This window comes from Aeromonas dhakensis, assembly GCF_000820305.1.
Lineage (GTDB): Bacteria > Pseudomonadota > Gammaproteobacteria > Enterobacterales > Aeromonadaceae > Aeromonas > Aeromonas dhakensis.
In genome coordinates this window covers 1-57,671 of sequence record NZ_CDBH01000045.1, presented here as the reverse complement: position 1 = coordinate 57,671, position 57,671 = coordinate 1, and the positions used below count along the sequence as shown (strand labels likewise).

Genomic DNA, 57,671 nt, shown 5'->3' with positions numbered 1-57,671 from the left:
CAGGGTGGAGGCTTCCACCAGCGCCGGATCCAGCTTGGAGAGCACCGCCTTCTGGGCGCTGTTGGCCGGGGCGTCGATGCGGCGATAGCTGGAGCGACCAAACTTGGCTTCCAGCGCGTCGTAGTGGGCCTGCGGATCCTTGCCGGTCACCGCCAGAATTTCGGCCGCCAGCAGCGCCAGGATGAAGCCATCCTTGTCGGTAGTCCAGACGGTGCCGTCTTTGCGCAGGAAAGAGGCGCCCGCGCTCTCCTCGCCACCAAAACCGAACTCGCCGCTGTAGAGGCCATCCACGAACCACTTGAAGCCGACCGGCACCTCTTTGAGGGTGCGGCCGATCTCGCCGGCCACCCGGTCGATCATGGAAGAGGAGACCAGCGTCTTGCCGACCGCAGACTCTTTGGACCAGCCGGTACGATGGGTAAACAGATACTGGATCGCTACCGCCAGATAGTGGTTCGGGTTCATCAGGCCCGACTTGGTGACGATACCGTGACGGTCGTAGTCAGGGTCATTGCCAAGGGCGATGTCGAACTTGTCCTTGAGGGCAATCAGGCTGGCCATGGCAAACGGGCTGGAGCAGTCCATCCGGATCTTGCCGTCTTTATCCAGGGTCATGAAGGAGAAGGTCGGGTCGACCTTGTAGTTCACCACCTCGATGTTCAGACCATAGGTCTTGGCGATGACGTCCCAGTAGGCGACGCCGGAGCCACCCAGCGGATCGACACCGATCTTGATGCCGGCCTGCTTGATGGCATCCATGTCCAGCACGTTCTTCAGGTCATCCACATAGGGAGTGACATAGTCGTACTCGACCACGAACGGGCTCTTGAGGGCCTCGGCGAACGGCATCCGTTTCACGCCGGCCAGACCCGCTTCCAGAATCGCGTTGGCACGATCCTCCACCCACTTGGTGATCTCCCCTTCCGCGGGGCCGCCGTGGGGCGGGTTGTACTTGAAGCCACCGTCTTCCGGCGGGTTGTGGGACGGGGTGATCACCACGCCGTCGGCGCGCGCGGCAGGCTTGCCCGCATTGTGGCGCAGGATGGCGTGAGAGATGACCGGGGTCGGGGTAAAGCCGAGGCCGGCCTGAATGCGGGTCTCGACGCCGTTGGCGGCCAGCACTTCCACCGCACTGGCAAAGGCGGATTCAGACAGGGCGTGGGTGTCCATGCCGACAAACAGCGGGCCCGTGATGCCGGCCTGCTGGCGATACTCCACCAGCGCCTGGGTCACCGCCAGGATGTGGGATTCGGTGAAGGCATTGTGCAGGGCGCTGCCGCGGTGGCCGGAGGTGCCGAAGGCAACCCGCTGCTCGGGACGGCTCATGTCCGGCTTGTTGAGGTAGTAGGCGCTGACCAGACGGGGGATGTTGGTCAGGTCGCTCAAACGGGCCGGCTGACCGGCGTGGGAATGCTGTGCCATGGCGTTGTCCTTGCTTGATGGCGGCCTTGCCCGGCAAGGCCTGAGTCTGATGAACCGTTAGATTGCGCCGCACACCCGGGCAATCACCTCGTCGCCATACCCCATGCTGGCCATCAGCTGGGCCACCATGTTCTGTTTGCGACTGGTGTTGGTGTTGGTGATCACCCAGAACGGGGTTTGTGGCACCTGCTTGGGCTTGGTGGTGCTGCCGCTGGCGCGCAGGGCATCGGGATCCCGCGAGAAATAGACGCGCTTGCGCCCCTTGATTTCGGTGGCCTGGGTAAACCCGACCGGATCATCCCGGTAGAGGGTACTGAGCACCTGCATGAAGCGGTTGATGGACTTCTCTTCTTTTTGCAGCTCGCCGGAATCGAGCAGCGTTTCCAGCCCCATGGCGTCGGCCACGGTGGGCGACGGAGCTGCCGTCACCTCTGCTGCGACCGGCGAGGCCTGGCGGGCGGGCTGTTCCAGCAGGCGGCGCAGGATATCGGAGGCACTCTCACCGATGTGCCGGGTCTGGCTGGCGATATAGAAGTAGAGATCGTCATCAAGCTCGATGGTTTTCATAGGGATGCGCTGGACTCGTCGAAATTCGGATGCGGCGATTATACATAGGCAAACCCGGCAGCCCAAGCAAGGGGTGGACAGATGTGCATGAATCTCATCGAGAATACGGCATAATAGCGGCCCAAGTGTGTGATCCGTCGCACTGATAGCCGATCTGGCTGGCTTTTTTTAGGAAAAAAACCACACTTTTTTGCTCCGTGATGAGTGAAATCCTTTTCTTTCCAGTGCGTTAAATCATGGCGAGCAACGTACTCACGACCGACAAGGTGTCATTTTGCAACAAAACCCATTATTGAACTTCAAGGAGCAGGGCCAGGGCCAACCCGTCGTGCTGATCCACGGGCTGTTCGGCAGCCTGGACAACCTGGGCTTGCTGGCACGCCCGCTGAGCGAACAATACCGGGTCATCAGCGTCGATCTGCGCAACCACGGCGCCTCCTTTCACTCCGACGAGATGAGCTACCCGGCCCAGGCCGCCGATCTGCTCGCCCTGCTCGATCAGCTGGGGCTTGAACAGGTGGCCATCGTGGGCCACTCCATGGGGGGCAAGGTGGCCATGCAGGTTGCCAAGCAGGCGCCGACCCGCGTCGCCAGGCTGGTAGTGGCCGACATAGCGCCGGTCGCCTACCCTCACGCCCACCACCAGAACGTGTTTGCCGGCCTCAATGCCACGCTCGCGAGCACTCCGCAAAGCCGCAGCGAGGCGGAAGCCATCCTGGCCGAGCATGTCGAGATCGCCGGCGTGCGCCAGTTCCTGCTCAAGTCCTTCGCCAAGGGAGAGTCGGGTTGGGGCTGGCGTTTCAACGTACCGGCCCTTGAGCGCAACTACGCCAACATCATGGGCTGGCCCGATCCACAGAGCCGTTTCGAAGGGCCTGCGCTCTTCATCAAGGGGGGTGATTCCGACTACATGCTGCCCGCGCATACCGAGACGGTGATGGCGCAATTTCCCGCCGCCAAGGCCCGGGTCATCGCCGGCACCGGTCACTGGCTGCACGCGGAAAAGCCGGTTTTGTTCAACAAACTGGTTGTGGATTTCCTGTCGACAGGCGGTTAACAGTTTCAAATCCTTTGTGATATAGTGCGCCCGTCATAAGGAGTGTGCGCAATCCATGCTAAGTGAACATATCGACCTGATCGAGAGTCTGGGCCTGAAGTTATTCTTTGTGGCCATTTTCGTATTGATTGGCCTGGCCATTCAGGACGTGCTCAAACGCGGCAATGTGCCCCGTTTCGGCCGATTCATCGTCTGGTTGGTACTCTTCCTGGGTTGTGCAGGTTTTGTCGCCAAGGGGCTGATCGAACTGGGCTGGGAAGGCTCAGGCATCGGCTAACTTATTTCCATCTGTGATGTATGGCCAAACAGCAAACTGATCGAACAACACTGGATCTGTTCGCAAACGAGAAGCGCCCCGGCAGGCCAAAGACCAACCCACTCCCCCGCGAGACCCAGCTCAAGATCAACAAGCGCAACCAGCTCAAGCGCGATCGAGAGAACGGCCTGAAGCGGGTAGAGTTAAAGGTGGAGTCCGAATTGCTGGAGCGCCTGAACCAACTTGCGTTACAACAGAACGTCAGCCGAGCCGAGCTGATCCAATCTATCCTGAAGCAACAGATTGAGTCTGCACATGCAGCAGGCATCGCAATCTGACCGTTAAGCATTAACACCAGATACGGGTAACTAAACACTATGGCTAGTGTAGGTCTGTTTTTCGGCAGCGATACCGGTAATACCGAAGCTGTCGCCAAGATGATCCAGAAAGAACTGGGCAAACAACTGATTGAAGTCCGTGACATTGCCAAGAGCAGCAAGGCCGACATCGACAGCTTCGATCTGCTGATGTTCGGTATCCCGACTTGGTACTATGGCGAAGCCCAGGCCGACTGGGACGACTTCTTCCCCGAGCTGGAAGAGATCGACTTCACCAACAAGCTGGTCGCCATCTTCGGATGCGGCGATCAGGAAGATTATGCCGAGTACTTCCTCGACGCCATGGGCACCCTGCGTGACATCGTCGAAGCCAAAGGCGCCATCGTCATCGGCCACTGGCCGACCGCCGGTTACGAGTTCGAAGCCTCCAAGGCGCTGGTGGACGACAAGCATTTCGTGGGTCTGGGCATCGACGAAGATCGCCAACCCGAGATGACTGCCGAGCGCGTCAAGGGCTGGTGCAAACAGCTGCATGAAGAGATGTGCCTGGCCGAGCTGGAGTGATCCACGCTTGCCAGCACCTCTGACAACAAGGGCCTCGCGGGGCCCTTGTTGTTTTCTGGTCATACGCTCTCGCCGCCCCTGTGCTCGGGCTTGGCCCGCACATAGAGGGTGCGCTTGACCTGGGCCACCAGCTCGCCCTGGCCATCCTGTACCGTCACCTCGAACTCGGGAAAGTGCTTGTCTCCCCCTTCGGTCGCCGCGACTATGGCGGCCAGCTTGCCGTCGGTGAGGGTGAATTCGGCCACCAGCTTGCCCTTGCCGGGCTTGATGTAGTTGATGCTGCCCGCCTTGTCCCAGACGTAGTAGCGGTTCTTGAAATAACCCATCAGCATCAGTGGATAGATGGGATCGGTCATCGCAAACATGCTGCCGCCAAACTGGGTGCGGTTGGCATTCTTGTTCCACCAGCGGGACTTGAGGGTGACCCGGCAGAAGCGAAAATCATCGCTCAATGTCTCTATCTTGATGCCCGCGCCCCAGAAGGGGGGCCAGGCGTTGAGGGCGCGGCGCACCCAGGCCGCGTTGTCAAAAAGCCAATCCATGGATCTCATCCGACCAGAGTGAAGAAGGTTACATTTTATCAACATTCGGCGGGTGAGCAAGCCGCCGTCACAATCCGCACAATTCGTGGATAGGCGGTCGATCGCGCTAAAGCCCTTGAATTACTGGGTTTATTTTTAGGTGAGCTACGACCTATAATGACAGGCCAAGCGAGTTCGTGGTTGCCATTACAGCGGCAGTCAATCAGAATAACCACACCTTCGAGAATGCGAATAAATAGAAATGGCAGACAACAACCAAGCGTTAAAAAAGGCCGGGCTCAAGATCACCTTGCCCCGCGTCAAGATCCTGGAAATCCTGCAACAGCCGGACTGCCAGCACACCAGTGCGGAAGATCTGTACAAACGACTGATCGACCAGGGTGAAGAGATTGGTCTCGCTACCGTCTACCGCGTTCTCAACCAGTTTGATGATGCCGGTATCGTCACCCGTCACCACTTCGAAGGGGGCAAGTCGGTGTTCGAGCTGGCCACCCAGGAACACCACGACCACCTGGTCTGCCTCGACTGCGGCAAGGTGATCGAGTTCTCCGACGAGGTGATCGAGCAGCGCCAGACCGAGATCGCCAAGAAGCACAACATCCGTCTGACCAATCACAGCCTCTATCTCTATGGCCACTGCGCCGCCGGCGACTGCAAGCACGACGATTGATTGGCAGAACCCGCGCAATAAAAAAGCCAGCATGATGCTGGCTTTTTTATGCCCATATTCCGGACAATAAAGGGCAGGGTCTCCCCTGCCCTCCTTCATCAGGCCTCGGCCTTGCCCCACACGTCGCGCAGGGCCACGGTGCGGTTGAACACCAGGTGCTCCGGGCTGGAGAGCTTGTTGTCGGCGCAGAAATACCCTTCACGCTCGAACTGGTAAGCCTGCTCCGGCTTGGCATCCTTGAGGGAAGCTTCCACGCGGGCCCCCTCGATGATCACCAGGGATTCCGGGTTCAGGGCCGCTTCGAAGTCCTCTTCGGCGCCTGGGTTCGGCACTTTGAACAGGCGGTCGTAGAGGCGCACTTCGGCCGGCAGGGAGTGAGTGGCGCTGACCCAGTGGATCACCCCTTTCACCTTGCGACCGTCCGCCGGATCCTTGCCCAGGGTCTCGGGGTCGTAAGAGCAGTAGATGCAGGTGATCTTGCCGTCCGCATCCTTCTCGACCCGCTCGGCCTTGATGACATAGGCGTTGCGCAGACGCACTTCCTTGCCCAGTACCAGACGCTTGAACTGCTTGTTGGCTTCTTCTTTGAAGTCCGCTTCATCGATGAGGATCTCGCGGGTGAAGTTCAACTCGCGGGTACCCATCTCGGCATTGCTCGGATGCGCCGGGGCAGTCAGCACTTCGTCGGCGGCCAGGTTCTCGATGACCACCTTGACCGGATGCAGCACGGCCATGGCGCGCGGGGCATTCTCGTTGAGATCTTCGCGGATGCAGGCTTCCAGCATGCTCATCTCAACGATGTTGTCCTGCTTGGTAACACCGATGCGCTTGCAGAACTCGCGGATGGAGGCCGGGGTGTAGCCGCGGCGGCGCAGGCCGGAGACGGTCAGCATGCGCGGATCGTCCCAACCGTCCACGTGCTTCTCGGTCACCAGCAGGTTCAGCTTGCGCTTGGACATGACGGTGTATTCGAGGTTCAGACGAGAGAACTCGTACTGACGCGGGTGGCAATCGATGGTGATGTTATCCAGCACCCAGTCGTACAGGCGACGGTTGTCCTGGAACTCCAGCGTACAGATGGAGTGGGTAATCCCTTCCAGGGCGTCCGAGATGCAGTGAGTGAAGTCATACATCGGGTAGATGCACCACTTGTCACCGGTCTGGTGGTGGTGGGCAAACTTGATGCGATAGATGACGGGGTCACGCATCACCATGAAAGGGGAAGCCATGTCGATCTTGGCGCGCAGGCAGGCGGTGCCTTCGGCAAACTCGCCGTTCTTCATCTTCTCGAACAGGGCCAGGTTCTCTTCCACGCTGCGATCGCGGAACGGGCTGTTCTTGCCCGGCGCGGTCAGAGTACCGCGGTATTCGCGCATCTGCTCGGCAGAGAGCTCGTCCACGTAGGCCAGCCCCTTCTCGATGAGCTCGATGGCATAGCCGTGCAGCTTGTCGAAATAGTCGGAGGAGTAGCAGATCTCGCCGTTCCACTGGAAGCCGAGCCACTGCACGTCCTGTTTGATGGACTCAACGTACTCGATATCTTCCTTCACCGGGTTGGTGTCGTCGAAGCGCAGGTTGCATTGGCCCTGGTAGTCGCGGGCGATGCCGAAGTTCAGGCAGATGGACTTGGCGTGACCGATATGGAGATAACCGTTCGGCTCGGGCGGAAAACGGGTATGCACACTGGAGTGCTTACCGCTGGCCAGATCTTCATCAATGATCTGACGAATAAAGTTAGTTGGGCTGTTCGCCTGACTCATGGCTCACCTCAAAAATGCGTCACTGGCGGAAGTTGTGCCGGCTGGCACCCTCAACCCCCCGCCGTCAAGCCGGATATGATCCCTCATTACGCGCCCTGTCTCAACCTGAATTTGCCCGTTTCGGGGTACTTGCGCAGCAAAACGCCCCGCCCTAGTGGCCGGTTTGACTGACTGGCGAAAAAAAGACCCCGCACGCGGCGGGGTTCAAGGTGATGAAAAACAAAAACAGACAATACACACACAACAAAGGCTCACACGCACAGTCAACCTTTCCCAAGCCCGATGACCATCGTCCTTGGGAAAGGCGGGTCTTGCGACCCACCTTGCGTTATGGATTGAGGGCTATCAGTTCAGCTCGGTGACGCGGCTGGTGCGCTTGCCATCGAAACTGGTGGTGCGCAGGTAGACCTTGCCGTTGACGCTCGGCTTGGCGGCTGCGTCGTAGGCGCTCCAGCTCTTGCCATCCAGACTGTACTGGATGGGCAGACCTGGCAGATCCACGTTCGCCTCAAGCTTGCCGTTCACCACCTTGGCGCCCGGTACGGAGAGGCGGTATTCCACCCCGGCCTGATCCAGTTTCGGCAGCACGCGCTGACCCAGCACGTTGGCGAACTGGTTCCACTCCTTGTTCAGGGTGGCCTTGTTGACGAACTTGGTGGTGCCGGAGAACTCGCGGTTCTTCACGTAGTCGAGCTCGAAGCCGCCCTTGTGCCAGGCGCGCTCGGCCATGGAGAAGATGCGCGGGTAGACCATGTACTCGTATTGCGCGTCGGTACGCACGGTTTCACTCCACTGCTGACCGGAGATACCCTTGAACTTGACCGGATCCTGGTCACCCTTGGCCACGAAGGCGTTGCCGTCGCGATCAACCGAGGTCTCGGCGTTCTGCGGCAGGTTTTCCGGGGCGAAGGCGAACACCTTGCGGGTGTCGTTGAAGCGGGTGGCCCAGTAGTAGCCACGCTCGGCCGGGTGTACCTCGTTCGGGAAGTCGAAGTAGAGGTAATCCGGGTTGGAGAGCACCACCTCATAGCCCTTGTGCGCCCACTTCATCGCTTCGTTGAAGCCACCCCAATAGAGGGTTTCCCAGAAGTTGACCCGGGTCTTGTCGGTGGCAAACACGCTGGCATCCGTGGCGTACTTCAGACCATCTTCCCACGCCTGCAGGGTGGAGAAGCCGTGGCCCTTGACCATCTCGCTCACTTCCTTGGCGAAGTAGACCGGCAGCTCGGCCACGTCCTTGATCTTGCCCTCATCCACCATCTTCTGGCACATGGGGGACTTGCCGAACGGCTTGTCCTGCTTGCTGGAGTCGACGTTGCCCTTCCAGGCCACCAGATCTTCTTTCTTGGTGACGGCCGGGTCCTGGTAACCGCCGCCCTGCATGATGTTCTTCGCCTCGTCACCACCGTAGTGCCAGGCAGTCAGCGGCTGGCCGGCGGCCTGGTGCATCTGGGCCACTTCGTCCATCACCTTGGCCACGAAGGTGGCGGCGCCCGGCTGGCAGGGGTTGATGAAGGACATCTTGTCGTAGAACTGCACCGAGGTGACGTTGGAAGTATCGGCCGGGTCGGTCAGACGGAACTGGTTGGCCTCGGCCTCTTTACCTTCAGCCATCAGACGCTTGTAACGCGCCTCCATGGAGACCACGGCGGCACGGGCGTGGGCCGGCATGTTGATCTCGGGGATCACGGTCACGCCGCGTGCCTTGGCATAGCGCACCAGGTCGATGTAGTCGGCCTTGCTGTAGAAACCAGAACCCTGGTTGTCGCTGGTCGGGCCGGAGCCCAGCTGCGGCATCAGGCACTTGGTTTCGGACTCGTCGTGGCAACGCTGGCTGCCGACGTCGGTCAGCTCTGGCAGGCCCGGGATCTCCAGACGCCAGCCTTCATCGTTGGTCAGGCCAAGGTGCAGCACGTTGAGCTTCATGGCAGACATCTGATCCACCAGCTTCTTCAGGGTCTCGGGACTTCTGAAGTGACGGGCCACGTCGGTCTGCATGCCGCGGTATTCAAAACGCGGGGCATCCTCGACGGTCATCTGGCTCACCAGCTTGTCGTTGACTCCCAAGAGGGAGATCAGGGACTGGGCACCCCAGAAGGCACCTTCGATGTCGTGCCCCTGAATGACGGTGCCCTTCTTGCCGATGGTCATGTCGTAGCCTTCGGCCTGCTTGAGCTTGCTGCCGAGCTTGATGGTCACTGGGTAGCCGGTGTCGGAGAGGGTAACACCCAGCTTGGTCAGTTGAGCCTTCAGGGCTTCGGCGCGATCGCTCGGCAGGTCGAGGGCATTGAGCTTGATGGTGGAGAAGTCGACCTGCGGGCCGGCCTTGACCACCTGCTTCATCGGGGTCGGCAGGATCTGGTTGTCGACCTTGCCAGCCGGCAGCAAGGTGCTGGTCTGGTTGGCGGCGAAACGGGTTTCGCTGTTCATCAGGATGTTGTTGTCATCCTTGGTGCGCTTCCAGCCGTCGGCCGGCATCGGCTTCTCGTAGGTGGTGGCATCGTCGATGTTGCTCATGCTGGCCAGCACTTTCGGCTCGGCCCCTTCGCTGGCGACATACCAGTTCGGCATGATGTCAGATTCGAACAATACCCAGTACTCCACCACCAACGGCACTTCGACCGTGGCATCCTTGGCAAAGCCCTGGAACTTCTCGGTCGGCGTCAAACGATAGAGGTCGCCGGTCAGGTGGGTGATGGTGAACTGGTCGTTGTCCACCCGCTGGATGCGGCGGATGGAGGAGACATAGATGCTCCAGTCCTTGGAGGTGACGTCAGCACCGGTGTTGGTCAGGTGCAGCTTGGCAACGCCGCAGCTCGCCCACTCGGAGCCCAGGGCCTGGCAGTCGAGACCGGCACCGGCACCGTCGTTGGTGACGACTTCATACTTGACCACCAGGTTGCTGGCGAGGGCGTCGACCACGGCTTGCTTGGCGGCATCGGCTGCAAGTGCCGGACCGGCGAAAACGGTAGACATGGCAATGGCTAACAGAGAATGTTTCAAGTTCATAACTGCTGCTCTCATTTGAAGTAAAGGTTGGATTTTCTTGGCTTTTTTTATATGGGGCCCCGAGGCGGGGCCCTTAGTTATGTCAACAATGGACTTAGACTTGAGGCGAGCTTGGCGCCCGATTAACGCAGGGCCTTCATCTCACCGGCGATGATTTCGGCCAATGGGCCCAGAATCACCTGCAGGTTCTGCTCACCGAGCTTGACCACACCGGCCGCGCCCAGGGCTTTGAGCTTGCGCTCGTCAACGATGCTGCGATCTTTCAGGGTCAGACGCAGACGGGTGATGCAGGCATCGATGGTCACCAGGTTCTCCTGGCCGCCCAGCACTTCCAGGTATTGCTTGGCCAGCTCGGTGCGGTCAGTGGTTTGAGCCTGTGCCGGTACCGCTTCGTCATCTTCACGACCCGGGGTTTTCAGACCCAGTTTGGCAATGACTGCGCGGAAGACCACGTAGTAGAGGCCGAAGAACACCAGACCCTGCGGGATCAGCATGTACCAGTTGGTCGCCAGCGGGTTGCGGCTGGAGAGCACCATATCCACCAGGCCGGCACTGAAGCCGAAACCAGCCATCCAGTGCATGGAGGCGGCGATGAACACGGAGATACCGGTCAGGAACGCGTGGATGACGTACAGTACCGGCGCCACGAACATGAAGGAGAACTCGAGCGGCTCGGTCACCCCGGTGAAGAAGGAGGCAAAGGCGGCGGCGATCATGATGGACGCAACCTTGTCCTTGTTCTCTTTCTTGGCAGAGTGGTAGATGGCCAGTGCGGCACCCGGCAGACCGAACATCATGATGGGGAAGAAGCCGGCCTGATACATGCCGGTCACACCCACGACAGCCTTGCCGGCGTCGATGGAGGATTGACCACCCAGGAAGTTCGGGATGTCGTTGATGCCGGCCACGTCGAACCAGAACACGGAGTTCAGGGCGTGGTGCAGACCAATCGGGATCAGCAGACGGTTGAAGAAGGCGTAGATGCCGGCGCCGGTGGAACCCAGGTTGACGATGGATTCACCAAAGCTCACCAGACCACCGTAAATGACCGGCCAGACGGCCATCAGGACGAAGGCGACCACGATCATCACCACGGAGGTCACGATCGGCACCAAACGACGGCCGGAGAAGAAGGCCAGCGCCTTGTGCAGTTCCACACTGCTGAAGCGGTTATAGAGCTCGGCCGCGATCACACCGGTCAAGATACCGATGAACTGGTTCTCAATCTTGCCAAACGCAGCAGGCACCTGGTCCAGCGGGATCTGCTGGATTTGGGATACCGCGCCCGGGCTCAGCAAGGTGGTCACCACCAGATAACCGACCAGACCGGCCAGCGCGGCAGAACCGTCTTTGTCTTTGGACATGCCATAGGCAACACCCACGGCGAACAGGATGGACATCTTGTCGATGATGGCGGAACCCGCCTTGATCAGGAAGGCGGCCAGCGCGCTGTCACCACCCCAACCATTCGGGTCAATCCAGTAGCCAACCCCCATCAGGATCGCGGCGGCAGGCAATACCGCTACCGGTACCATCAAGGCCCGGCCGATCTTTTGCAAATAACCGAGAATGTTCACGGTTCCTCTCCTTAGTTAATGTTTTTCTAGAAATTAAGTGCTTATCACGTTTGACGCATAAGCCATCAAGGCTTGATTGGCAGTCTAGGGCTTTTATTTCGCTGCGCAAATTAATAAACCTGTAATCGTGATCATTATCACCCAAACGAGATAAAGGTGGCGGATAGATGTGGCTTAGTTCGCAATCTTTATTTACGCTATAAAACAACTTAAATCCGTCCCGCTCTTCTTGCCGCCGACATCCCGGCCGCAACCCGTACAGAGGTATCTACAATGCGCCTGATCCCGTTGAAATCTGCCAGCCAAGTGGGGCTGTGGTCCGCCCGTTACATCGTTGACCGTATCAATGCGTTCAAACCCACTGCCGATCGCCCCTTCGTACTGGGCCTGCCCACTGGCGGCACTCCGCTCAACACCTACAAGCGCCTGATTGAACTGCATAAAGCCGGTGAGGTGAGCTTCCAGAACGTGGTCACCTTCAACATGGACGAGTACGTCGGCCTGCCGGAAGATCACCCCGAGAGCTACCACAGCTTCATGCACAACAACTTCTTCAGCCACATCGACATTCGCCCCGAGAACATCAACATCCTCAACGGCAATGCGCCGGATCTGGTGGCCGAGTGCAAGCGCTACGAAGACAAAATCAAGTCCTACGGCAAGATCCACCTGTTCATGGGCGGCGTCGGCAATGACGGTCACATCGCATTCAACGAGCCGGCCTCTTCCCTGGCCTCCCGCACCCGGGTCAAGACCCTGACCGAAGACACCCGCATCGCCAACTCCCGCTTCTTCGGTGGCGACATGGAGCAGGTGCCCAAGCTGGCGCTGACCGTGGGTGTCGGCACCTTGATGGATGCCGAGGAGATCATGATCCTCGTGACCGGTCACGGCAAGGCGCAGGCCCTGCAGGCCGCGGTGGAAGGCAGCGTCAACCACATGTGGACCATCTCCACCCTGCAGCTGCATCCGAAAGGAATGATGGTGTGTGACGAGCCCTCCACCATGGAGCTCAAGGTCAAGACGGTGCGCTACTTCCAGCAGCTCGAAGCCGCCAACATCGGCCGTCTGTAAGGAGTCACCATGTACGCATTGACCAACTGCACCCTCTACACCGGCAGCTGCGTGCTGACCGGTTACGGGGTGGTGATCGAGGGCGACCAGATTGTCGCCATCTCCCACCAGGCCGAACTGCCGGCCGGCATCGAACAGATTGACCTCAAGGGTGCCAACCTCAGCCCCGGCTTCATCGACGTGCAGCTCAACGGCTGCGGTGGCGTCATGTTCAACGGCCACATCACCACCCAGACCCTGGCGACCATGCAGGCCGCCAATCTGAAATCCGGTACTACCAGCTTCCTGCCGACTCTGATCACCAGTCCGGATGCGGACATGAAGCAGGCCGTCGCCGTCACCCGCGACTACATGGCGGCGCACCCCAACGAAGTCCTTGGCGTGCACCTGGAAGGCCCCTACACCAACCTCAAGCGCAAGGGGATCCACCCGGCCGAGCAGATCCGCCAGCCCGCCGACGAGATGATCGACTTCTTCTGCGCCAACGCGGATACCATCGCCAAGATCACCCTGGCGCCGGAGCGCAACAAGCCGGAACACATCCGCCGTCTGGTGGAGGCTGGCATTCTGGTCTCCGCCGGCCATACCGCCGCCAATTACGATCAGGCCATGGCCGGGTTCGACAGCGGCATTCGCTTCGCCACCCACCTCTACAACGCCATGACCCCGACCCTGAACGGCCGCGAGCCGGGCGTGGTGGGTGCCATCTATGATCGCAAGGATGTCTACGCCGGCGTCATCGTCGACGGCCATCACGTGCATTGGGCCAACGTGCGTCTCGCGCACAAGATGCTGGGGGAGCGACTGGTGCTGGTCACCGACGCGACCGCGCCGGCAGGGGCACCGGAAGGCTTTGAGAAGTTTGATTTTTGTGGCGCAACCGTCTATTTCCGCGATGGTCAGTGCGTCGACGAGAATGGTACACTCGGCGGCTCTGCCCTCACCATGATCGAGGGGGTGGAAAATCTGGTCAAACAGGTCGGATTACCGCTCGATGAAGCACTGAGAATGGCCACCCTTTACCCTGCACGCGCCATTGGATGGGACTCACGTCTCGGTAGTATCCAGGTCGGAAAAATAGCCAACCTGACTGTCTTTGATCAGGCCTTCACGGTCTGCGGGACCGTGGTTAACGGACACTACACAACACAGTGACACTATGACTGGCGGACAAATAGCAAACGTAGATCTTATCAAGCAGGTCAACAGTGCAGCCGTGTATCGGCTCATCGACCTGCAGGGGCCCATCTCGCGGGTCAAAATTGCCGAGTTGAGTCAGCTGGCCCCGGCCAGCGTGACCAAGATCACCCGGCAACTGATCGAGCATGGCCTGATCAAGGAGACCTCGCCGCAAGCCTCCACCGGTGGACGGCGCGCCATCTCCCTGACCACCATCAAGCATCGCTTCCAGTTTGTGTCCGCCAAGCTGGGCCGCGGCTACCTGCAGCTGAGTCTCTATGATCTCGACGGCAAGGAGCTCGACCAGCATGTCACCCAGGTGACCGAGATCGAGCAACAGCCGGTGGTCGACATGCTGCTGCGGGAGATCGGTGCCTTCATCGACTCCCAGCAGGATCGCAGCCGCAACCTCATCAGCATCGCGCTGACCATGCCGGGCCTGGTCAACCCGGAATCGGGCATGGTCATCTACACCCCCAAGTACCAGATCCGCAATCTGGCGCTGGCCAAGCTGTTGGAAAACCACTTCAACCTGCCCTGCTACGTGGGCAACGACACCCGCTCGCTGGCGCTGGCCGAGCACTTCTTCGGCGAGTCCCGCGACTGCATGGACTCCATTCTGGTGAGCGTCCACCAGGGGGCGGGCTCGGGCATCATAACCAAGGGCAAGGTATTCCTCGGTCAGAACCGCAACGTCGGCGAGATCGGCCACATCCAGGTCGAGCCGCTCGGCAAGCGCTGCCACTGCGGCAACTTCGGCTGCCTGGAGACCATCGCCTCCAACGAGGCCATCGTCGACAAGGTGAAGGAGCTCATCAGCCGCGGCCACCTGAGCTCGCTGCAGGAGAAGCACATCACCATCCAGGAGGTGTGCAAGGCGGCCATGGCCGGTGACGAGCTGGCCCGCAGCGTGATCGAGAACGTGGGTGAGCATCTGGGACGGGCTGTGGCCATCACGGTCAACCTGTTCAACCCGCAGAAGGTGCTGATCGCCGGCGAAATCACCGCCGCCGAGGAGATCCTGTTCCCGGCTATCCGCCGCTGCGTGGAGCACCAGTCTCTGCCAAGCTTCCACCGCGGCCTGCCCATCGTGAAGGCACGCTTCCAGAACCAGCCCACCGTCGGCGGTTTCGCCCTGGTGAAGCGGGCCCTGCTGGAGGGAGACCTGCTGCAGATCATCATGGAGCAGAAGTAGGGCCGAGGCCTTGCGAAACAACAACGGCAGCCAGTGGCTGCCGTTTTTATTGATAGATTCTTCGAGCGTAGGTTCGATTAGCCGCATAGCGGCGTAATCGGACGCGGTGACTCACCCCGCCCGGCACGGCTTGAACAGATCCAGCGCGCCGTTGTAGACCTGAGTCTGCACATCCATGATCCCCAACATGGAGTGGAACAAATTGTCGTGGGAGAAGCGCTTGCTGGCCGCCTCCTGCTGCAGACAGGTCATATCCAGCTGACGATCGGCTTGCAACTGGGGGGAGAACCAGGTCATCAGCGGCACCCTGGTCTGATCGTCCGGCGCGAACTTGTAGGGGGTGCCGTGCAGGTAGAGCCCCATGGCCCCGAGGGATTCGCCATGATCCGACAGATAGACCAGCCCCACGTTGTAATCCTTCTCCAGCGTCTTGAGCTTGTCGATGAGACGGGCCACCACCTTGTCGGTGTAGCGGATGGTGTTGTCGTAGGTGTTGACCAGCTCTTCATTGGTGCAGTTTTCGATGTCGCTGCGCGGGCAGTCCGGCACGAAGGTCCGTTCACTGGCGGGATAGCGGCGATAGTAGGTCGGGCCGTGGCTGCCCATCAGGTGGAAGGCCACCAGCTTGTTGCCCTTCATCTGTGCGATCTGCCGATCCAGCCCCTCCAGCATCACCTCGTCGTAGCAGGATCCCTTCTGGCAGTACTGGGGAAAATCCTTGGCCTCGATCTCGATGGTGGGCACGTTCTTGCACACCCCCTTGCAGCCGCCGTCGTTCTCCTTCCACAGCACGGAGACGCCGGCGTGCTGCAGCACATCCAGTATGCCGTCGCGGGACTGGGCCAGGGTGTCGTCATAGCCGCGTCGCGTCAGGTTGGAGAACATGCAGGGCACCGAGACCGCGGTGGCGGTGCCGCAGGAGCGCACGTTGCGAAACGAGACCATGCCCGCTTCTCTCGCGGTGAAGCTGTTGGTGGCCTTGTCGTAACCGTTGAGGGAGTAGTTCTGGCTGCGCGCCGTCTCCCCCACCACCAGGAACATCAGGGTCGGCTTGCTGCCCTGCCCCACCACCCTGGCGTCCGTGCCCAGCTGCTGATACGGGATCGGGGTGGCGAACAGGATGTCGGTGGCGTAACGATAGAGGCCGTGCACATAGTTGGCGGGCACTATCTCCTTGCCGAGGGACTTGTTGTTGCGCCCGACCGAGGCGTAATCCTGGTAATAGAGGGCGGCCACCCCCACCAGAAGCAGCAAGGAGAGGGCGATGGAGCCGAGCCGCAGGCCCAGCCCCTTGTACCAGGGACGGGGATAGTCAATCTTCACCCACAGCAGGGCCAAGGCCGGCAGCAGGCCGGTCAGCGCGAACCAGAGCAACACGGAACCATTGAGGTAGGAGGCTGCCTCCCCGCTGTTGGTCTCGACGATGTTCTGCACCATGCTCACGTCGAAGATGACCCCGTATTTCAGCATGGCGTAGCTGACCACGGATCCCATCAGGATCAGCAGCACGAAGAAGGGCTTGAGCAGATAGCGAAAGGTAAAGGGCAGGAACACCGCATTGAGCGCGGCCAGCAGCACGAAGGGGATCGAGACGACGAAGCCCGCCTTGACGTGTTCCAGCTTGGTAAGAATGGTGTAGAAGTGGAGGAAAATGGGCCAGTTGAAGAGCAGTGCAAACAGCAGCACCAACAACAGATTCACCTTCATCACACCCAAGGTGATACGCATAACGATACTCCGACAAACCAGACAAGACAGGGGGCTTGGCAACAGCCCCTCTTTGGATCTTCCGCGCCGGCGCCCTCTTCCCGAGGTGCAGACCGGCCGTGGGCGCGAGGGCCCCGGGACGCAGGCAGGGTAGAAAACCAAACTTAAGGGAGAATTAAGGCGGGGCCTGTTCTGGCCGAAGGGCGGGTCGATGCGGGTTATACGGATGAAAAAAAACGGCAGCCGAGGCTGCCGTTTCGAGGAATATTGCCGACCTGATTACAGGGTGGCGGCAACTTCGTCGGAGATGGAACCGTTGTGGTACACCTCCTGCACGTCGTCCAGATCTTCCAGCATGTCGATGAGGCGCATCAGCTTGGGCGCGGTCTCGGCATCCAGCTCCGCTTCGGTGGAGGGGATCATGGTCACTTCGGCGCTCTCGGGCTTGAAGCCGGCGGCTTCCAGACCATCCAGCACGGTGCCGAAGTCGTTCGGGGTGGTGTACACCTCGATGGTGCCATCTTCTTCGGTCACCACGTCGTCGGCACCGGCTTCCAGAGCGGCGTCCATCAGGGCATCTTCATCGGCGCCCACGAAGGTCAGTACACCCTTCTTGGTGAACAGGTAGGCCACGGAGCCATCGGTACCCAGGTTGCCGCCGCACTTGCTGAAGGCGTGACGCACTTCGGCCACGGTGCGGTTGCGGTTGTCGGTCAGGCACTCCACCATGACGGCGGAGCCGGCCGGGCCGTAACCTTCGTAGACGATGGTTTCGAGCTGCTCGCCGTCACCACCGCCGGCCCCACGGGCGATGGCACGGTTGATGGTGTCACGGGTCATGTTGCTGGTCAGGGCCGCCGCCACCGCCGCACGCAGGCGCGGGTTGTTGGCCGGGTCGGCATCACCGAGACGCGCGGAGGTGGTGATTTCGCGGATCAGCTTGGTGAAGATCTTGCCGCGCTTGGCGTCTTGCGCCGCCTTGCGGTGTTTGATGTTGGCCCATTTACTGTGACCTGCCATAGGGACTCTCCGTTATAGTTTGAAATTTCAGTAACACAGGTTGCGACTACCCGGGGAAACGGGAAAGGCCGCATTGCTGCGGCCCTGGTTGCCGTTAAAGGCTTATTCGTCACCCTTGACGGTGGTCGCAATCGCCAGCTCGCCCAGCTGGGTCGGGTTGGCAAAACTGGGGGCGTCGGTCATCAGACAGGCGGCCGCCGTGGTTTTCGGGAAGGCAATCACGTCCCGAATGTTCTCGGTACCGGTCAGCAGCATGCTGAGACGGTCCAGGCCGAAGGCCAGGCCGGCGTGCGGCGGGGTACCGTATTTGAGGGCATCCAGCAGGAAGCCGAACTTCAGGCGCTGCTCGGCCGGGGTGATCCCCAGGATGTCGAACACGGTGGACTGCATCTCGCTGTTGTGGATACGCACTGAACCGCCACCCACTTCGTAGCCGTTGATCACCATGTCGTAGGCGTTGGCGTAAGCGCCTACCGGGTTGGCTTTCAGCTGCTCCGGGCTCAGGCCGCTCGGCGCAGTGAACGGGTGGTGCATGGCGGCCAGACCGCCTTCGCCATCTTCCTCGAACATCGGGAAGTCGATGACCCACAGCGGCTTCCAGCTGTTCTCCAGCAGGCCCAGATCGCGGCCCACTTTCAGACGCAGGGCGCCCATGGCATCGCACACCACTTTCTTGGAGTCGGCGCCGAAGAAGATGATGTCGCCATCCATCGCACCGGTGCGGGCCAGGATCTCGCGTACGATGGCGTCGGAGAGGAACTTGGCCACCGGGGACTGCACGCCCTCGATGCCGTTGGCCGCTTCGTTGACCTTCATCCAGGCCAGGCCCTTGGCACCGTAGATGCCGACGAACTTGGTGTACTCGTCGATCTGCTTGCGGGACAGCTCGGCGCCGCCCGGTACTTTCAGGGCAGCCACGCGGCCTTTCGGATCGTTGGCGGGGCCGGCGAACACGGCGAACTCGACCACGGTCAGCAGATCAGCCACATCCACCAGCTCCATCGGCAGACGCAGGTCCGGCTTGTCGGAGCCGTAGCGACGCATGGCTTCATCGAAAGTCATGATCGGGAAGTCGCCCAGATCCACGTTCAGGATGTGCAGCCACAGTTTACGGATCATCTCTTCCATGATTTCACGCACTTGCGGTGCGGTCATGAAGGAGGTCTCCACGTCGATCTGGGTGAATTCCGGCTGGCGGTCGGCACGCAGGTCTTCGTCACGGAAGCACTTGACGATCTGGTAGTAACGGTCGAAGCCGGACATCATCAGCAGCTGTTTGAACAGCTGCGGGGACTGCGGCAGAGCATAGAACTTGCCCTTATGCACGCGGCTCGGCACCAGATAGTCACGGGCCCCTTCCGGGGTGGCCTTGGTCAGCATCGGGGTCTCGATGTCGAGGAAACCGTGCTCGTCCATGAAGCGGCGCACGAAGGCACTGGCCTTGGCGCGGGTCTTCAGGTACTTGGCCATCTCGGGGCGACGCAGGTCCAGGTAGCGATACTTGAGGCTCACCTCTTCGCTGTTGACCTGGTTGAAGTCCAGCGGCAACGGCTCGGCACGGTTGATGATGGTGAGCTCGTGGGCAAACACCTCGATGGCGCCGGTGGCCATGTCGCTGTTGCGCTGGGAATCAGGACGGGTGCGTACCACGCCGGAGACCTGAATGCAGAACTCGCCGCGCAGTTCGGAGGCCAGGGCGAAGGCGTCCGGTTTGTCCGGATCGAAGAACACCTGGACGATGCCCTCGCGGTCACGCATGTCGATAAAGATGAGGCCGCCCAGATCGCGACGACGATGGACCCAACCGCACAATGTAATGGTCTGCCCTGCATGGGCCTCATTGACCTGTCCGCAATAGATAGAGCGCATGGACTTCTTCCTTCGAAATTGTAGAGAGACGGTTAACCTGGGTCGCCGGGCACGACTGGCAAGCACCGTCTGTCTCACAGCTGGCCAGATCCTGCTTCTTGCCCGGTTTGAAATCTGTCTCGTACCGTCCGACCGCCGGGATCGGACACCTGCCGCCGATATCGGCTCGACCAGAGGCGGCTGACAAGCGGCCGGGTTGTCGGGCGGATGGCATCGGCAAGCGATTGTTGTTTGGCCGCATCATGGCCGCTGCCGTCGTCACAATATGCGTACAGCGGCGTGAGTCACAACAAATTGGCAAACAAAAGGGCTGGCATTATAGAGGAAAACCCCCATTTGGGTAAAATGGCCAGCAGCCTCCTTTGCCCTGTTTTTTACATCCCGGGGCAAAAAAAGGGGAAAATCGAGACAAACCCGCAGACAGGATCCCTCATGAGCCTCTTTTTGGGCCTGCCACAATGGTCGCACCCGGCCTGGCCCGGTCACTTGCTGGGGGTGGGCGCCAAGCCCGCCGAGCACCTCGCCCACTATGCCCGGGTCTTCAACACGGTGGAAGGCAATACCACCTTCTACGCCTCGCCGACCCCCGACACGGTCCGGCGCTGGGCCGATGCGGTGCCATCGGGCTTTCGTTTCAGCTTCAAGTTTCCGCAAACCATCAGTCACCAGAGCGATCTGGTGAGCGCCGACAAGCAGGTGAGCGACTTTATCCGCCTGCTGACCCCCCTGCATGACAAGCTGGGGCTGCTCAAGCTGCAGCTGCCCGCCCGCTTTGGACCCGACGGTCTTCCTCGCCTGGCGGCCTTCTTCGAACGGCTGCCACCGGCATTTCGCTATGCCCTCGAGGTGCGCCACCCCGATTTCTTCGCCAAGGGCGAGGCGGAGCGGCAGTTGAACCGGCTGCTGATGGAGAGAGGTATCAACCGCATCATGCTCGACAGCCGGCCGCTCTTCTCGGTGCCCGCCACCACGGCGGCCATGATCGATGCCCAGGGCAAGAAGCCGAGGCTGCCGGTGCACCTGCTGGCCACCGCCAATGCCCCCGTGGTGCGGCTCATCGGCCTGCCACATCCCGAGGACAACCACCCCTTCCTGCCAGGCTGGCTCCCTCACTGGCGTCAGTGGTTGGCGGAGGGAAAAGATCTCTACCTCTTTATACATACTGCCGACAACGCCCAGGCCCCCGAACTGGCCCGTCAGGTGGCCCGCCTGCTGGGGCAGGAGATGGCCCCCTGGCCGGGGGAAAACGATCGCGCGCGCCAGGGCGTGCTGCCCTTTTGAGCGGCGCTTTCGCCGCCCCCGCGTCGGCGCGAAAAAAAGCCGTTTTTTTCTGATCTGACGGGGCTTGGCGTCAAGACAAACGGCCGCCTTTCCTCTACACTAGCGCCCCATGCAAGGACCCGGTCTGCCCGCCCATCGCACTTCGGTGCAGGCGTGCATCCGGCTCCGGTAACAGGGCCCCGACGCCCCTTGACGACAACCGCTTGTCGCCCAGGGCACAGCCCATCAAAAGGACCAGGATGATGGTCCATTGCGAACGGAAGCGGCCCGATGGATCTCAAGGCCCGCCACCCCGTTCGTGAACCGGTGACGACACGACCCGGACGGGTGTCACCCAACGATTCAATTGAACAAAACAGTCGGTTCGCGCACCGGCTGTCAGGTTGCGCCAGCATGCACGATCAGATTTTTGCCGCCCCCATCGCCCGATTGGGGGATTTTTGCTTTGACGAACAGGTCGTCGATGTCTTTCCCGACATGATCCAGCGCTCGGTGCCGGGTTACAGCAACATCATCTCCGCCATCGGCATGATGGCCGCCCGCTACGCCCAGCCCGAGAGCCGACTCTACGATCTCGGCTGCTCCCTGGGTGCCGCCACCCAGGCGATGCGTCGCCATGTTGCCCAGCCCGGCTGCCGCATCACGGCGGTGGATCTCTCCCACCCCATGATAGAGCGGGCCCGCGCCCACCTCTCAGGCTTCAAGTCCGAGGTGCCGGTGGAGCTCATCGAGGCGGACATCTGCGACATCGAGATTGAGAACGCCTCCGTGGTGGTGCTCAACTTCACCCTGCAGTTCGTCGCCCCCGAGAAACGGGCCGCCCTGATCCAGCGCATCTTTGACGGCCTGCGCCCGGGCGGGATCCTGATCCTGAGCGAGAAGTTCCGCTTCGAGGACGAGCAGGTCAACGAGCTGCTCATCGACTTGCACCTCGACTTCAAGCGCGCCAACGGTTACAGCGAGCTGGAGATCAGCCAGAAACGCACCGCCCTTGAGAACGTGATGCGCACCGACAGCCTGCCGGTACATCAGGCCCGTCTGCGAGAGGCCGGCTTCGCCCATCAGGATCTCTGGTTCCAGTGCTTCAACTTCGGCTCCATGATCGCCATCAAATCCAGCGAGCCTGCCCAGCCATGATCGACTTTGCCAACTTCTATCAGCTGATCGCCAAGAACCGGCTGAGCCACTGGCTGCACACCCTGCCCGCCCAGCTGCACACCTGGCAACACGACAACCAGCACGGCGATCTGCCGCGCTGGAATCGCGCCCTCAACAAGCTGCCGCTGGTGGCTCCCGGCCACGTCGAGCTGACCAGCCGGGTCGAAATCGGCTCGACCGAGAGCCTCGGCGAAGGGGAGCGCAAGAAGGTGGAGAGCCTGCTGCGCCACTTCATGCCCTGGCGCAAGGGCCCGTTCACGGTGCACGGCATCCACATCGACACCGAGTGGCGCTCCGACTGGAAGTGGGATCGGGTGCTGCCCCACATCAGCCCGCTTGCCGGCCGTTACGTGCTGGACGTGGGTTGCGGCAGCGGCTATCACCTCTGGCGCATGGTGGGCGAAGGGGCCAAGCTGGCGGTCGGCATCGATCCGAGTCCGCTGTTCCTGTGCCAGTTCGAGGCCATTCGTCACTTCGCCGGCAACGACCAGCGCGCCCACCTGCTGCCGCTCGGCATTCAGGAGCTGCCGGAGCTGCGGGCGTTCGACACCGTCTTCTCCATGGGGGTGCTCTATCACCGCAAGTCCCCCATCGAGCACATCGAGCAGCTGCGCAATCAGCTCAAGGACGACGGTGAGCTGGTGCTGGAAACCCTGGTGATCGACGGCGGCGTCAACGACGTGCTGATGCCCACCGATCGCTACGGCAAGATGCGCAACGTCTGGTTCATCCCCTCCAGCACGGCGCTCAAGCTGTGGGTCGAGCGCTGCGGGTTCACCGATGTGCGGATAGTCGACGAGAATATGACCAGCACGGACGAACAGCGTCGTACCGACTGGATGATTAATGAATCCCTGAGTGATTATCTGGATCCAGCCAATCCGGCACTCACGGTAGAAGGACACCCGGCACCCAAACGTGCCGTACTGATTGCCAGAAAGGCCAAAGACTAGCCGATGGCCGCGGTGGAAGTTACACTGACCCAATTCCAGGAAGCACAGTTAAATGAATGACATGAAAAGCAAATTAAAAGGAATGACCCTGCTCTCCCTGCTCAGTCTCGGCGGGTGTGTCACGATGGAAAAAGCGCCCCCGGTACCTACCCTGACGCTGGCCGAGCTTCGCAACGAGATCAATCTGAGCGAGCAGCGCCTGCAAACATCCATGGAACAGCAACAGAAGCAGTATGTGCAGCAACAGCACCTGCTGGTTCAGCTCAACACTGATGTCAACAACATGAAAGAGTCCGTGAATAAAGTCGGCAGCAAGCTGGAACACCTGCCGCCCGAGCCGCCCAAACCCATGGCGATCCCGACCGAGAAGTGCCAGGCCCCGAGCCAGGGTCACACCGTCGACGGCAAGCTGCTGGTCGGCGAGGCGGAGTGGATCTGGGTTGACGCGGCCAACGACGCCTTCCAGGCGCGGGTCGATACCGGTGCCACCACCTCCTCCATCAGCGCCCAGGACATCACCATCTTCGAGCGCAACGGCAAGAACTGGGTACGCTTCTTCCTGAGCCATCAGGAGATGGACGACAAGATCCAGATTGAAGCGCCGCTGGTGCGCCACGTGCGGGTGCGTCAGGCCTCCGCCGACGATCTCGACCGCCGCCCTGTGGTACGCCTCGCCGTACGTATCGGCGACATGACCGAGAAGGCCGAATTTACCCTGAAAGATCGCAGCGACATGGCCTTCCCCGTGCTGCTGGGTCGTGAATTCCTGAAAGACATCGCCGTGGTTGATGTGGCCCGCGAATATATCCAACCAAAACCCAAGCTCAAGGATGTGAAATAATCCATGGTTTCCCGTAAGCCGTTCTATTTGCTGGTTGCCCTGCTGTACATTGTCGGCCTGGGGATGACGTTCTATCACCACATCGCGCTGGACGTACCGCTCACGCCGGGTGAAAAACGCCAGATCTGGTCCATCGAAGCCAAGCTGGAGTTCGAGGCCACCGGCGAGCCGGTGATCGCCTCCCTGGCCATTCCGGGCACCCAGCCCGGTTTCACCCTGATGAACGAGAACGCCGCGAGCCCGGGTTACGGCCTCTCCTTCGTCGAGAAGGATGGCGATGCCCGCGCCGAGTGGTCGATCCGCACCGCCTCCGGCCGTCAGGAGCTCTACTACCGCGTCGACATGATGGCCGATGCCCACGCCAAGCCGGCTGCCAATCCGCAGCCGCCGGCCATCGAGAAGCAGATCGAGAGCGAGCCCTACGCCACCGCCATGCAGCAGATCCTGGAGCGTGCCCAGGAGCGTTCCGCCGACGGCTACACCCTGACTCGCGAGATCATCAAGGAGATCGAGAAGCAGGAGCAGAACGCCGAGCTGCTGAAAAAGCACAAGAGCCGCGCCAACCTGATCGCCGAGCTGCTCAACAACGCCGACGTACCGGCCCGGGTCGTCCATGCCCTGAGCCTGGAAGACGGTCGCCGTCGTCAGGAGCTGGTGGATTACCTGCAGGTGTTCAACAGCCCCACCGACTACAAGCTGTTCAACCCGCAAACCGGTGAACAGGGTCGCCCGGCCAACCTGCTGCTGTGGGAGTACAACTCCGGTGCCCTGCTGGACGTGACCGGTGGCCACAACTCCAAGGTGAGCTTCTCGATGATCGCGCAGGAGCAACCGGTGAGCGTGGCGCTGGCCCAGAAGTTTGAAAAATCGGAGATGATGAACTTCTCCATCCACAGCCTGCCGCTGGAAGAGCAGACCCTGTTCAAGGGCCTGCTGCTGATCCCCATCGGCGTGCTGATGGTGGTGTTCCTGCGGGTCATCGTCGGCATCAAGACCTCGGGTACCTTCATGCCGGTGCTGATCGCGGTCGCCTTCATCCAGACCCAGCTGATCACCGGTCTGGTGGGCTTCCTGCTCATCGTCGGCACGGGTCTGGTGATCCGTTCCTACCTGTCGCGGCTCAACCTGCTGCTGGTCGCCCGAATATCGGCCATCATCATCATGGTGATCTCGATGATCGGCATCTTCTCGGCGTTCGCCTTCAAGCTGGGGCTGACCGACGGCATGAAGATCACCTTCTTCCCGATGATCATCCTCTCCTGGACCATCGAGCGGATGTCCATCCTGTGGGAAGAAGAGGGTCCGAAAGAAGTGTTCCGCCAGGGCGGCGGCTCCCTGCTGGTGGCCATCATCGCCTACCTGGCCATGGACAACGAACTGATCCGCCACCTCACCTTCAACTTCCTCGGTCTGCAGCTGGTGCTGATGGCGACCGTGCTGTTGATGGGTAACTACACCGGCTACAAGCTGAGCGAGCTCAAGCGCTTCAAGCCGCTGGTGGACGAGATGCGCTCCGGTGCCACCCCGGGTAAGGACAAGTAACAGATGTGGTTCTGGGAAAAGTACACCACCCCGTGGAGCCTGTCTCAGTCAGGCATCCTCGGCATGAACAAGCGCAACCACTCCTACATCAGTCGCTACAATCCGCGCAGCCTCTATCCGCTGGTGGATGACAAGCTGCAGACCAAGCGCATCGCGCTGGATGCGGGGGTGACGGTGCCGGAACTGATCGGCACCATCCGTGCCCAGCACGACGTGAGCCGCATCACCGAGCTGGTGAAGGATTGGCCGGGCTTCTGCATCAAGCCGGCGCGCGGCTCCGGCGGCAAGGGGATCCTGGTGATCCTGCGCCAGGAGGACGGCCTCTTCTACAAGCCGAACGGCAGCGCCAGCAACGGCCAGGATCTGGAGCGTCATGTCTCCAACATCCTGGCGGGGCTCTACTCATTGGGCGGCAAACCCGACGTGGCGCTGGTGGAAGGGCTCATCAACTTCGATGACGTATTCGACGGCTACTCGTTTGAAGGGGTACCCGATTCGCGGGTGATCATCTTCAAGGGCTTCCCGGTGATGGCCATGATGCGCCTCTCCACCGCCGCCTCCGACGGCAAGGCGAACCTGCACCAGGGCGCCGTGGGGGTGGGTCTGTGCCTGCGCACCGGCCGCGCTCTGCGGGCGGTACAGTTTGGCTCACCCATCCGCCACCATCCGGATACCGGCCTCGACCTGTACGATCTCAAGGTGCCCCACTGGGACACCCTGCTGACCCTGGCGGCCTCCTGCTACGAGATGTCGGGCCTTGGCTACATCGGGACCGACATGGTGCTGGACAAGTTCCGTGGCCCCATGCTGCTGGAGCTCAACGCCCGTCCGGGCCTCGCCATCCAGATCGCCAACGGCCGCGGCCTGGTGCCCAACCTCAAGACCATCGAGAAGCTGGGTCAGGTGAAGATGAGCGTGGAGCAGCGGGTCAACTTCGCCAAGGATCACTTCGGTATCTTTGACGAGTAGTCCGGAGCTGGATGACAAAAGCGCGCCAAAGGGCGCGCTTTTTTATGCCTGCCGTTTATCGGCACGCTGCCGGCAACGGCAATCCTGCTGGACAAGGGTTGCTGGCCAACGTTGTGAAACGAGAGTGCCGAATTACGGCCATAAAAAAACCGATGCCTGAGCATCGGTTTTTCATTATCCGGTGTACCGACCCGATTACAGGGAAGCGGCGTTTTCGGACAGGTACTTGGCAACGCCGTCCGGAGAGGCGGTCATGCCCTTTTTGCCTTTTTCCCACTGAGCCGGGCACACTTCGCCGTGCTCTTCGTGGAACTGCAGGGCATCGACCATGCGCAGCATCTCGTCGATGTTGCGGCCCAGCGGCAGATCGTTGACAACCTGGTGACGAACGACACCGTTCTTGTCGATCAGGAAGGAGCCACGGAATGCCACGCCGGCTTCCGGGTGTTCGACGTCATAGGCTTTGCAGATTTCGTGCTTGATGTCGGCAACCAGCGGGTACTTGACCGGGCCGATGCCGCCGTCTTCGATCTTGGTGTTGCGCCAGGCGTTGTGGGAGAACTCGGAATCGATGGAAACACCGATCACTTCCACGCCACGCTTGTTGAACTCTTCCAGACGGTGATCGAAGGCAATCAGCTCGGACGGGCAGACGAAGGTGAAATCGAGCGGATAGAAGAACAGGACGGCTGCCTTGCCCTTGATGTGGGATGCCAGGTTGAAGGAGTCAACGATCTGGCCATTGCCCAGAACGGCAGCAGCGGTGAAATCGGGTGCGGGACGGCCTACCAATACCATATTCAATTCCTCTTTATGTGAAGTGAACAATCCTGTCAGGATTGGGCTACCTAGAGCCAAGTCCGTCTAATTAAAGCGACAAACTATAACCCCGATGGTAGATTAGTTAAATCAAATTAAATAGATAGCATTAATCGGGTTTTCCTATGCAACGTTGGCCCAGCCTGAAACAGCTGCAATATCTGGTCGCTCTCGACGAGCACAAGAACTTCAACCGCGCCGCCAAGGCCTGTCATGTCAGCCAGTCGACCCTGAGTACCGGGATCCAGACCCTGGAGGACATGATGAACCTGCAACTGGTGGAGCGGGACCACAAGAGCTTCATTATGACCCCGGTCGGCATGGAAATCGTCGAGCGGGCTCGCAATTTGCTCTCCGATGCGCGGGATCTGATGGAGCTCGGCCAGCATCAGGGGGGCGTCATGCACGGCACCGTGCGCCTCGGCTGCATTCCCACCATAGCCCCCTTCCTGCTCAGCAAGCTGCTGCAAGAGTGCGGCAAGACCTATCCTGAGCTGGAATTGTTGCTGCGTGAAGACACCACCACCAACCTGCTCAAGCAGCTGGAGCAGGGTCAGCTCGACCTGCTGATCCTGGCGCTGCCGGTAGAGATCGGCGGCTTTCACTGCAAGACGGTCGGCCAGGATCCCTTCCACATGGTGATGCCCGCCAGCATGGCGGCCAGCCTGCACACCCCGTTCGACTACAAGGAGCTGCCCAACCAGAGCATCTTCCTGCTGGAGCGGGAGCACTGCCTCACCGAACACGCGGTGAGCGCCTGCCGGCTGCGGGACAAGAGCAAGATCAACCCGTTTGCCGCCACCAGCCTGCACACCCTGGTGCAGATGGTCGGCGCCGGGCTCGGCACCACCTTCCTGCCGCAGATGGCCATCGATGCGGGCATCCTCGACAACACGGATCTGGTGGCCATCCCGCTGCCGGGGGAGCACCCCTACCGCGAGATCGGGCTGGTGTGGCGCCCCAGCACCACCCGGGTGCAGACCTTCTACAAGCTGGCGGAGCTGCTCGCCCCGCTCATCGACAACAAGGGCTGAAGCTCACTCCCATAAAAAACGCCGGCACATGCCGGCGTTGTTGTCATGGGCGCAAGGCCCTGCTCTGTCAGTGGCTGGCCGGTGGCCCGAAGATGCGGGTGTAGGAGGTCAGGGTCCGTACGCTCACATTCTGCGGATTGCCGTTCTCGTCGTAGAGCCCCAGCGCTCCGCTCTGCTTGTCGTGACCCAGCAGCTGATGGGCACTCAGGTTGCTGAGCGCATCGCTGTCCGCTTTCCACTCCCAGCGCTGGCCCAGGCTCAGGCTGCAGCTCTGCAGCTGGCCGAGGTTGTTGCCGTCCAGGCAGCGGCGGGTATCCTGCGCACTGACGTAACGGCCGTACTGGTCATAGATGAAGGACTGGGCGGCGGAGGTCTCGTCACAGGTCACCGCGCTCAGACCGTGGTTGGCATCCGCGCTCAGGCAGCGGTTGTCAAAGCCCCCCAGCTGCAGGTTGACCGGGCGACCGCCGGTAAACACCGGGTGGTTCCAGTCCACCTTGAAGCTGGTGGAGGCCGTCACCCGTCTGCGCTTGTCGGTATCCTCGAAGCCCTGGAAGGAGACATGGGCCCCCACCACGTAGTAGTGCTTGTAGATGCCGGTGTAGATGGGGCGGATGTTGACCGAGGAGTCGATCTTGAACTCGGTGCTGCCCGTCTCGTCCGGCGCCGCCTTGTAGATGACGTCCAGATTCGGCACGAAGCCCTTGTAGCTGAGCGGCTGGATGCGGTTGTGATCCACGTCGTAACCCATGCCCCAGACGGTGGCCGTCTTGGAGGAGAGCAGGGACTCCGCGGTCGCGTATTGATCGCGCACCCAGCTGAAACTCACCTTCTGGGCGTTCGGCGCCGAGCGTTCAACCCGGTAATCCTGGGTGTTGTAGGCGAGCTGGCGCTGCTGGCTGAACTTGGCCGAGGCCTCCAGCTTGGCCTTGGGCCCATCCTTGTTCACCTCGACCCCGCCGGTGACCCCCACCTCGAAGCCCGAGATCTCGCGATGCTCGTACTTGCTGTTGAGGTTGGTCGGCAGGCTCTTGAGCACCGCCGCCTTGGTGTTGGACGCCTCTATGCTGAAGCGATAATCCTGAGCGATGGCATCGGTGGCATAGTCGCGAGCCCAGCCGTCCAGCAGCAGATAGTCCGCGATATTCTCGCTCCAGCTGAGATCCTCGTTGAGCTGGATGCCGGCACCGGCCGACTCTTCGTCCAGCGAGATCCGCACTATCTTGGCATCCGGCGTGGCGGAGCCGGTGTTGCCAAATTGCAGGGAGCGCTCCAGGTTGACCCGGTAGACCAGCGAGATGTTCGGCGAATCGCAGAACAGCCGATCACCCCGGCTCCAGGTGCGCGAGCGCGGGAAGGTGCACTCGGCATCGCTGATCTTGCGGTTGACGTTGAGGTAGAAAGCCACGTGGGGCAGACCGGCCTCGGCGGCAGGCGGCTGGGTCAGCGAGCGCTTGTGGCGCTTGCCCTGCCCTTCCAGGCTGTCGACCCGCTCCATCACCTGATAGAGGGCCGGGTCATCGACGCCCCCCAGCGGGGTGAACAGCAACTCCCCCTTGTAGCCGGACACCAGCACCCAGTCAGCATCAAAAGAGATGCCGGCCAGCTGCTCCATGGCCTTTCTGGCCTGCTGCCGCTCGGCCTTGTCGGTGACGGCGCTGAAATCGATGAACAGGCGCTCGCCCCGTTCCAGCACCCGCTCGCGCAGCTGATCCCGGGTCATCAGCGACGTCGCCCCCTGCCCCTTCAGCCAGACGTCGGCATTGAGGTAAATCAGCCCCTGTTCGGATTGCAGACTGGCCAGCATGGCGGTGCCCTGGTCGGTGCGCTCGCCAATATCTTCGGCCTGCACGCTGCCTGCCAACAAGGCCAGCGCGAGCAGACTGAGAGCGGGAGCTTGCGTGATGAATTTGCGTGGTTTTTTGTTTTTCATTGTTATCTCCTTGTCGAATCACGCCAAGCTATTTAAACAGCGAACAAATATGGCATAGCCATATTATTCACGGTTATATTTCGGGGCGTTATTCTGCTTGTCTGTCATGACATTCATTATTTTCGCCGTGAATTAACAGCGGGTGGCGAAGGTATTTATGGTTGACAGAACAAGGATCGCGAGGCGATCTAAGGTGGACGATTCGGCATGCGCCGATGCTATTACACGGGAGTCGCGACCTAATGGCGATCTTCCCTCAAGGACGCCTGACTGCGCCTTGAACCTCGCATGGTACCCATTGGCTTTAACGTCGCGCTCATCGGCCTGAACGATGGCACAACAGCCAGATGCCGCAGGCATCCTGGTGCGAGGGAACACTCACTGCTATGGACCGGATATCATGGGGCGGCCCTCCTCTGTCTGGTGATATTGTCAGCCAACGCCAGTCATTGACCGAATATTATTATGTGAACCAGTTGCGGGAATATACCCAGAGATATCTTGTTTTTTGCCGTCATATTGACGGTGAAAATGGCGGGGTCCCTTGCCATTTATTTCATGGCGTCATCATAACGAATTAGCCCTGAGACAGAACGTGACACAGATCACGGGGTGACGTCAACAAGGTTAATTATCATTTCATTGTCAGGCTGATTGGAATAACTACTTTAATATTGAAATACTCATTCAAGATAATCAGAAAATATTATTCAAATGAATACAAACAATATTATAAGCCTCTCCATTTGCGCCTCTTTTGAGGTAGCAACAGGTGGTTTCTTGCAAGCAAGGCTATGTTCGAGCCCCAAACCCCGTTTATGATGGAGAGGTTGTCGTCTCGAAGGAGCCCCCATGGATTGCAAGTTGCTGCTGCCCCTGCTGGCCCTGTTGCTGGCTGCCTGTTCCAGCACGCCCGAGCCTGCCCCACCGCGCCAGCAGAGCAGCGCCTTTGAAGGCTTTTATCAGCAGTGGCGCGGCGTCCCCTATCGCATGGGCGGCTCGGATCGGGCCGGTCTCGACTGCTCCGCCTTCACCCAGCTCGCCTACCAGCAGGTGATGGGTTTCAATCTGCCGAGGACCACCGAATCCCAGGCCAACCTGGGCCGACCGGTCGATCGCTACCGGCTGCAGCACGGCGATCTGGTTTTCTTCAAGACCGGCTGGCAGCAATACCACGTCGGCGTCTACACCGGCGGCGGGGAGTTCATACACGCCTCCACCAGCAAGGGGGTGATCCGCTCGCGCCTCGACAACGTCTACTGGAACAGCCGCTACTGGCAGGCGCGCCGCCTCACCCAGTGACAGCAACAACAGAACAGGGCCCACGACGGGCCCTGTTCTGTTGTTGATTCAACGGATGGCTCAGTGCTTGCGGTGCCAGCGCGGCGAGGTAGCCCGCTCCCCCCAGGGGGTGACGCAAGGCAGCAGCGCCCCTTCTATCACCTTGTCGCTGCCGGCCAACGCTTCCGCAATCTTCTCGTGCAGCACCCGCAGCAGACGCCCCTCCTGTTCGGCCAGGGAGTGACCCGCGGCAAAAAATTCGCGCTGATGCTGCAGCGCCAGTTTCTGGGCAAACTCATAGGTGTTGAAGCAATCCGGCATCCGCTCGACCACATCCTCGAGGCGGGCCAACAAGCTGTTCAGTTCCCTGGTCATCGTGCTCTCTCCTTGTCGATTGATAGCCAAAACTACCCCTTATTGGATAATTCACCAACCCTGGATCCACGAAAATGTGGTAGCCAGCACAGTCGCCGGGTGAGTCACCCGTGCACCATGCCAAACCAGCGCACCGAACTTTACATTTGATTAACATGCAGCTAGATTTAGACCGACCAATCAGTCGGTCCATTTATCAGCGGGGTATGCCATGGAAGCGATGCAGTTGCAGGAGGCCGCCGACAAGTTGTCGCTCCCGGCCAGACTGGCCAAACTCAGAGACGCCTGTCAGCAAAATCCCATGCCGAGCCTGAGCGAGCGCAGAGCCCATCTCAGCCAGCTCAAGCGCACCCTGATCGCCCACAAGCAACCGCTGTGCGACGCCCTGGCCAAAGACTATGGCCAGCGCAGCGACTACGACAGCATGATTGCCGACATCCTCCCCTGCGTCATGCAGATCAACTACACCCAGAAACGGATCAAGCGCTGGATGCGCCCGCACCGCCGCCACACCGGCCTGCTGCTGGCGCCGGCCCGGGTGGAGGTGTTCTATCAGCCGCTCGGGGTGGTCGGCATCATAGTGCCCTGGAACTTCCCGGTGATGCTGAGCCTCGGCCCCCTCATCAGCGCCATCGCCGCCGGCAACCGCGCCATGCTGAAGCTCTCCGAATTTACCCCCCACACCAACCGGGTGCTGCGCGAGCTGCTGGATGGCGTCTTCGATGAGCGCGAGGTAATGGTGATTGAAGGCGACGCCCAGGTGGCGGCTGCCTTCAGCGCCCTGCCCTTCGATCACCTGCTGTTTACCGGCTCCACCGCGGTGGGCCGGCTGGTGATGGCCGCGGCGGCCCCCCAGCTCACCCCGCTCACCCTGGAGCTCGGCGGCAAGAGCCCCTGCCTCATCGCCCCCGACATGCCGCTGGCGCTGGCGGTGGAGCGGATGATCTTCGGCAAGAGCCTCAACGCCGGCCAGATCTGCGTCGCCCCCGACTATGTGCTGCTGCCACGCGGTCAGGAGCAGGCCTTTGTCGAAGCCTATCGCGATCACTTCGCCCGTCTCTATCCCCAGGGGCTGGGGAGCCAGGATTACGGCTCCATCATCAATGGCCGCCAGTATGAGCGGCTCACCGGCTGGCTGGCCGAAGCGGAGCGGGCTGGCGCCCAGATCCACCCCTGTGGCAGCCCGGCCCGCGACGATGGCGCCCACCGCCTGCTGCCCCATCTGCTGACCGAAGTGCCGAACCACTGCCAGCTGATGCAACAGGAGATCTTCGGCCCGCTGCTGCCGATCGTGCCCTATGACTCGCTGGACGAGGCGCTCGCCTACATAGCCGCGCGGCCCCGCCCACTCGCCTTCTACTTGATGAGCCTGGATCCCGCCCTGCAGCACAAGGTGATCCGGGAGACCCACTCCGGCGGCATGGCCATCAACGACAGCCTGTTCCAGGTGGCGGCCGATGACGTGCCCTTCGGCGGCATCGGCGCCTCCGGCATGGGCCACTACCACGGCCACGAGGGGTTTCTCACTTTCTCCAAGGCCAAGACCGTGCTGAGCCGGGGGCGCTTCAGCACCGGCACCATGGCGCACCCTCCCTATCGGCGCTGGCACCAGCGGCTGATGATGGCCCTGTTCTTACGTTGACGAGACAAATATGAATACGCCCGTGACCGACAAGCGTCGTCAGATCCTGGATGCCGCCCTTGCCCTCTGTGCCGAAGATGGTTTGCAGGGGGCCGCCACCGCCCGCATCGCCAAGGCGGCCGGGGTGGCCAATGGCACCCTGTTTCACCACTTTCCCAGCAAGGAGGTGCTGATCCAGAGCCTCTATCAGGACATCAAGCAGCGCCTCGGCGCCGCCATCACAGAGGCCGACGCCACCCTGCCCCTCAAGGAGCAGGCGCACCACTACTGGAGCCAGGCGATGGCCTGGATGCAGGCCCACCCCCACGAGCTCAAGTTCGTGCTGGGCTTTTTCCACTCCCCCCTGCTGGCTCGCCCGCTGCGCAGCCAGATCCTGAGCGACACCCTGCGCTTTTTACCTCGCCTGCTGGCCCAGGGCCAGGCCAGCGGCGACTTGATGCAAGCCCCACCGGCTCTGATGCTGGAGGTGTGCCAGGGCCAGTTCCTGGCCTGCGCCTCCCTGTTTGTCGACCAACCTGAACTGGGACGGGACGCTCACTGGCAAGCCAGTGCCTTCGCCCTGTTCTGGTCCGCCATCTCGGGAGCTCACGCGTATGCACAACCGACACCTTGATACCCTGGCGGCGCTGGGCCGCCGGCTCTGGATAACCAGCCTGCTCTGGATCATCGGCCGCACCCTGTGCCGCGCCGCCCGGGTCGACGAGGCGGTGCGCCGGGAGCTGGCCCCTCTGCCGGACGGACTCACCATCCGGCTGGAGGTGGGCGGCATGGCCCAGGGCTTGACCATTCACAAGGCGGCCGGCCGCTGGCAGAGCGGCCCCGCCCCCGATGCTGGCGGGCTGCACCCGCTGCGGGTACGTTTCAAGCATCCCGCCATCGCCTTTCGCGCCCTCAGCTTTCGGCTCGGGGTCAATCAGGCGTTCAGCGAGAACCGCCTGCTGGTGGAGGGGGATCTCACCGTCGCCATGCACCTGGTGCGCGCGCTGGAGCAGTTGCAGGCGCTGATCCTGCCCGCCTTCATCGCCCGCCCCTTGCTGCGCCACTATCCGGACCCGAGCCACAAACTGAGCCGGGCCTGCCACATCTACCTGGGTCTGTTGACCGGCTGAACGAGAGGATGAGCCTATGAGTCGCTATTACGATTTTTTCTGTCCGGTCAAACTGATCGCGGGTGAGCAGGCGCTGGAGCAACTGGCCGGCGAGCTGGCGGGATTGGGGGCGCGCCGGCCGCTGCTGCTCACCGACAAGGGGGTCAGCGGCACCGGTCTGGCTACCTTGCTGGCCGGGGTGCTGGCCGAGGGAGAGCTGCCGGTGGCCGCCATCTGGGACGAGATCCCGGCCGACTCCTCCACCGCCGTGGTGGAGCGGATCGCGGCCCGTCACCGGGAGCTTGGCTGTGACAGCCTGGTGGCGCTGGGGGGCGGCTCAGTCATCGACACCGCCAAGGCTGTCAATATTCTCGCCTCCATGGGGGGGACGCGGCTGCTCGATTACGCCGGCGCCGGCTGCCTGACCCGGCCGCTGCAGCCGCTGGCGGTGGTGCCCACCACGGCGGGCACCGGCTCGGAGGTGACCCTGGTGGCGGTGATCAAGGATGAGGCGAGCGGGCGCAAGGTGCCCTTTACCTCCCCCTTCCTGCTGCCCCAGCTGGCGGTGCTGGATCCACGCCTCACCCAGGGGTTGCCGCTCAACATCACCGCCGCCACCGCCATGGATGCCATGACCCACGCCATCGAGGCCTTCATCGGCACGGCCAAGAACCCGGTCAGCGACGCCCTGGCCCTGATGGCGGTGGAGAAGATCGCCAACGCCCTGCCCCAGGTGCTCAGCAACCCGCAGGACAAGCAGCTGCGGCTGCAGCTGGCGGAGGGCTCCACCCTGGCGGGCATGGCCTTCTCCAACTCCATGGTGGGGCTGGTGCACGCCCTCGGTCACAGCCTGGGGGCCCGCTGCCACCTGCCCCACGGCCTGTGCATGAACCTCTTCCTGCCCACCGTGCTCGACTACAACCGACCGGGCATAGACCCCGAGCTGGCCCGCCTGCTGCTGCCGCTGGTAGGGGCCGAACGCTTTGCCGCGACCCCGGCCGCCGTGCGGCCCCAGGCCGCCATCGAGGCGTTGCAGGCGCTGCGCAAGACCCTGTGGGAGACGGTGAAGCTGCCGCGCACCCTGCGGGAGGCGGGTCTCACCGACAAGGGCCTGCTGCCCGAGATCCGCGATCTCGCCATCAACGACGGCGCCCTGCTCTACAACCGCAAGGATGCCGACCGGGCTCAGCTGCTGGCCCTGCTGGAGCAGGCCTGGGAGTGATCAGGCAGGCGGCCCCGTCTCGCGGGGCCGCCTGTTACCAGCGGATGGTGGCGCCGGCGCCGTAGTTGCCGCCATCTTCGGGCGTCTTCTCACGCCAGATGGACTCCTTGTTGCGGCGCACTGCCTCTTCCCGCTCCTGCTTGCGCTCCCAGACGGGTTTCACCTCGTCCAGCGGCCGCTCCTGTTTCTGCCCCTTGTGATCGGTTACCGAGCACTGCTTGTCGCCGCACTGATAGGCATAGGGTTCGACGGTGCAGCCTGCCGTAGCCAGACAGAGGCCAAGCAGAGAAAGACGAAGAGAGGAAGGCAAGATCATGGGATGCTCCTGTTTGCAGCGGTCAACAAAAGAGGCAGAGTGTCAAACAGGAGGCAAATGGAATCAACCCTGCCAGCAGGCTTGATTGTTACAAGGGGTACACAGTGTGATGTATCAGCAAGCTATTGATACATATCATGTTAATCAGCACGCCGACCTAGGCTCTCACCCCTGATCGTCGCTGAACACCCCGGTGGAGAGGTAGCGATCCCCCCGATCGCAGATGATGGCCACCACCACCCCCTGTTTGATCTCTGCCGCCACCCGCAGGGCGCCAGCCACGGCGCCGCCCGAGCTGACCCCACAGCAGATCCCCTCCTCCCGCGCCAGCCGGCGCATCATGGCGAGGGACTCGTCGAGCGTGACGTCCAGCACCCGGTCGACCCGGGCGGGCTCGAAAATGGCGGGCAGGTAGGCCGCCGGCCAGCGCCGGATGCCGGGGATCTGGCTCCCCTCGGCCGGTTGCAGGCCGATCACCTGCACCACCGGGTTCTGCTCCTTGAGGTAGCGGGAGACCCCCATGATGGTGCCCGTGGTGCCCATGGCCGAGACGAAGTGAGTGACCGCCCCCTCGCTCTGGCGCCAGATCTCGGGGCCGGTGGAGAGGTAATGGGCATCCGGGTTGGCCGGGTTGTTGAACTGATCGAGCACCAGCCCCTCCCCCCGCGCCTGCATGGCCAGAGCGAGGTCGCGCGCCGCCTCCATGCCCCCCTCCACCAGCACCAGCTCGGCGCCATAGGCCTGCATGGCATCGCGCCGCTCCTGGCTCATGGTATTTGGCATGATGAGCCGCATCCGGTAGCCCCGCGCCGCCGCCACCATGGCCAGCGCGATGCCGGTGTTGCCGGAGGTAGCCTCAATGAGCCGGGCCCCAGGCGCTAAGTGACCGCTCGCCTCCGCACACTTGATGAGGTTCAGCGCCGGCCTGTCCTTGACCGAGCCGGCCGGGTTGTTGCCCTCCAGCTTGACCAGCAGGGTGACACCGGGGTGGGGATTGATGCGATGCAGCGCCAGCAGGGGGGTATTGCCGATCAACTCTTCCAGCGTGGCAAAAGCCATAATGGGATCCATCCTTCGTGAACTGTTCTATACCTTGGCTAGCGGGTATGTACCCGGCCGGGCTCGCAGTGTAAGCGACCCCGAACAGTTGGCAAAGGGGCGCCGACATGGTCAGATAACCCCATCCCCCGTACCGAGGAGCAAGCATGAGCGAGATCATTCATCAGGCCAACCAGCAGCAATTCATCTGTGTGGTGGATGGCAAGGAGTCCAGGCTGCGTTACCGGCGGCTCGACGCCAAGACCATCGACGCCTACAGCACCTTCGTCCCGCCCGAGCTCAGGGTGCAGGGGATCGCCGATCAGCTGGCGCGCACCTTCTACGACTGGACCCAGGCGGAAGGGCTCACCATAGTACCGAGCTGCAGCTACATCGACGTCTGGTTGCGCCGCAATGCCGGCTGACTCCCAGACGCGTCACCACACGCAAGCGTTCAACCTTCGCCCGGGCGCCCGGGAAACCGACCTGCAGGCACAAACCGAAGTCCTGCTGCGGGCCGATGACCTGCGCATGGATTGCCTCTGGGCTGCCCGTGAACTGGCACTGCCCGACTGGGCGCTGGGGGCCGGTTTTATCCGCAACCTCATCTGGGATCACCTGCACCACAAGGTAGAGCCCACGGCCCTCAACGACATCGACCTTATCTATCTGGATAGCGCCGACCCGGATGGGTTGGCGGAGACCGATCACGAAGCCTGGCTTGCCGTCAGGATGCCGGGCCAGCAGTGGGAGGTACGCAACCAGGCCCGCATGCATCTGCGCCAGCAAGTTCCCCCGTTTACCAGCTCGCTGTCGGCCCTCAGTCACTGGGTGGAGGTGCCCACCTGCATCGGGGTCCGGCTGCTGGCAGACGACTCATTCGAGTGGCTGGCCCCCTACGGCTTTGCCCCCAACTGGTCCCTGCAGGTGGATCCCAACCCGCGCTGCCGCCAGGAGAGCCGGGTCTTTACCGAGCGGGTCAAGGCCAAGGAGTGGCAACGGCTGTGGCCTGACCTGGTGGTGAACTGGCCATAACCTGATTGCAATGTTTCGATAACCTTGGGCACACTAAGGAAAAGCTGTTTGTAACTCAATGGGTTAAATAATGCGCGACTTCTTCTCACTCGAACGCTGGCTACCGGGCCTCGCCGCCCTGCTGCAATACCAGCGGGCCTGGCTGATGCCGGATATGCGCGCTGGATTGTCGGTGGCCGCCGTAGCCCTGCCCGTGGCCATCGCCTATGCGGAGCTGGCCGGAGTGGGGCCGCTGGTCGGCCTCTACTCCTGCATCCTGCCCATGCTGGTGTACGCCCTGTTCGGTACCTCCCGCCAGCTCATCGTCGGGCCGGACGCCGCCACCTGCGCGGTGATCGCCGCCGTGGTGACCCCGCTCGCCGCCGGGGATGCCACCCGCCACTGGCAGCTGGTGATGACCATGACAGCCATGACCGGCTTCTGGTGCCTCATCGCCAGCCGCTTCAAACTGGGGGTGCTGGCGGACTTTCTCTCTCGCCCGATCCTGATGGGGTTGCTCAACGGGGTGGCCATCACCATCATGGTGGGCCAGCTCTCCAAGATCTTCGGCTTCACCTTCAGCGAGCGCTACCTCATCGAGCGGATCGCCGGCGGTGCCAGCTACATCACCCAGACCCATCTGCCCACCCTGGCCATGAGCCTGACCGCCCTGCTCACCCTGCTGCTGGCCAAGCGCTTCAAGCCGACCTGGCCCTCCTCCATGGTGGCCATGGTGGTGACGGCAGGGCTGGTGTGGGCGCTCGATCTCGGCCAGTTCGGCATCGCTACCCTGGGCGCCATCGGCTCCGGCCTGCCCGCCTTCCAGATGCCGGAGTTCCCCCCCGGCCTGATGCGGGAACTGGTGCTGCCGGCGCTCAACCTGGCCATGGTGAGCTTCGTCTCCATGATGCTGACCGCCCGCAGCTTCGCCGCCAAGAACGGCTACGAAATCGATGCGGACAAGGAGTTTCGGGCGCTGGGCATGGCCAACCTGGCGGCGGCAGCCTCCCAGGGCTTTGCCATCAGCGGCGCGGATTCGCGCACCGCGGTCAACGACGCCAACGGCGGCAAGAGCCAGCTGGTCTCCATCATCGCTGCCGCCGTCATCGCCCTGGTCACCTTCTATCTGACGGCGCCGCTGCAATACATCCCCACCGCCGCCCTCGGCGTGGTGCTGGTGATGGCCTCCTTGTCCCTCACCGACTTTCGCGGCCTGTGGGCCCTGCGCAACTCCGACCGCTCCGCCTTCTGGCTGGCGCTCATCACCTTTGTCAGCGTGCTGGCCATGGGGGTCATTCCGGGCATCACCCTCGCGGTGCTGCTGGGGCTGTTCCAGTTCCTGCGCAACGTGATGCGCCCCACCGACCAGCTGCTCGGCATGGACGACGAGGGGGTGGTGCGCACCCTGGGGGACAACGAGCAGGCCAAAGCCATTCCCGGCATCCTGGTCTATCGCTTCAACTCGCCGCTCACCTACTTCAACGCCCCCTACTTCAAGCGGCGGGTGCTGGCGCTGCTGGTGCAGGATCCCCACAGCCCCAAATGCCTGGTGGTGGACGCGGTGGCCTGCTTCACCCACCAGGACATCAGCGTGATGAGCATGCTGGGGGAGCTGCACCGCGACTTGAAACGGCGCGGCATCCACATGGTGATGGCCGGCCGCCACGGCCAGATGAGCCTGTGGCTCAAGCAGGCCGGGATCCGGGTCGGCGACGAGGGGATCATCCTCTGCCCCGACATGTATCAGGCGCTGCGCATGACCCGCTGCTACCGCGAGCCGGTGTTCAAGGACGACGAGGTGGTGGAGAGCACCACCGAGGCCATCCTGTCGCGCTGGCCCCAGGATGAGGCCCTGCCCGATTCGGCGCGCCTCACCCTGCCCAGCGAACAGGAGGCGGGCGCCACCCCTGCCTGACCAAGCTCGGCCCTGCCCCTGCGGCAGGGCCCGCTCTCTCTCCCCCTGCTTGGCCACCGCCACGATTGCGCCTCGCACCCGCTTGGTGTTAAATGCCCGTCCAGATGGCGCCGACGAGGGCCATCCCCAGTATTTGGACACCCCATGCAAACTCAATCCCACGCAGGTCCGGGCTCCCTCTTCTCCCTGACCTGGCCCCTGTTTATCGATCTCGCCCTGCACTTTCTGACCGGGGCCCTCAACACCTTCATGGTGGGTCACGTCTCCTATCAGGGGGTGGCGGCGCTCGCGGTCGGCAACCAGGTGTTCGATCTCGCCATCACCCTGTTCAGCTTTGTCAGCATCGGCACCAGCGTGGTGATCACCCAGTATCTGGGGGCCGGCGACAAGGAGAAGGCGCGCGTCGTCATCCACACCGCCATCGGTTTCAACCTGCTGGTGGGGCTGGTGGCCGCCGTCGGCGTCATCGCCGGCGCCAGTACCATGCTGGCGCTGATGAACCTGCCCGCCAACCTGATGAACGATGCCACCCTCTACCTGCAGATCATCGGCCTGTGCCTGCTGCCGGAAGCGGCGGCCCTCTGCCTGGCCGCCACCCTGCGTGCCCACGGCCACACCCGTCAGGCCATGTACGTGACCCTGACCGTCAACCTCATCACCTTCGTCGGCAACCTGCTGCTGCTCTACGGCTGGTTCGGCCTGCCCCAGCTCGGGGTGGCCGGGGTCGCCATCAGCACGGTAGCGGGCCGCATCGTCGGGGTGGTGCTGCTGGTGTGGCTGGTGGCGCGCAAGACCGGCATCCACCTGAAACTGCCGGAGATCGTCAAACCCAGCCGGCTGATGCTGGGCAAGGTGTTGCACATCGGTCTGCCGGCCGCCGGGGAGAACCTCTCCTGGATGCTGCAGTTCATGGTGGTGACCGCCTTCGTCGGCCTGCTCGGCGACAAGGCACTGGCGACCCAGTCCTACTTCTTCCAGATCTGCCTGTTCATCCTGCTGTTCGGCCTCTCCATCGGCCTTGGCAACGAAATCATCATCGGCCATCTGGCGGGGGCCCGCCGCTTTGAGCAGGCCTACACCCAGCTGATGAAGAGCCTGAAACTGGGGCTCGTCGTCACCGCGCTCATCGCCCTCGCCGCCGCCCTCAACGGCCGCACCATCATCAGCCTGTTCACCGATGACGCCGACATCATCACCCAGGTGGCGCAGCTGTTCTTGATAAGCCTCATTCTGGAACCCGGCCGCACCTTCAACCTGGTGGTGATCAACGCCCTGCGCGCCACCGGTGACGCCCGTTTCCCGCTCTACATGGCGCTGCTCTCCATGTGGGGAATTGCCGTTCCACTGGCCTATTTCCTTGGTATCATGCAGGGTTATGGACTGGTCGGTATCTGGTTGGCGCTCGCCTGCGACGAGTGGGTGCGCGGTCTGGCCATGTTCTGGCGCTGGCGCAGTCGTCGCTGGCAAAACAAAATTCTTGTTGAAACATAAGCGGAATCACAATGAAGAAGATAGGACTCTTGTTGGCGGCCATCCTGCTCAGCCCGCTCGCCATGGCGCAAACCGCCCCCGCCGCCCCCAAGGCACAGGCGGCCCAGACCTGGTACGTGGCCCCCATCACCATCGATGAAACCAGCGAGGCCCAGAAGGCGCTGACCAAGGACTTCATGGCCCAGATGATCAAGACCATCAAGATCAACGAGTACCAGACCGGCAAGGCGGTGGGCAAGACCAAGTCGCCCAAGTGGCTGATCCGCACCAAGCTGATGCCGGCAAGCAGCGAACCCCTGGTCGGCAAGAAGCACCCGCAGGGCCTCACCTACGGCAAGGGCATCCCCACCCAGGAGATCGTCGGCGAGCTCATCATGAATGGCACCCTGGTGGCCCATGTGGGTCAGGGCTGGCGCGAGCCCATCGTCCCGGGCACCCCGGTGGCCGAGAAGATCTCCATCGCCAACTATCAGTACGCCATCGGCAACGAAGCCAAGTCACCGGATCTGGAAGAGCTGGCTGCGCAAATCGGCTTCGAGGTGGGCAAGGTGATCGCCCGCGATGGCAAGCCGCTGCCCGAGAAGAAAAAGAAAAAAGAGTAAACGCGACACCTGTTACCAAGAAGGGGCCCTGCGCCCCTTTTTGCTGCCCACCCGGCGGCCCCAGGCTGTCATCCGTCCGTCACAATTGTGATCCATCCGGCACTTTTCAGACTCTCCGCTTACCGATAAAAGCCTTATCAGCTTGTGATTCAAACAGTTAAAAATCACCCATCGCATGCAGCAAATCATTGGTCCCGAATTGGAGCCGGATCACATTTATCTCGCAGGGGACGCGGTAGTTTGGTCTTGCAGGCACAATCAAACGAAACCAAGGAGGCCGCATTACATGTTCCCAGAGTACAGAGAGCTCATCTCGAAACTGAAGAGCAGTGATGTCCATTTCCAAAAGAAGTTTGACTTGCATAACGACCTGGATGTGGAGATTAGAAAGTTGGAGAAACATCACGCCAGCGACTACAGCGCCGAGGTGAAGGATCTGAAAAAACAGAAACTCAAACTGAAAGAGGAGATCTACGACATCCTCAAACAACATCCACAATAGACGCCTCGACGAATACCTGGATAAGCAACTTATCCTGCCAGCCCGGCCCGACGCCGGGCTTTTTGTTGGCTGCTCATCAGGAGGCGACGGCCGCTTGCACCCCCTGGCGTCGAAACTCGCTCGGCGTCTGGCCGGTATGGCGGCGAAAAGCACTGTTGAAGGTGGACTTGCTGTTGAACCCGGCCCGGTAACAGACAGTAGCCACAGTCTCGTCGCTCTCCTGCAGCAGTCGCTTGGCCTCCGCCACCCGATATCGATTGAGCCAGTCGTAGAAGTTGCCCCCCGAACAGGCGTTGATGGCGCTGGACGCCTGATGAAGGCTCAGACCGCACTCCTCGGCCAGCTTGCCAAGGGAGAGGGCGGGATCCCGATAGGCACCGCGCCCGAGCTGGCGCTCCAGCGCCTCGAACAGGGGGCGCAGGCCGTGATCTCGCACCGATTCCGATGCGGTATCATTGGCGCGCTCGCGCACGCCTCCCTCCGGCGCGCCTCCCTGTTGGGGCAGCCTGGCATGGGCCAGCACCTGCAGCAGCAGATAGGCGGTGACGGGAGCCTGCAGATAGACGGTAGAGAGCGGCCAGCCGAGCCAGCTCAAGGCGATGCGGCCGAGCAACAGCAAGGCCACCAGCAGTTGCAGCCCCTGCAACTGAGCCACCCAGGCCCGTAGCGCCGGCTTGCGGCTGACCACCCCAAGACGCTGCTGCTGCCACCAGTAAGCCAGCCCCAGCAGGGCGATGCAGGCCAGATAGCGGTTGCCATAGAGGGTCACCCCGGGCCACAACGCATCCCCCTGCTTGCCAAGCAGGATCCAGCTCACCTTGTCGGCCCCCGGCAACAACCAGTAGGGCAACGCCAGAGCGGCGACCAGCAGCAGGGGCAAGCCGTGCACCAGCCGCTCACGCCAGCAACCGAGTACCGACTCCCCCTGCAGAGCCCTGATGTAGCCATACAGGCAGAACGGCAACATCACCACCAAAGGGTCGGCCAGCTTGAGCAGATGAGGCCACTGCAGAAACCACTGCTGCTGGTGATAGAGGTATTCCAGCGCCTGCAAGCCGCTCAGGCTGAGCAGAGCCAGCAGATAACCGGCGGCGGCATCCCGTCGCATGCGGCGCAGCCAGCCGAGCGTGGCCAGCAGCAACATGCCGGTCAGGCTCAAACTGAGCACGGCGGCCACTTCTTCCCACTGCATATGCGTCCTCCTGCAGGTGCGGCGCCATCGAGCCGTACCTGTTTACCCTTGTTTTTATTATGTTTTCCAACCAATGACCGGTTCCATCCAGCGAGGCGACAGAGGTGAAACCGCTGCGCTTAAATACCTTCGCCTGCGGCTGAAAAGCAACAGAACAATAACAAGTCAGGACCACAGAAGGAACCAGGATGAAAACCCATTTTCCCCTAACCCTGCTCGGCTGCCTCGTACTGGCCGGCTGCCAGGAGAACAACAGCGAGCCGGATCCTGCTCGCCACTACGACGTCACCCTTACCTACACGGAGCAAGGGGTTCCCCACATCAAGGCGAACGACTACGCCAGCCTGGGCTTCGGGGCCGGCTATGCCCATGCCGAAGAGAACCTCTGCACCCTGAGCGAGCAGATCATGAAGCTGCGGGGAGAGAAATCCCGCTGGCTGGGCGCGGGGGAGCAGCAGCGCAACCTGCTCTCCGACGTGGGTTATCGCGCCCTCGACCTGCCTGCCCAGGCCGCGGCCCTGTATGGCAAGCTGGCGCCGGATGCCCGTGACCTTGTCGAAGGCTATGTGGCGGGGTTCAACCACTCCCTTGCCGGGCGAACCAGTCCGGCGGACTACCCCTCTCCCTGCCGCGGGGCCGAGTGGGTCGAACCCATCACCCCGGTCCAGTTGCTGGCCTATCACCTGGATCTTGCCCAGCTGGCCAGCGGCCGCAGCTTTATCAGCGCCATGGCCAGCGCCCAGCCCCCCGCCACTGCCGGTGCACAGGGACGTGCCGCCCTGCCCGCCCCGGCGCTGGATCCCGTCTCGCTGCTCACCTCGGAGGGGATCGGCAGCAACGGCTGGGCGCTGGGGGCGGATCGCAGCAGCAACGCCAACAGTCTGCTGCTCGGCAACCCCCACTTCCCCTGGGATGGCGAACTCAGGTTCTATGAACAGCACCTGCAGATCCCGGGGGAGCTCAACGTGACCGGTGCCACCATGATGGGCTTTCCCGCCATCCTGATTGGCTTCAACGAGCAACTGGGTTGGACCCACACCGTCTCCCAGTCCAAGCGCTTCACCCTCTATCAGCTCACCCTGGACCCCGCCAATCCGCTGCGTTATCGCTACGGCGACCAGTGGCGGGAGATGAGCCAGAAAGAGATCACCGTGCAGGTACGCCAGGCCGATGGCAGCCTACAGCCTTATGTCCAGACCCTTTATGCCAGCCATTTCGGCCCCATGGTCAACCTAGCTTCCCTCTCGCCCAGCCTGGGCTGGACCAGCAGCAGCGCCGTCAGCTTCCGCGATGCCAACGCCGGCAACTACAAGATGCTGGAACAGTGGCTGGCCATGGCCAGGGCCCAAAGCACCCCGGCCTTCTTCGAGGCGCTGGCCGAGCATCAGGGGGTGCCCTGGGTCAATACCCTGCTGATCGACAAGACGGGCCAGGCCAGCTATGTGGATGCCACCCAGGTACCCCGCCTCGGCGCCAAGGCAGAGGCCTGGTGGCGAGCCGCCTCCCAGACACCGCAACTGGCCCCCATCTGGCTGGATGGCGAGGGCAGCGTGCTGCTGCCGGGCAACGACCCCGATTTCGAGTGGGTCGACAGCGGCCAGACCCGGGCTCCCGGCCTTGTTCCCCTCAGCCAGGCCCCCCGCCTGAGTCGCAGCGACTACGTCTACAACGCCAACAGCAGCCACTGGCTGACCAACCTGGCGGCCCCGCTGGAGGGATACTCCATTCTCTATGGGCCGGAGCAGACGGTACGCAGCCCGCGTACCCGCTACAACGCCCAGCTCATCAGCACGCCCGATGCAATGGGACTGACCGGGGCTGATCGCCGCTTCACCCTGCAGTCGCTGCAACGGGTACTGACCCACAACGGCTCCCTGTTTGCCCGCGAGCTCAGAGATCCCCTGCTGGCCCGTTGTCAGGCCCATCCGCTGATCCAGCTGACCAGCGGCCCGCTGGACTTGACGCCGAGCTGCAACGCGCTCGCCAACTGGGATGGCGAATATCAGCTTGAAAGCCGGGGGGCTCACCTGATGCGCGAATGGTTGACGGCGTTTCGCACCAGCGGCCACAGAGACATCAAGGATGCCCTGTTTGCCATCCCCTTCGATCCGGCCCATGGCGCCACCACGCCGAGCGGGCTGGCGCCCTGGAGCGGCGCGCCGGATGAAGACCCGGCCCTGCTGGCGCTGGCCCAGGCCCAGCAGCGGTTGCAGGCGGCCGGTATCGCGCCGGATGCCGAACTCGGCGCACTGCAATTCGTGCAAAAAGCGGCCGGGCTGACCCCCATCGCACTGCCGGGAGGTAACTCGTTCGAGGGGCTGTTCAACATGGTGCAGACCAACCTGCCTTCGCGCAGCAGCTCGGATCTCGCCAACATAGTGACCGGCAAGGCCGTGGCAGGCACCACGCTGCGCAGTCTGGATGATGACGGTGACGGCCAGCCCGAGCTGCGTTATCGCGCCAACTACGGCTCCAGCTTTGTGCTGGCCCTGCAGTTCGATGACGCCGGCCCCAAGGCGGAGCGCTTCCTGAGCTACGGCCAGTCCCACGACCCCGAGAGCCCGCACTTCACCGATCAGACCGAGCAGTTCGCCCGTCAGCAGTGGCAACCCATGCGCTTCACCGAGCAGGAGATAGCGGCCCACCTGGAGCGTACCCTGCACCTCAAGGTACTGCGCACCAGCAGCCCCTGAGTCAACCCTCTCTATCCAGCCATAAAAAAGCGGGCCAATGGCCCGCTTTCTCATACCTGTTTCGCCCCATCATCACACCGGCGGATGGAAATGACTGGCCTCGCGGGTGGCCATCTCCTCGTAGGTGGCCCACTTCTGCCACGCCACTTGTTGCGCCACCTGCATCAGCCGCTCGGCCTCCTCCGGATGGCTCTGGGCCAGCACCCGATAACGGGTCTCCTCCTGGCGGTATTCGGCAAGCGGAATGGAGGGGCGCAGGCTGTCGAGGCTGAAGGGGTTCTGCCCCGCACTGCGCAGTACCGGGTTGTAGCGCATCAGCGGCCAGTGGCCGGAGGCCACGGCGCGTTTTTGCTGGGTCAGGCCAAACTCCATGTCGATACCGTGAGCGATGCAGTGGCTGTAGGCGATGATGAGCGAGGGGCCCGGGTAGGCCTCCGCTTCACGCAAGGCCTGCAGCGCCTGCTGCGGGTTGGCCCCGAAGGCGATGCGAGCAACATAGACGTTGCCGTAGGAGATGGCCTGCAACGCCACATCCTTCTTGGCCAGCGTCTTGCCCCCCGCCGCGAACTTGGCGACGGCACCGAGCGGGGTCGATTTCGACATCTGACCGCCGGTGTTGGAGTAGACCTCGGTATCCATCACCAGCACGTTCACATCGCGGCCGGAGGCGAGCACGTGATCGAGCCCCGCCGAGCCGATGTCATAGGCCCAGCCGTCGCCACCGATGATCCAGACCGAGCGGCGCACCAGCTGATCGATGAGGGACAGCAGCTCGCGAGCCTTGCCGGATTTCACCTCTTCCAGCCGCTCGCGCACTTGCGCCACCCGGGTGCGCTGGGCACGGATCTCCGACTCCAGCCGCTGCGGGGCGCTGATCAGCGACTCGACCAACGCTTCCCCGATCTCCCCCTTCATCGCCTGCAAGGCTGCCACTGCCTGACCGTGGTGCTGATCAGCGGTGAGACGGAAGCCAAAGCCGAACTCGGCGTTGTCCTCGAACAATGAGTTGGACCAGGCCGGCCCCTTCCCTTCGCCATTCTTGGCCCACGGCGTGGTCGGCAGGTTGCCGCCGTAGATGGAGGAGCAACCGGTGGCGTTGGCCACCAGCATGCGATCGCCAAACAGCTGGGTCAGCAACTTGAGATAGGGGGTCTCGCCACAACCGGCGCAGGCACCGGAGAACTCGAACAGGGGCTCGAGGAACTGGGCACCGCGCACCGTGGAGAAATCCACCCGCTCGCGGGCCGGCCACGGCAGGCTCTCGAACCAGCGCAGCGCCTGTTTCTGGCCAGCCAGATGCGGCGCCTTGTCCATCATGGCGATGGCACGCTCGCCTTCATGGCTCTCATCTTCTCCAGCCCGCACCGGACAAGCCTGCACACACTGGCCGCAGCCGGTGCAATCCTCCGGGTAGAGCTGCAAGGTGTAGCGGCTGTCGGGGAAGCCCCTCGCGGTCACCGGCACCGACTGGGCCGCCTCGGGGGCGCTCGCCAGCCAGTCCTGGTGATAGAACTTGGCCCGCAGCGCCGCGTGGGGGCAGACGAAGACGCAGTTGCCGCACTGGATGCAGATATCGGAGTGCCAGATAGGGATCTCGCGAGCGATGTCCCGCTTCTCGAAGCGGCTGGTAGCGGTGGGGTAAGTGCCATCCACCGGCAGCATGGAGACGGGGATCAAATCGCCGCGCCCCGCCAGCATCTCGCCTGTGACCCGCTGGACAAACTCACTGCCGCCGGGGGCCAGGGGCAGCGGATAGTCGCCCGCCTCGTCCTCCCCGTCCGGAATGCTCACCCGGTAGAGGTGGGCCAGGGTATCGTCCACCGCCGCGAAGTTGCGCTCGACTACCTCGGGCCCCTTGCGGGCATAGCTCTTCTCGATGCTTTTCTTGATAAGGGCAATCGCCTCGTCCCGCGGCAAGATGCCGGCCAGGGCGAAGAAGCAGGTCTGCATGATGGTGTTGATGCGATTGCCCATGCCGTTTTGCTCGGCCACCCGATCGCCGTCGATGCAATAGAGTTGGATATTGAGGGCGCGGATGCGGGCGCGCAGCCGCTCGGGTAGCTCGGCCCAGACCCGGTCGGGCTCATGGGGAGCATTGAGCAGCAGGATCGCCCCCTCGGCGGCGAACTCCAGCAGATCCACAGATTCGACAAAGCCCCACTGGTGGCAACCGATAAAGCTCGCCTGCTCGATAAGCCAGGGGGCGTCGATGGGCTCGGGGCCAAAGCGCAGGTGGGAGACGGTGCGCGAGCCCGACTTCTTGGAGTCGTAGACGAAGTAGCCCTGAGCGTGGAACCCCTCCAGCTCGCCGATGATCTTGATGCTGTTCTTGTTGGCGCCCACGGTGCCGTCGGCACCGAGACCGAAGAACAGCGCCCGCACCCGGCTGGCGGGTTCGAGATCGCCGATGGGGTGCCAGGCCAGACTGAGGCCCGACACATCATCCACTATCCCCACGGTAAAGCGCGGGCGCGGCGCATCGGATGCCAGCTCCTCGAACACCGCCGCACACATGGCGGGGGTGAACTCCTTGGAGGAGAGGCCATAGCGACCGCCGCTGAGCCACGGCAGCCGCTTGATAAGGCCGCGCTGCAAGCCATCGATGAGGGCGCTCTGCACATCCAGCAGCAGCGGCTCGCCACCCGCCCCCGGCTCCTTGGTGCGATCCAGCACCGCGATCCGGCGTACGCTGACGGGCAGGGCATCGAGCAACGCCTGTACCGGGAAGGGGCGATAGAGGCGAATGACCAGCACCCCGGTCTTGCGATCCTGCTGGTTGAGCCAATCCACCGTGGTGCGGGCGGTGGCCGCCCCCGAGCCCATCAGCACGATGACATCGGTGGCATCGGGGGCGCCGTGATACTCCACCAGCCGGTAGTGGCGGCCGGTCAGCTCGCCGAGGCTCTCCATACACTGCTGCACCCGCGCCGGCACCGCCTCGTAGAAGGGATTGACGCTCTCGCGGGACTGGAAATAGGTGTCGGGGTTCTGGGCGGTGCCGCGCATCACCGGATGATCGGGGTTGAGCGCCCGCGCACGGTGGGCGCGTACCCAGTCGTTGTCGATCAGCGCCCTAATTTCATCTTTGTGCAGCGCGACTATCTTGTTCACCTCGTGGGAGGTGCGAAAGCCATCGAAGAAGTGGATGAAGGGCACCCGGCACTGCAGGGTGACGCTGTGGGCGACCAGGGCCAAGTCCTGCGCCTCCTGCACCGAGCCGGAGGCGAGCATGGCAAAGCCGGTGCTGCGCGCCGCCATCACGTCCTGATGGTCGCCAAAAATTGACAGCCCCTGCGCCGCCAAGGATCGGGCCGCCACATGGAACACCGCCGAGGTCAATTCGCCGGCGATCTTGTACATGTTGGGCAGCATCAGCATCAGCCCCTGGCTGGCGGTGAAGGTGGTGGCGAGCGCCCCCGCCTGCAGGGCGCCGTGTACCGTGCCGGCCGCCCCCCCTTCGCTCTGCATCTCTACCACGGTAGGGATGTTGCCCCACAGATTGGTCTGCCCCTCCGCCGCCCAGGCATCGGCCAGTTCGGCCATGGTCGAGCTCGGGGTGATGGGATAGATGGCACACACTTCGCTCAGCTGATACGCCACCCGGGCCGCGGCCTCGTTGCCGTCAACCATGATCAGTTCGTGTTTCATAGGGACTCCTGTGGTTGGCGCAACTCGATGGCGTGGCAGGGACACTGGTCATGGCAGGCACCGCAGCCGGTACAGCGCCCGGCATCCACCTGATACCCCAGACCCGGCCCCAGCTTGGCGATGGCCTGCTCGGGGCAACTGCCGTAGCAGCCGTCGCACTCGAAGCAGTTGCCGCAGGAGTAGCAGCGCGCCGCCTCGTAGCGGGCCGCCGTCTCGTCCAGTCCGCCGATGATCTCGCCAAAGTCGTCCCGCGCCGAGGGCGGTTTGACCGGCTGGCTGCTGGCCGGGGCATGGGTCTGGAACCAGAGCTGCAGCTGCTCGGGCCCAACCAGCGGATAGGAGAGCGGCTTGTGGTAGAGGCGACCGCGCAGCCAGGCATCCATGTGGCGCGCCGCCTTCTTGCCGTGACCGGTGGCGATGGTGACGGTGCGCTCGGAAGGCACCATGTCACCGCCGGCAAAGAGGCCCGGTACGTCCGTCATCAGGTTTTCGCCAACCTGCACCACCCCTTCCTGGTTGACCCGCACGCCTGGGATGCTCTCCAGCACCGAGAGGTCGACCTCCTGACCGAGCGCCAGAATGAGGGAGTCTGCTTCAAGGGTTTCAAACTGGCCGGTGGGCACCGGCTTGCCATGCTCGTCGAGGGTCATCACCTCCACTTCTATGCTGGTGCTGTCGAGCTGGCGGATGGTGCGCAACCAGTTGATCTTGATCCCCTCCTCCTCGGCCTCGTCGGCTTCGAAGGCGTGGGCCGGCATATGATCCCGGTCGCGGCGGTAGATGATCATCGCCTCATCCACCCCGAGACGGCGAGCGGTGCGGGCCGCATCCATGGCGGTGTTGCCGCCGCCGTAGATGGCCACCCGCCGTCCCAGTTTGGGTGGCGGCAAGCCTTTTTCCTCGGCCAGGCTGGCCTGTTCGAGGAAGCTCACCGCATCGAGGATCTTGCCCGCCTCCCGGGCCGGAATATCGACCCGCTTGGCCAGATGGGCGCCGATGGCCATGAAGACGGCGTCAAAGCCCCCCTGGTCGCGCTCGCGCAGCACATTCTCCACCTTGTGATTGAGGGTCAACGTCACCCCGGCAGCGACGATGCGGGCCACCTCCCGATCCAGCACCTCGCGGGGCAGACGGTAAGCGGGAATGCCAAAGCGCAGCATGCCGCCGGCAAGCGGCCCCGCCTCGCGGATCTCCACCTGATGGCCGAGCCGGTTGAGGTGCCAGGCGCAGGAGAGGCCGGAGGGGCCGGCGCCTATGATGAGTACCTTCTTGCCGCTGGCGGGCGCAGGGGCGGCAGGCTGCCAGCCCCTGGCCAGCGCTTCGTCGCCGAGAAAACGCTCGATGGCGTGAATGGAGACGGCATCATCCACCTGGGCGCGGTTGCAGGCACTTTCGCAGGGGTGATAACAGACCCGCCCGTGGACCGCAGGCAGGGGATTCTCTTCGATGAGGGTCTGCCAGGCGGCCTCAAAACAGCCCGCTTCGGCCAGGGCAAGCCAGGCCTGGATGTTCTCGCCAGCCGGGCAGGCATGGTTGCAAGGTGGCAGGGCCGGCCGCCAGACGGGTAGCCGAGTACGGACCGGGCCTGTTCCCGTCTTCTGGGAGAGATCCGGCTGTGGGGTCATATCCAGTTGTTTGCTCATACATTGCTTTCTTCTTTTTGGGTGACAGGCCCCATCCGAATGCACTTGATACCGTTTAACCGAAGCGGACGGTGGCCGGAGAGGGAAGAAGCGAAAGCGTCAGAAACTGGAAGCTGACTCGATAATGGACTGATTTGTGTACTGAATGACGGATCAGGATCAAAAAATGTTGCACTTTATGGGGTATGGAGTGCACAACGTGACCCGTGTAACATCTTGCCCGTCTGCAGGAACTCCGCTCGGGCTCGCGCCCCAAGCGACGCCGCACCGTCGGCGACCCCGAGTGAACGCCATCCCTGCAACCATTGCTGCATGGAACGGGGTTCGCCCGCTTCTCTCCTGCACTGGAACCGTCATCGCACAAGGACCCGGCCATGCCCACACTCGCCAGCATTCATCTCTACCCCATCAAGTCGACGGCAGGCATGCCACTGACCCGCGCCCTGGTCACCGAAGAGGGACTGCAGGGGGATCGCCGCTACATGGTGGTCAAACCGGACGGCAGCTTCATCACGGCCCGCACCCATCCCCAGCTGCAGCAGGTGGTGGCCACCCCCATCGAGGGCGGCCTGCAGCTGCGCTATCCGGGCTTTGAGCCGCTCACCCTGCGAGAGACCGGGTTCAGCCGCGCGCCCCGGGCCACCGGTGTCTGGAAAGACAGCTTCAACGCCCTGCACACCCACGCCCTGGCCGATGCATGGCTGAGCAAGGTGGTGGGGGAGGCGGTGCAGTTGCTCTGGCTTGGCGAAGAGTCTACCCGCTTTCGGGAGAAGACCGGCACCCGGGTCAGCTTTGCCGACGGTTACCCCCTGCTGCTGATAAGCCAGGCCTCTTTGGAAGATCTCAACCTGAGATCCGACGCGCTGCACCAGATGAGCCAGTTTCGCACCAACCTGGTGGCAAGCGGCACCCTCCCCTTCGAGGAGGACGGCTGGAAGCGGATCCGCATCGGCGAGGTGGAGTTCTTGGTGGCCAAGCCTTGCAGCCGCTGCATCATGACCACGGTGGAGCCGGGCACGGATCGCTTCAATGCCCTGAAAGAGCCGCTGGCCACCCTCACCCGCTACCGGCGCGGCGAGGATGGAGAGGTCTACTTCGGTCAAAACCTGGTGGCCCTCAACGAGGGCTGGATTGAGGCGGGCAGCGAGATAGAGGTGCTGGAGCGCGCCCGCGCCCCTGTCTACCCCAACGCGGCCCCGAAAAAACGGGAGCTGGTGTGCGTGGCCCGCGAGCCGCTGGCGCGGGATCTGGAGACCTTCTGGTTCGAGGCAGCCGATGGCGAGCCCCTGCCCGACTATCTGCCGGGCCAGCACCTGCCCATCAGCCTGGACATTGGCCTGGGTCTGCGGCGCGAGCGCCTGCAGCGCCGCTATACCCTGAGCTCCACCCCGGAACAGCCGGAGCGTTACAGCATCAGCGTCAAGAAGGTGGGGGGCGGTCGCATCTCCCACTGGCTGCACCAGCAGTTGCAACCGGGTGACCGTCTGCTGGCCGCCAACCCCGCCGGCGAATTTCATCTGGGCCGGGATCGCAATCTCTTGCTGCTTTCGGCGGGCTCGGGGGTCACTCCCATGCTCTCCATTGCCCGCACTCTGGCCTTGCGCGGGGAGCTTGGCGACGTGCACTTCATGCACCTGTGCCGCAGCGAGGCGGACATTCCCGCCGCCGGCGAGCTGCACGCCCTGGCGCAGCAGGGGATGACCCTCACCCTGATCCTGAGCCAGCCCGATACGCACTGGCAGGGGCTCAAGGGGCGGCTGGATGATGTTCACCTCAAACAGATCAAAGGGTTGCAACAGCGGGAAGTGTTTATCTGCGGCCCCCACGGCTTTATGGCCGATGCGGCCACCAGACTGGCCGCCCTTGGCGTGCCGGCCGGGCGGATCCGCCAGGAGAGCTTTGGCGGCACCATCCTCTCCCTCTCCCGCCCCCATCAGGCGGTGCAGCTGCGCATCGGCGAACAGGCGTTTGCCGGCAACAATCAGGGTACCGTGCTGGATCAGGCCCACAAGCAGGGGGTGGAGCTGCCCTGGAGCTGCCGCGCCGGCATCTGCGGCAGCTGCAAGCAGACCCTGGTCTCGGGTGAAGTGGATCACCCCGATGCCCCCGCCATCACCGCCGCCGAGCGAGCCGCTGGCAAGATCCTCACCTGCTGCGCCGTCCCCCTCACCGACATCGTCATCAAATAAGGTGATCGAGGCACAATAATACCGCCGGCCGGGAGCATGCTCCCGGCCGCGCTTTTCCCCTCCTTTGCCTTCGCGCCTCCTTTCTCGCTCCTTTTCGCCGACCCACCGCAGCCTTGGCGAAGAGCGCTCCTATACTCACTGCAACAACAATAAAACCCCACAGAAGTACCGGCCTTCGCCGCGTGACAAAGGGGGTTATCGGTGAGAATAAGGACGCTCAAACCATGGAACAGAACAGACCCGCCTTTCAGCTCAATCTGCTGCTCTCAGTCATCACCCTGATCCTGCTGTCGCTGGTGTTTTTCGCCTACAGCTGGTCGGGAAAACAGATGGAACAGAGCTATCAGCAACGTTACCAATCCTATCTGCTGGCCGATGAACTGCGGCAATCCTCCGACGATCTGACCCGCCTCGGCCGCACCTATGTGATCACCAAGGATCCCGCCTACGAACAGCAGTACATGCGGATCCTGGCCATTCGCAACGGGGAGCAGAATCGGCCACAGGGCTACAACCGCATCTATTGGGACTTCGTCGCCGCCAACGGCCAGAACCCGCGGCCCGACAGCCAGGTGCGCCGCGGCCTCATCGATCTGATGAAGGATGCCGGCTTTACCGAGGGCGAGCTGGCCAAGCTCAACGAGGCCAAGAACAACTCGGATGCCCTGGTCAACACCGAGGTGGCCGCCTTCAAGCTGGTGCAGCAGACCGATGGCGATCTGGCCGCCAACCAGCAGAAGGCCATCGCCATGATGCATGACAAGGCCTATCACCAGAACAAGGGGCGCATCATGTCCCCCATCGACGACTTCTACGTCATGATGGAGACCCGCACCCAGCAGGCGGTGGATGACGCCACCAGCCAGTCCGCCATGCTGCGCTACCTGTTCATCGCGCTCGGCCTGGTGTTGATGTTCTTCCTCTGGCGCACCTACAAGGCGCTGATTGACCTGGTCGGCACCTCGGTCGATCAGCTCAGAAGCGATCTCAACCACCTGGCCGAGGGGGACTTCTCCCAGCCCATCAAGGTGCCGGCCGGTGCCAAGGAGAGCCTGATCGGCCTGCTCGCCACCATGCAAAGCACCCTCAAGGGGATCATCGCCCAGGTCTCCCACTCGAGCGAAGAGCTCTCAGGATCGGCCGACAGCATCGCCCAGATAGCGGAGCAGACCGCCCAGTTCGCCACCTCCCAGCAAACCAGCACCCAGACCATGGCGGCCGCCATCGAGGAGCTGGTGGTGAGCATCAGCCACCTCTCGGACAACGCCACCCACGCCGACGAGCTGAGCAAGATCTCCGCCAACACCCTGGAAGAGGGCTCCGGGGTCATCAAGCAGACCCTCGACAGCATCCAGAGCATCTCGGATACCGTCTCCAACGCCGCCAGCAGCATCGCGGATCTCAACAGCCACACCCAGCAGATCTCGGAGATCATCGAGGTGATCCGCGGCATCGCCGATCAGACCAACCTGCTGGCCCTCAACGCCGCCATCGAGGCGGCCCGGGCCGGCGAGCAGGGACGCGGCTTTGCAGTGGTGGCCGACGAGGTGCGCAACCTCGCCAGCCGCTCGGCCGCCTCCACCCAGCAGATCACCGGCATGATCGGTAAAATTCAGAGCGGGGCGGACGCCTCCATCCGCAGTATGGAGAACACGGTCAACAACGTCTCCCGCGGGGTAAGCCTGGCCAGCCAGACCGGCGCGGCCATCGCCAGCATCCAGGATCATGCCTCCAACCTGACCGGCCTGATGGGGGAGATCAGCCACACCCTGCGCGAGCAGTCCACTGCCGCCAACGAGGTGGTCTCCACCGTCGGCAACATCACCTCCCTCTCCGAGCAGTCGGGGGATGCCGCCCGCCACGTCTCGCAGGAGGCGGCCAAGCTCAAGCAGCTGTCACGGCTGCTGCGCCAGGAGATGGCCCACTTCAAGCTGTAGCGCAAAGCGCACAAAGCAAAACGGCTGCCCGAGGGCAGCCGTTTTCGTTGGCTCTTTCGCTTAACCGCGCAGGGCGGCGATGCGCTGCTCGATGGGCGGGTGGCTCATGAACAGCTCGCTCATGGAGCGCTTGCCGTTGATGCCGAACGCCATCATGGAGCCTTCCAGCTGCGGCTCGGCACCGCGGGAGAGGCGCTCGAGGGCGGCGATCATCTTGTCGCGACCGGCCAGCTTGGCGGCGCCAGCGTCGGCGCGGAATTCACGCTGACGGCTGAACCACATGACGATGATGGAGGCCAGCACGCCGAACACCATCTCCAGCACGAACACGGTGATCATGTAGGCAAAACCGCCGGTGCTGCTGCTCTCTTCCTCGTTGTTGGAGCTGAAGAAGTTGCTGATGACGCCAGCCACGATGCGGGCGAAGAACATCACGAAGGTGTTCACCACCCCCTGGATCAGGGTCAGGGTCACCATGTCGCCGTTGGCCACGTGGCTCACCTCGTGGGCCAGCACGGCTTCCGCCTCGTCACGGCTCATGCTGTAGAGCAGACCGGAGGAGACGGCGACCAGCGAGTCGTCACGGCGGGCGCCGGTGGCGAAGGCGTTCATCTCGGGAGAGTCGTAGATCCCCACTTCCGGCATCTTGATGCCCGCTTCACGGGCCTGACGAGCGACAGTGCTCACCAGCCAGTGCTCGGTCTCGTTGCGGGGCTGCTCGATGACCTGGACGCCATAGCTGCGCTTGGCCATCCACTTGGACATCAGCAAGGAGATAAAGGAACCCCCAAAACCGAACACGGCACAGAACACCAACAGACCGGAAATGCTGGACTTGTTGATCCCCAGAACCGAGAACAGGATATTGAGTACCACCCCCAGCACCAGCATGACGGCCAGGTTGGTCACCAGGAATAGCATAATTCGCTTCATATTGACTCCTTGTGAGATATGGATGCGTGGCCCGTCACCAGTTCGCTGCCGGTCGGGCCACACCTGTCACGCATAATAGACAGTTTCTATGAATGTTCGCTGAATGTCGGATTCAGAGCAGGGGCGAAATGTCGAGTCGCCCGCGCAGATCAGCCTCGAGCGGATTGTTTACAAAGGGTATTTCACCTAAAAACGGGGCCGGCAGCAAGCCCCGCAGGGTGTCCAGATTTTCCTGATAGTGGCTCATGGAGCCGTGCAGCCGGTTGATGACCCAGCCCGCCACCGGCAGGTTGTTGTTGCGAATGGCGGCGAAGGTGAGCAGGGCATGGTTGAGACAGCCCAGTTTGGCCCCCACCACCATGATCACCGGCATGTTCTCCTGCTTGACCCAGTCCGACAGCAGATGTTTGCGATCGAGTGGCAGGAACCAGCCTCCCGCCCCCTCCACCACCACCAGCTCGGCCCCCGCCTGTTCAATCTGGCGCAGCCCGTCCGCCAACCCCTTCAGGGCAATGGCATCGCGCGCTTCGCTGGCGGCGATATGGGGCGCGATGGGCGGCTCGTAGGCGTAGGGATTGACCAGATCGTAGGGCAGCGGCAGGCCCGCCGCCGCC

Annotated in this window: 48 protein-coding genes (1 of these 48 running past the window's edge); 29 read left to right on the top strand and 19 right to left on the bottom strand. The window is 62.4% G+C overall.

All coding sequences use genetic code 11. The features are described from left to right. Positions 1-1,422, bottom strand: the 5' portion of a protein-coding gene (gene pgm, locus BN1143_RS11645; RefSeq protein WP_025201930.1) for a phosphoglucomutase (alpha-D-glucose-1,6-bisphosphate-dependent). It extends 228 nt beyond the left edge of the window; 1,422 of the gene's 1,650 nt are visible here — the first part of the coding sequence; its start codon is at positions 1,420-1,422; its stop codon lies beyond the left edge, outside the window. A 57-nt stretch (positions 1,423-1,479) separates the two neighbouring features. Continuing rightward, positions 1,480-1,989, bottom strand: coding sequence for a replication initiation negative regulator SeqA (seqA, locus tag BN1143_RS11640; RefSeq protein ID WP_005299178.1), 510 nt, complete (start codon positions 1,987-1,989; stop codon positions 1,480-1,482). 292 nt (positions 1,990-2,281) lie between these two features. On the opposite strand from seqA, the gene BN1143_RS11635 reads away from it, so the two are divergent. From BN1143_RS11635 to fldA, 4 genes are read left to right on the top strand one after another with little or no spacing between them, the layout of a single operon-like run. Continuing rightward, positions 2,282-3,046 carry an alpha/beta fold hydrolase gene (locus BN1143_RS11635; protein WP_042050738.1) on the top strand — a complete coding sequence of 255 codons (765 nt, stop codon included), beginning with the start codon at positions 2,282-2,284 and terminating at the stop codon, positions 3,044-3,046. Between the two features lie 55 nt (positions 3,047-3,101). Beyond that, a complete protein-coding gene (locus tag BN1143_RS11630; protein WP_005299172.1) occupies positions 3,102-3,323 on the top strand; it encodes a DUF2788 domain-containing protein in 222 nt (73 codons plus the stop codon). A 20-nt stretch (positions 3,324-3,343) separates the two neighbouring features. Then, positions 3,344-3,640 carry a LexA regulated protein gene (ybfE, locus tag BN1143_RS11625; RefSeq protein ID WP_042050737.1) on the top strand — a complete coding sequence of 99 codons (297 nt, stop codon included), beginning with the start codon at positions 3,344-3,346 and terminating at the stop codon, positions 3,638-3,640. A 39-nt stretch (positions 3,641-3,679) separates the two neighbouring features. After that, entirely contained in the window at positions 3,680-4,204 is a 525-nt protein-coding gene (gene fldA / locus BN1143_RS11620) for a flavodoxin FldA (protein WP_005299167.1), read from the top strand. A gap of 59 nt (positions 4,205-4,263) precedes the next feature. Here the strand turns inward: fldA and BN1143_RS11615 are convergent, their stop codons facing one another. Further along, positions 4,264-4,746 carry a DUF4442 domain-containing protein gene (locus BN1143_RS11615; protein ID WP_042050736.1) on the bottom strand — a complete coding sequence of 161 codons (483 nt, stop codon included), beginning with the start codon at positions 4,744-4,746 and terminating at the stop codon, positions 4,264-4,266. 241 nt (positions 4,747-4,987) lie between these two features. On the opposite strand from BN1143_RS11615, the gene fur reads away from it, so the two are divergent. After that, on the top strand, positions 4,988-5,416 hold the full coding sequence (gene fur / locus BN1143_RS11610) for a ferric iron uptake transcriptional regulator (RefSeq protein WP_005299160.1): 429 nt from the start codon (positions 4,988-4,990) through the stop codon (positions 5,414-5,416). Positions 5,417-5,514: 98 nt separating this feature from the next. Here fur and glnS read toward each other — a convergent pair whose 3' ends face one another. From glnS to nagE, 3 genes are all read right to left on the bottom strand, one after another. Next, complete coding sequence (glnS, locus tag BN1143_RS11605) at positions 5,515-7,176, bottom strand: glutamine--tRNA ligase (RefSeq protein ID WP_042050734.1); 1,662 nt, start codon at positions 7,174-7,176, stop codon at positions 5,515-5,517. A gap of 345 nt (positions 7,177-7,521) precedes the next feature. Beyond that, positions 7,522-10,185, bottom strand: a complete 2,664-nt coding sequence (locus tag BN1143_RS11600) for a beta-N-acetylhexosaminidase (protein WP_042050732.1) — start codon at positions 10,183-10,185, stop codon at positions 7,522-7,524. Positions 10,186-10,307: 122 nt separating this feature from the next. After that, a complete protein-coding gene (gene nagE / locus BN1143_RS11595) occupies positions 10,308-11,762 on the bottom strand; it encodes an N-acetylglucosamine-specific PTS transporter subunit IIBC (RefSeq protein WP_042050731.1) in 1,455 nt (484 codons plus the stop codon). A 273-nt stretch (positions 11,763-12,035) separates the two neighbouring features. Between nagE and nagB the strand changes: the two genes are divergently transcribed. The 3 genes from nagB to nagC are packed head-to-tail and all read left to right on the top strand — an operon-like array spanning position 12,036 to position 15,210. Beyond that, entirely contained in the window at positions 12,036-12,836 is an 801-nt protein-coding gene (gene nagB, locus BN1143_RS11590) for a glucosamine-6-phosphate deaminase (RefSeq protein ID WP_017766092.1), read from the top strand. 9 nt (positions 12,837-12,845) lie between these two features. Continuing rightward, entirely contained in the window at positions 12,846-13,991 is a 1,146-nt protein-coding gene (gene nagA / locus BN1143_RS11585) for an N-acetylglucosamine-6-phosphate deacetylase (protein ID WP_042050730.1), read from the top strand. A 4-nt stretch (positions 13,992-13,995) separates the two neighbouring features. Further along, a complete protein-coding gene (gene nagC / locus BN1143_RS11580) occupies positions 13,996-15,210 on the top strand; it encodes a DNA-binding transcriptional regulator NagC (RefSeq protein WP_010634486.1) in 1,215 nt (404 codons plus the stop codon). A 111-nt stretch (positions 15,211-15,321) separates the two neighbouring features. On the opposite strand, the gene BN1143_RS11575 is transcribed toward nagC, so the two are convergent. From BN1143_RS11575 to aspS, 3 genes are all read right to left on the bottom strand, one after another. Then, a complete protein-coding gene (locus BN1143_RS11575; RefSeq protein ID WP_042050729.1) occupies positions 15,322-16,938 on the bottom strand; it encodes a phosphoethanolamine transferase in 1,617 nt (538 codons plus the stop codon). Positions 16,939-17,196: 258 nt separating this feature from the next. After that, a complete protein-coding gene (locus BN1143_RS11570) occupies positions 17,197-17,937 on the bottom strand; it encodes a YebC/PmpR family DNA-binding transcriptional regulator (protein ID WP_005299136.1) in 741 nt (246 codons plus the stop codon). Between the two features lie 102 nt (positions 17,938-18,039). Beyond that, positions 18,040-19,806 carry an aspartate--tRNA ligase gene (aspS, locus tag BN1143_RS11565; protein ID WP_042050728.1) on the bottom strand — a complete coding sequence of 589 codons (1,767 nt, stop codon included), beginning with the start codon at positions 19,804-19,806 and terminating at the stop codon, positions 18,040-18,042. A 432-nt stretch (positions 19,807-20,238) separates the two neighbouring features. Between aspS and BN1143_RS11560 the strand changes: the two genes are divergently transcribed. From BN1143_RS11560 to BN1143_RS11535, 6 genes are all read left to right on the top strand, one after another. Then, positions 20,239-21,087 (top strand): DUF72 domain-containing protein, encoded by an 849-nt coding sequence (locus BN1143_RS11560; RefSeq protein ID WP_042050727.1) that lies wholly within the window; start codon positions 20,239-20,241, stop codon positions 21,085-21,087. A 393-nt stretch (positions 21,088-21,480) separates the two neighbouring features. Further along, complete coding sequence (gene cmoA, locus BN1143_RS11555; protein ID WP_010634490.1) at positions 21,481-22,224, top strand: carboxy-S-adenosyl-L-methionine synthase CmoA; 744 nt, start codon at positions 21,481-21,483, stop codon at positions 22,222-22,224. Beyond that, the gene (gene cmoB / locus BN1143_RS11550; protein ID WP_042050726.1) at positions 22,221-23,198 is read left to right on the top strand and encodes a tRNA 5-methoxyuridine(34)/uridine 5-oxyacetic acid(34) synthase CmoB; all 978 of its coding nucleotides are present in this window, start codon (positions 22,221-22,223) and stop codon (positions 23,196-23,198) included. The genes cmoA and cmoB overlap by 4 nt, the downstream gene beginning before the upstream one ends. Before the next feature lie 52 nt (positions 23,199-23,250). Continuing rightward, positions 23,251-24,039 carry an ATP-dependent zinc protease family protein gene (locus tag BN1143_RS11545; RefSeq protein ID WP_005299122.1) on the top strand — a complete coding sequence of 263 codons (789 nt, stop codon included), beginning with the start codon at positions 23,251-23,253 and terminating at the stop codon, positions 24,037-24,039. A 3-nt stretch (positions 24,040-24,042) separates the two neighbouring features. Beyond that, complete coding sequence (locus tag BN1143_RS11540) at positions 24,043-25,581, top strand: inactive transglutaminase family protein (protein WP_005299120.1); 1,539 nt, start codon at positions 24,043-24,045, stop codon at positions 25,579-25,581. 3 nt (positions 25,582-25,584) lie between these two features. After that, the gene (locus BN1143_RS11535) at positions 25,585-26,550 is read left to right on the top strand and encodes an alpha-L-glutamate ligase-like protein (protein WP_017781835.1); all 966 of its coding nucleotides are present in this window, start codon (positions 25,585-25,587) and stop codon (positions 26,548-26,550) included. Positions 26,551-26,745: 195 nt separating this feature from the next. On the opposite strand, the gene BN1143_RS11530 is transcribed toward BN1143_RS11535, so the two are convergent. Then, positions 26,746-27,348 carry a peroxiredoxin C gene (locus tag BN1143_RS11530; RefSeq protein ID WP_005299113.1) on the bottom strand — a complete coding sequence of 201 codons (603 nt, stop codon included), beginning with the start codon at positions 27,346-27,348 and terminating at the stop codon, positions 26,746-26,748. A 146-nt stretch (positions 27,349-27,494) separates the two neighbouring features. Between BN1143_RS11530 and BN1143_RS11525 the strand changes: the two genes are divergently transcribed. Further along, entirely contained in the window at positions 27,495-28,403 is a 909-nt protein-coding gene (locus BN1143_RS11525) for a hydrogen peroxide-inducible genes activator (protein ID WP_005299110.1), read from the top strand. 67 nt (positions 28,404-28,470) lie between these two features. On the opposite strand, the gene ahh1 is transcribed toward BN1143_RS11525, so the two are convergent. Further along, positions 28,471-30,336, bottom strand: a complete 1,866-nt coding sequence (ahh1, locus tag BN1143_RS11520; protein ID WP_024942851.1) for a hemolysin Ahh1 — start codon at positions 30,334-30,336, stop codon at positions 28,471-28,473. 852 nt (positions 30,337-31,188) lie between these two features. On the opposite strand from ahh1, the gene BN1143_RS11515 reads away from it, so the two are divergent. After that, positions 31,189-31,638 (top strand): C40 family peptidase, encoded by a 450-nt coding sequence (locus tag BN1143_RS11515; protein WP_005299102.1) that lies wholly within the window; start codon positions 31,189-31,191, stop codon positions 31,636-31,638. 60 nt (positions 31,639-31,698) lie between these two features. Here BN1143_RS11515 and BN1143_RS11510 read toward each other — a convergent pair whose 3' ends face one another. Further along, a complete protein-coding gene (locus BN1143_RS11510) occupies positions 31,699-31,992 on the bottom strand; it encodes a hypothetical protein (RefSeq protein WP_005299095.1) in 294 nt (97 codons plus the stop codon). Positions 31,993-32,203: 211 nt separating this feature from the next. Here BN1143_RS11510 and BN1143_RS11505 point away from each other — a divergent pair, with 211 nt between their 5' ends. The 4 genes from BN1143_RS11505 to BN1143_RS11490 are packed head-to-tail and all read left to right on the top strand — an operon-like array spanning position 32,204 to position 35,944. Next, positions 32,204-33,634 (top strand): coniferyl aldehyde dehydrogenase, encoded by a 1,431-nt coding sequence (locus BN1143_RS11505; protein ID WP_042050725.1) that lies wholly within the window; start codon positions 32,204-32,206, stop codon positions 33,632-33,634. Between the two features lie 10 nt (positions 33,635-33,644). Then, complete coding sequence (locus BN1143_RS11500; protein ID WP_005299090.1) at positions 33,645-34,247, top strand: TetR/AcrR family transcriptional regulator; 603 nt, start codon at positions 33,645-33,647, stop codon at positions 34,245-34,247. Then, the gene (locus BN1143_RS11495) at positions 34,228-34,743 is read left to right on the top strand and encodes an SCP2 sterol-binding domain-containing protein (protein ID WP_042050724.1); all 516 of its coding nucleotides are present in this window, start codon (positions 34,228-34,230) and stop codon (positions 34,741-34,743) included. The genes BN1143_RS11500 and BN1143_RS11495 overlap by 20 nt, the downstream gene beginning before the upstream one ends. Positions 34,744-34,759: 16 nt before the next feature. Further along, complete coding sequence (locus tag BN1143_RS11490; protein WP_042050723.1) at positions 34,760-35,944, top strand: iron-containing alcohol dehydrogenase; 1,185 nt, start codon at positions 34,760-34,762, stop codon at positions 35,942-35,944. A 34-nt stretch (positions 35,945-35,978) separates the two neighbouring features. On the opposite strand, the gene BN1143_RS11485 is transcribed toward BN1143_RS11490, so the two are convergent. Both BN1143_RS11485 and cysM read right to left on the bottom strand, forming a co-directional pair. Further along, positions 35,979-36,260, bottom strand: a complete 282-nt coding sequence (locus tag BN1143_RS11485; protein WP_021469447.1) for a hypothetical protein — start codon at positions 36,258-36,260, stop codon at positions 35,979-35,981. Positions 36,261-36,425: 165 nt separating this feature from the next. Next, on the bottom strand, positions 36,426-37,331 hold the full coding sequence (gene cysM / locus BN1143_RS11480; protein ID WP_042050721.1) for a cysteine synthase CysM: 906 nt from the start codon (positions 37,329-37,331) through the stop codon (positions 36,426-36,428). Between the two features lie 134 nt (positions 37,332-37,465). Between cysM and BN1143_RS11475 the strand changes: the two genes are divergently transcribed. From BN1143_RS11475 to BN1143_RS11450, 6 genes are all read left to right on the top strand, one after another. Next, on the top strand, positions 37,466-37,723 hold the full coding sequence (locus BN1143_RS11475; protein WP_005299077.1) for a GNAT family N-acetyltransferase: 258 nt from the start codon (positions 37,466-37,468) through the stop codon (positions 37,721-37,723). After that, on the top strand, positions 37,713-38,333 hold the full coding sequence (locus tag BN1143_RS11470; protein WP_042050720.1) for a nucleotidyltransferase family protein: 621 nt from the start codon (positions 37,713-37,715) through the stop codon (positions 38,331-38,333). Before BN1143_RS11475 ends, BN1143_RS11470 begins: the two co-directional genes overlap by 11 nt. Positions 38,334-38,403: 70 nt before the next feature. Continuing rightward, positions 38,404-40,227 (top strand): SulP family inorganic anion transporter, encoded by a 1,824-nt coding sequence (locus tag BN1143_RS11465; RefSeq protein ID WP_042050719.1) that lies wholly within the window; start codon positions 38,404-38,406, stop codon positions 40,225-40,227. Positions 40,228-40,371: 144 nt separating this feature from the next. Further along, positions 40,372-41,718, top strand: coding sequence for an MATE family efflux transporter (locus BN1143_RS11460; RefSeq protein ID WP_017779566.1), 1,347 nt, complete (start codon positions 40,372-40,374; stop codon positions 41,716-41,718). A gap of 11 nt (positions 41,719-41,729) precedes the next feature. After that, entirely contained in the window at positions 41,730-42,320 is a 591-nt protein-coding gene (locus tag BN1143_RS11455) for a hypothetical protein (protein ID WP_017783850.1), read from the top strand. Positions 42,321-42,606: 286 nt separating this feature from the next. Further along, the gene (locus BN1143_RS11450; protein ID WP_005299061.1) at positions 42,607-42,822 is read left to right on the top strand and encodes an HP1242/YdcH family protein; all 216 of its coding nucleotides are present in this window, start codon (positions 42,607-42,609) and stop codon (positions 42,820-42,822) included. A gap of 76 nt (positions 42,823-42,898) precedes the next feature. On the opposite strand, the gene BN1143_RS11445 is transcribed toward BN1143_RS11450, so the two are convergent. Next, positions 42,899-44,014: a helix-turn-helix domain-containing protein gene (locus BN1143_RS11445; protein ID WP_042050718.1), complete on the bottom strand. Its 1,116-nt coding sequence runs from the start codon at positions 44,012-44,014 to the stop codon at positions 42,899-42,901. 188 nt (positions 44,015-44,202) lie between these two features. On the opposite strand from BN1143_RS11445, the gene BN1143_RS11440 reads away from it, so the two are divergent. Further along, complete coding sequence (locus BN1143_RS11440; protein WP_042050717.1) at positions 44,203-46,707, top strand: penicillin acylase family protein; 2,505 nt, start codon at positions 44,203-44,205, stop codon at positions 46,705-46,707. A gap of 72 nt (positions 46,708-46,779) precedes the next feature. Here the strand turns inward: BN1143_RS11440 and nifJ are convergent, their stop codons facing one another. Further along, entirely contained in the window at positions 46,780-50,355 is a 3,576-nt protein-coding gene (nifJ, locus tag BN1143_RS11435; RefSeq protein WP_042050716.1) for a pyruvate:ferredoxin (flavodoxin) oxidoreductase, read from the bottom strand. Beyond that, on the bottom strand, positions 50,352-51,998 hold the full coding sequence (locus tag BN1143_RS11430) for an NAD(P)-binding protein (RefSeq protein ID WP_042050715.1): 1,647 nt from the start codon (positions 51,996-51,998) through the stop codon (positions 50,352-50,354). Before BN1143_RS11430 ends, nifJ begins: the two co-directional genes overlap by 4 nt. Positions 51,999-52,372: 374 nt before the next feature. Between BN1143_RS11430 and BN1143_RS11425 the strand changes: the two genes are divergently transcribed. Beyond that, positions 52,373-54,187 carry an MOSC N-terminal beta barrel domain-containing protein gene (locus tag BN1143_RS11425; protein ID WP_042050714.1) on the top strand — a complete coding sequence of 605 codons (1,815 nt, stop codon included), beginning with the start codon at positions 52,373-52,375 and terminating at the stop codon, positions 54,185-54,187. 224 nt (positions 54,188-54,411) lie between these two features. After that, positions 54,412-56,124 carry a methyl-accepting chemotaxis protein gene (locus tag BN1143_RS11420; RefSeq protein ID WP_017766177.1) on the top strand — a complete coding sequence of 571 codons (1,713 nt, stop codon included), beginning with the start codon at positions 54,412-54,414 and terminating at the stop codon, positions 56,122-56,124. Positions 56,125-56,184: 60 nt separating this feature from the next. On the opposite strand, the gene htpX is transcribed toward BN1143_RS11420, so the two are convergent. Continuing rightward, positions 56,185-57,057: a protease HtpX gene (gene htpX, locus BN1143_RS11415; protein ID WP_010634511.1), complete on the bottom strand. Its 873-nt coding sequence runs from the start codon at positions 57,055-57,057 to the stop codon at positions 56,185-56,187. A gap of 112 nt (positions 57,058-57,169) precedes the next feature. Further along, positions 57,170-57,671, bottom strand: a 502-nt coding sequence (gene bioD, locus BN1143_RS11410) for a dethiobiotin synthase (RefSeq protein WP_042050713.1), incomplete at its 5' end; no start/stop codon positions are given.

Excerpts from the sequence above, each read along its gene's own strand:
- BN1143_RS11420 (WP_017766177.1), top strand. The coding sequence starts at position 54,412 with ATGGAACAGAACAGACCCGCCTTTCAGCTCAATCTGCTGCTCTCAGTC.
- htpX (WP_010634511.1), bottom strand. The coding sequence starts at position 57,057 with ATGAAGCGAATTATGCTATTCCTGGTGACCAACCTGGCCGTCATGCTG.
- BN1143_RS11460 (WP_017779566.1), top strand. The coding sequence starts at position 40,372 with ATGCAAACTCAATCCCACGCAGGTCCGGGCTCCCTCTTCTCCCTGACC.
- BN1143_RS11430 (WP_042050715.1), bottom strand. The coding sequence starts at position 51,998 with ATGAGCAAACAACTGGATATGACCCCACAGCCGGATCTCTCCCAGAAG.
- fldA (WP_005299167.1), top strand. The coding sequence starts at position 3,680 with ATGGCTAGTGTAGGTCTGTTTTTCGGCAGCGATACCGGTAATACCGAA.
- BN1143_RS11630 (WP_005299172.1), top strand. The coding sequence starts at position 3,102 with ATGCTAAGTGAACATATCGACCTGATCGAGAGTCTGGGCCTGAAGTTA.
- BN1143_RS11510 (WP_005299095.1), bottom strand. The coding sequence starts at position 31,992 with ATGACCAGGGAACTGAACAGCTTGTTGGCCCGCCTCGAGGATGTGGTC.
- fur (WP_005299160.1), top strand. The coding sequence starts at position 4,988 with ATGGCAGACAACAACCAAGCGTTAAAAAAGGCCGGGCTCAAGATCACC.
- BN1143_RS11545 (WP_005299122.1), top strand. The coding sequence starts at position 23,251 with ATGAATGACATGAAAAGCAAATTAAAAGGAATGACCCTGCTCTCCCTG.
- BN1143_RS11445 (WP_042050718.1), bottom strand. The coding sequence starts at position 44,014 with ATGCAGTGGGAAGAAGTGGCCGCCGTGCTCAGTTTGAGCCTGACCGGC.
- cysM (WP_042050721.1), bottom strand. The coding sequence starts at position 37,331 with ATGGATCCCATTATGGCTTTTGCCACGCTGGAAGAGTTGATCGGCAAT.
- BN1143_RS11575 (WP_042050729.1), bottom strand. The coding sequence starts at position 16,938 with ATGCGTATCACCTTGGGTGTGATGAAGGTGAATCTGTTGTTGGTGCTG.
- nagC (WP_010634486.1), top strand. The coding sequence starts at position 13,996 with ATGACTGGCGGACAAATAGCAAACGTAGATCTTATCAAGCAGGTCAAC.
- BN1143_RS11505 (WP_042050725.1), top strand. The coding sequence starts at position 32,204 with ATGGAAGCGATGCAGTTGCAGGAGGCCGCCGACAAGTTGTCGCTCCCG.
- BN1143_RS11600 (WP_042050732.1), bottom strand. The coding sequence starts at position 10,185 with ATGAACTTGAAACATTCTCTGTTAGCCATTGCCATGTCTACCGTTTTC.
- BN1143_RS11570 (WP_005299136.1), bottom strand. The coding sequence starts at position 17,937 with ATGGCAGGTCACAGTAAATGGGCCAACATCAAACACCGCAAGGCGGCG.
- nagB (WP_017766092.1), top strand. The coding sequence starts at position 12,036 with ATGCGCCTGATCCCGTTGAAATCTGCCAGCCAAGTGGGGCTGTGGTCC.
- BN1143_RS11615 (WP_042050736.1), bottom strand. The coding sequence starts at position 4,746 with ATGGATTGGCTTTTTGACAACGCGGCCTGGGTGCGCCGCGCCCTCAAC.
- BN1143_RS11490 (WP_042050723.1), top strand. The coding sequence starts at position 34,760 with ATGAGTCGCTATTACGATTTTTTCTGTCCGGTCAAACTGATCGCGGGT.
- ybfE (WP_042050737.1), top strand. The coding sequence starts at position 3,344 with ATGGCCAAACAGCAAACTGATCGAACAACACTGGATCTGTTCGCAAAC.
- BN1143_RS11440 (WP_042050717.1), top strand. The coding sequence starts at position 44,203 with ATGAAAACCCATTTTCCCCTAACCCTGCTCGGCTGCCTCGTACTGGCC.
- aspS (WP_042050728.1), bottom strand. The coding sequence starts at position 19,806 with ATGCGCTCTATCTATTGCGGACAGGTCAATGAGGCCCATGCAGGGCAG.
- BN1143_RS11560 (WP_042050727.1), top strand. The coding sequence starts at position 20,239 with ATGAGCCTCTTTTTGGGCCTGCCACAATGGTCGCACCCGGCCTGGCCC.
- seqA (WP_005299178.1), bottom strand. The coding sequence starts at position 1,989 with ATGAAAACCATCGAGCTTGATGACGATCTCTACTTCTATATCGCCAGC.
- BN1143_RS11455 (WP_017783850.1), top strand. The coding sequence starts at position 41,730 with ATGAAGAAGATAGGACTCTTGTTGGCGGCCATCCTGCTCAGCCCGCTC.
- BN1143_RS11450 (WP_005299061.1), top strand. The coding sequence starts at position 42,607 with ATGTTCCCAGAGTACAGAGAGCTCATCTCGAAACTGAAGAGCAGTGAT.
- BN1143_RS11535 (WP_017781835.1), top strand. The coding sequence starts at position 25,585 with ATGTGGTTCTGGGAAAAGTACACCACCCCGTGGAGCCTGTCTCAGTCA.
- nagA (WP_042050730.1), top strand. The coding sequence starts at position 12,846 with ATGTACGCATTGACCAACTGCACCCTCTACACCGGCAGCTGCGTGCTG.
- BN1143_RS11425 (WP_042050714.1), top strand. The coding sequence starts at position 52,373 with ATGCCCACACTCGCCAGCATTCATCTCTACCCCATCAAGTCGACGGCA.
- cmoA (WP_010634490.1), top strand. The coding sequence starts at position 21,481 with ATGCACGATCAGATTTTTGCCGCCCCCATCGCCCGATTGGGGGATTTT.
- BN1143_RS11500 (WP_005299090.1), top strand. The coding sequence starts at position 33,645 with ATGAATACGCCCGTGACCGACAAGCGTCGTCAGATCCTGGATGCCGCC.
- BN1143_RS11515 (WP_005299102.1), top strand. The coding sequence starts at position 31,189 with ATGGATTGCAAGTTGCTGCTGCCCCTGCTGGCCCTGTTGCTGGCTGCC.
- BN1143_RS11530 (WP_005299113.1), bottom strand. The coding sequence starts at position 27,348 with ATGGTATTGGTAGGCCGTCCCGCACCCGATTTCACCGCTGCTGCCGTT.
- cmoB (WP_042050726.1), top strand. The coding sequence starts at position 22,221 with ATGATCGACTTTGCCAACTTCTATCAGCTGATCGCCAAGAACCGGCTG.
- BN1143_RS11465 (WP_042050719.1), top strand. The coding sequence starts at position 38,404 with ATGCGCGACTTCTTCTCACTCGAACGCTGGCTACCGGGCCTCGCCGCC.
- BN1143_RS11495 (WP_042050724.1), top strand. The coding sequence starts at position 34,228 with ATGCACAACCGACACCTTGATACCCTGGCGGCGCTGGGCCGCCGGCTC.
- BN1143_RS11475 (WP_005299077.1), top strand. The coding sequence starts at position 37,466 with ATGAGCGAGATCATTCATCAGGCCAACCAGCAGCAATTCATCTGTGTG.
- BN1143_RS11525 (WP_005299110.1), top strand. The coding sequence starts at position 27,495 with ATGCAACGTTGGCCCAGCCTGAAACAGCTGCAATATCTGGTCGCTCTC.
- BN1143_RS11485 (WP_021469447.1), bottom strand. The coding sequence starts at position 36,260 with ATGATCTTGCCTTCCTCTCTTCGTCTTTCTCTGCTTGGCCTCTGTCTG.
- nifJ (WP_042050716.1), bottom strand. The coding sequence starts at position 50,355 with ATGAAACACGAACTGATCATGGTTGACGGCAACGAGGCCGCGGCCCGG.
- BN1143_RS11470 (WP_042050720.1), top strand. The coding sequence starts at position 37,713 with ATGCCGGCTGACTCCCAGACGCGTCACCACACGCAAGCGTTCAACCTT.
- glnS (WP_042050734.1), bottom strand. The coding sequence starts at position 7,176 with ATGAGTCAGGCGAACAGCCCAACTAACTTTATTCGTCAGATCATTGAT.
- BN1143_RS11540 (WP_005299120.1), top strand. The coding sequence starts at position 24,043 with ATGGTTTCCCGTAAGCCGTTCTATTTGCTGGTTGCCCTGCTGTACATT.
- ahh1 (WP_024942851.1), bottom strand. The coding sequence starts at position 30,336 with ATGAAAAACAAAAAACCACGCAAATTCATCACGCAAGCTCCCGCTCTC.